At 72.1% G+C, this 56,047-nt stretch carries 49 protein-coding genes (2 of these 49 cut by a window edge); 20 read left to right on the forward strand and 29 right to left on the reverse strand.

From position 1 onward, the window contains the following. Positions 1 to 353 carry the end of a hypothetical protein gene (locus K8612_RS22380; protein ID WP_223763790.1) on the forward strand. Its footprint begins 790 nt before the window's first position, so the window shows 353 of its 1,143 coding nt (coding positions 791–1,143); its start codon lies beyond the left edge, outside the window; its stop codon occupies positions 351 to 353. Positions 354 to 366: 13 nt separating this feature from the next. Next, positions 367 to 2,538, forward strand: a complete 2,172-nt coding sequence (locus K8612_RS22385; protein ID WP_223763791.1) for a bifunctional alpha,alpha-trehalose-phosphate synthase (UDP-forming)/trehalose-phosphatase — start codon at positions 367 to 369, stop codon at positions 2,536 to 2,538. A gap of 22 nt (positions 2,539 to 2,560) precedes the next feature. On the opposite strand, the gene K8612_RS22390 is transcribed toward K8612_RS22385, so the two are convergent. The 5 genes from K8612_RS22390 to K8612_RS22410 form a co-directional block, all read right to left on the reverse strand. Beyond that, positions 2,561 to 4,858, reverse strand: a complete 2,298-nt coding sequence (locus tag K8612_RS22390; protein WP_223740578.1) for a hypothetical protein — start codon at positions 4,856 to 4,858, stop codon at positions 2,561 to 2,563. Positions 4,859 to 4,943: 85 nt separating this feature from the next. After that, entirely contained in the window at positions 4,944 to 8,606 is a 3,663-nt protein-coding gene (locus K8612_RS22395) for a DUF3857 domain-containing protein (RefSeq protein WP_223763792.1), read from the reverse strand. A gap of 258 nt (positions 8,607 to 8,864) precedes the next feature. After that, a complete protein-coding gene (locus tag K8612_RS22400; RefSeq protein WP_223763793.1) occupies positions 8,865 to 10,901 on the reverse strand; it encodes a glycosyl hydrolase family 18 protein in 2,037 nt (678 codons plus the stop codon). A gap of 57 nt (positions 10,902 to 10,958) precedes the next feature. After that, positions 10,959 to 12,131 carry an N-acetylglucosamine-6-phosphate deacetylase gene (gene nagA / locus K8612_RS22405; RefSeq protein WP_223763794.1) on the reverse strand — a complete coding sequence of 391 codons (1,173 nt, stop codon included), beginning with the start codon at positions 12,129 to 12,131 and terminating at the stop codon, positions 10,959 to 10,961. Then, positions 12,131 to 13,162: an SIS domain-containing protein gene (locus K8612_RS22410; protein WP_223763795.1), complete on the reverse strand. Its 1,032-nt coding sequence runs from the start codon at positions 13,160 to 13,162 to the stop codon at positions 12,131 to 12,133. Before K8612_RS22410 ends, nagA begins: the two co-directional genes overlap by 1 nt. A 195-nt stretch (positions 13,163 to 13,357) precedes the next feature. On the opposite strand from K8612_RS22410, the gene K8612_RS22415 reads away from it, so the two are divergent. Next, complete coding sequence (locus tag K8612_RS22415; protein ID WP_223763796.1) at positions 13,358 to 13,675, forward strand: DUF3817 domain-containing protein; 318 nt, start codon at positions 13,358 to 13,360, stop codon at positions 13,673 to 13,675. 119 nt (positions 13,676 to 13,794) lie between these two features. After that, on the forward strand, positions 13,795 to 14,610 hold the full coding sequence (locus K8612_RS22420; protein ID WP_370639928.1) for a Uma2 family endonuclease: 816 nt from the start codon (positions 13,795 to 13,797) through the stop codon (positions 14,608 to 14,610). 10 nt (positions 14,611 to 14,620) lie between these two features. Here K8612_RS22420 and K8612_RS22425 read toward each other — a convergent pair whose 3' ends face one another. From K8612_RS22425 to rsfS, 4 genes are all read right to left on the reverse strand, one after another. Then, a complete protein-coding gene (locus tag K8612_RS22425) occupies positions 14,621 to 15,322 on the reverse strand; it encodes a ComF family protein (RefSeq protein ID WP_223763797.1) in 702 nt (233 codons plus the stop codon). A gap of 56 nt (positions 15,323 to 15,378) precedes the next feature. Continuing rightward, positions 15,379 to 16,524, reverse strand: coding sequence for an RNA ligase RtcB family protein (locus tag K8612_RS22430; protein ID WP_223763798.1), 1,146 nt, complete (start codon positions 16,522 to 16,524; stop codon positions 15,379 to 15,381). 78 nt (positions 16,525 to 16,602) lie between these two features. Beyond that, positions 16,603 to 17,067: a 23S rRNA (pseudouridine(1915)-N(3))-methyltransferase RlmH gene (locus K8612_RS22435; protein ID WP_014394001.1), complete on the reverse strand. Its 465-nt coding sequence runs from the start codon at positions 17,065 to 17,067 to the stop codon at positions 16,603 to 16,605. Between the two features lie 4 nt (positions 17,068 to 17,071). Next, positions 17,072 to 17,617 carry a ribosome silencing factor gene (gene rsfS / locus K8612_RS22440; RefSeq protein ID WP_223740569.1) on the reverse strand — a complete coding sequence of 182 codons (546 nt, stop codon included), beginning with the start codon at positions 17,615 to 17,617 and terminating at the stop codon, positions 17,072 to 17,074. Positions 17,618 to 17,678: 61 nt separating this feature from the next. Between rsfS and K8612_RS22445 the strand changes: the two genes are divergently transcribed. Next, entirely contained in the window at positions 17,679 to 17,993 is a 315-nt protein-coding gene (locus K8612_RS22445; protein ID WP_223763799.1) for a tetratricopeptide repeat protein, read from the forward strand. 22 nt (positions 17,994 to 18,015) lie between these two features. Here K8612_RS22445 and K8612_RS22450 read toward each other — a convergent pair whose 3' ends face one another. Continuing rightward, positions 18,016 to 19,071: a hypothetical protein gene (locus K8612_RS22450; RefSeq protein ID WP_223763800.1), complete on the reverse strand. Its 1,056-nt coding sequence runs from the start codon at positions 19,069 to 19,071 to the stop codon at positions 18,016 to 18,018. A gap of 135 nt (positions 19,072 to 19,206) precedes the next feature. Between K8612_RS22450 and K8612_RS22455 the strand changes: the two genes are divergently transcribed. After that, entirely contained in the window at positions 19,207 to 19,749 is a 543-nt protein-coding gene (locus K8612_RS22455) for a hypothetical protein (RefSeq protein WP_223763801.1), read from the forward strand. 15 nt (positions 19,750 to 19,764) lie between these two features. On the opposite strand, the gene K8612_RS22460 is transcribed toward K8612_RS22455, so the two are convergent. Beyond that, positions 19,765 to 20,811 (reverse strand): TetR family transcriptional regulator, encoded by a 1,047-nt coding sequence (locus K8612_RS22460; protein ID WP_223763802.1) that lies wholly within the window; start codon positions 20,809 to 20,811, stop codon positions 19,765 to 19,767. Between the two features lie 183 nt (positions 20,812 to 20,994). Then, positions 20,995 to 22,404: a sigma-54 dependent transcriptional regulator gene (locus tag K8612_RS22465; RefSeq protein ID WP_223740564.1), complete on the reverse strand. Its 1,410-nt coding sequence runs from the start codon at positions 22,402 to 22,404 to the stop codon at positions 20,995 to 20,997. Between the two features lie 153 nt (positions 22,405 to 22,557). Here K8612_RS22465 and K8612_RS22470 point away from each other — a divergent pair, with 153 nt between their 5' ends. Then, positions 22,558 to 23,136 carry an NUDIX hydrolase gene (locus tag K8612_RS22470; RefSeq protein WP_223740563.1) on the forward strand — a complete coding sequence of 193 codons (579 nt, stop codon included), beginning with the start codon at positions 22,558 to 22,560 and terminating at the stop codon, positions 23,134 to 23,136. 6 nt (positions 23,137 to 23,142) lie between these two features. Here K8612_RS22470 and K8612_RS22475 read toward each other — a convergent pair whose 3' ends face one another. Continuing rightward, complete coding sequence (locus K8612_RS22475; RefSeq protein ID WP_223763803.1) at positions 23,143 to 24,624, reverse strand: HAMP domain-containing sensor histidine kinase; 1,482 nt, start codon at positions 24,622 to 24,624, stop codon at positions 23,143 to 23,145. A gap of 266 nt (positions 24,625 to 24,890) precedes the next feature. On the opposite strand from K8612_RS22475, the gene K8612_RS22480 reads away from it, so the two are divergent. Beyond that, positions 24,891 to 26,609 carry a hypothetical protein gene (locus K8612_RS22480; protein ID WP_223763804.1) on the forward strand — a complete coding sequence of 573 codons (1,719 nt, stop codon included), beginning with the start codon at positions 24,891 to 24,893 and terminating at the stop codon, positions 26,607 to 26,609. 144 nt (positions 26,610 to 26,753) lie between these two features. Then, on the forward strand, positions 26,754 to 27,404 hold the full coding sequence (locus K8612_RS22485) for a hypothetical protein (RefSeq protein ID WP_223763805.1): 651 nt from the start codon (positions 26,754 to 26,756) through the stop codon (positions 27,402 to 27,404). 12 nt (positions 27,405 to 27,416) lie between these two features. Here K8612_RS22485 and radA read toward each other — a convergent pair whose 3' ends face one another. Next, a complete protein-coding gene (gene radA / locus K8612_RS22490; protein ID WP_223740559.1) occupies positions 27,417 to 28,778 on the reverse strand; it encodes a DNA repair protein RadA in 1,362 nt (453 codons plus the stop codon). A gap of 185 nt (positions 28,779 to 28,963) precedes the next feature. Between radA and K8612_RS22495 the strand changes: the two genes are divergently transcribed. From K8612_RS22495 to K8612_RS22520, 6 genes are all read left to right on the forward strand, one after another. Then, complete coding sequence (locus K8612_RS22495) at positions 28,964 to 29,233, forward strand: GlsB/YeaQ/YmgE family stress response membrane protein (protein WP_120597359.1); 270 nt, start codon at positions 28,964 to 28,966, stop codon at positions 29,231 to 29,233. Positions 29,234 to 29,423: 190 nt separating this feature from the next. After that, the gene (gene bioB, locus K8612_RS22500) at positions 29,424 to 30,449 is read left to right on the forward strand and encodes a biotin synthase BioB (RefSeq protein ID WP_223763806.1); all 1,026 of its coding nucleotides are present in this window, start codon (positions 29,424 to 29,426) and stop codon (positions 30,447 to 30,449) included. Beyond that, the gene (bioF, locus tag K8612_RS22505) at positions 30,446 to 31,627 is read left to right on the forward strand and encodes an 8-amino-7-oxononanoate synthase (protein WP_223763807.1); all 1,182 of its coding nucleotides are present in this window, start codon (positions 30,446 to 30,448) and stop codon (positions 31,625 to 31,627) included. Before bioB ends, bioF begins: the two co-directional genes overlap by 4 nt. Next, positions 31,617 to 32,312 carry a dethiobiotin synthase gene (bioD, locus tag K8612_RS22510; protein WP_223763808.1) on the forward strand — a complete coding sequence of 232 codons (696 nt, stop codon included), beginning with the start codon at positions 31,617 to 31,619 and terminating at the stop codon, positions 32,310 to 32,312. Before bioF ends, bioD begins: the two co-directional genes overlap by 11 nt. A 115-nt stretch (positions 32,313 to 32,427) precedes the next feature. Next, positions 32,428 to 32,706: a hypothetical protein gene (locus K8612_RS22515; protein WP_223740555.1), complete on the forward strand. Its 279-nt coding sequence runs from the start codon at positions 32,428 to 32,430 to the stop codon at positions 32,704 to 32,706. After that, positions 32,703 to 33,878, forward strand: a complete 1,176-nt coding sequence (locus K8612_RS22520; RefSeq protein WP_223763809.1) for a pyridoxal phosphate-dependent aminotransferase — start codon at positions 32,703 to 32,705, stop codon at positions 33,876 to 33,878. Before K8612_RS22515 ends, K8612_RS22520 begins: the two co-directional genes overlap by 4 nt. Here the strand turns inward: K8612_RS22520 and K8612_RS22525 are convergent. From K8612_RS22525 to K8612_RS22535, 3 genes are all read right to left on the reverse strand, one after another. Further along, the gene (locus tag K8612_RS22525) at positions 33,859 to 35,298 is read right to left on the reverse strand and encodes an ABC transporter substrate-binding protein (protein WP_223740553.1); all 1,440 of its coding nucleotides are present in this window, start codon (positions 35,296 to 35,298) and stop codon (positions 33,859 to 33,861) included. The genes K8612_RS22520 and K8612_RS22525 overlap by 20 nt on opposite strands. Continuing rightward, complete coding sequence (locus K8612_RS22530; RefSeq protein ID WP_223740552.1) at positions 35,298 to 36,128, reverse strand: tetratricopeptide repeat protein; 831 nt, start codon at positions 36,126 to 36,128, stop codon at positions 35,298 to 35,300. The genes K8612_RS22525 and K8612_RS22530 overlap by 1 nt, the downstream gene beginning before the upstream one ends. 138 nt (positions 36,129 to 36,266) lie before the next feature. Then, positions 36,267 to 38,060 carry a phosphoenolpyruvate carboxykinase (GTP) gene (locus K8612_RS22535; RefSeq protein WP_223763810.1) on the reverse strand — a complete coding sequence of 598 codons (1,794 nt, stop codon included), beginning with the start codon at positions 38,058 to 38,060 and terminating at the stop codon, positions 36,267 to 36,269. Between the two features lie 188 nt (positions 38,061 to 38,248). Here K8612_RS22535 and K8612_RS22540 point away from each other — a divergent pair, with 188 nt between their 5' ends. Continuing rightward, positions 38,249 to 40,126 (forward strand): SLC13 family permease, encoded by a 1,878-nt coding sequence (locus K8612_RS22540; RefSeq protein WP_223763828.1) that lies wholly within the window; start codon positions 38,249 to 38,251, stop codon positions 40,124 to 40,126. Between the two features lie 30 nt (positions 40,127 to 40,156). Here the strand turns inward: K8612_RS22540 and K8612_RS22545 are convergent, their stop codons facing one another. The 7 genes from K8612_RS22545 to gluQRS form a co-directional block, all read right to left on the reverse strand. After that, positions 40,157 to 40,783 (reverse strand): tRNA-(ms[2]io[6]A)-hydroxylase, encoded by a 627-nt coding sequence (locus K8612_RS22545; RefSeq protein ID WP_223763811.1) that lies wholly within the window; start codon positions 40,781 to 40,783, stop codon positions 40,157 to 40,159. A gap of 141 nt (positions 40,784 to 40,924) precedes the next feature. Then, positions 40,925 to 41,581 carry a hypothetical protein gene (locus tag K8612_RS22550; protein ID WP_223763812.1) on the reverse strand — a complete coding sequence of 219 codons (657 nt, stop codon included), beginning with the start codon at positions 41,579 to 41,581 and terminating at the stop codon, positions 40,925 to 40,927. Positions 41,582 to 41,679: 98 nt separating this feature from the next. Then, complete coding sequence (locus K8612_RS22555) at positions 41,680 to 42,129, reverse strand: hypothetical protein (protein ID WP_223740547.1); 450 nt, start codon at positions 42,127 to 42,129, stop codon at positions 41,680 to 41,682. Positions 42,130 to 42,315: 186 nt separating this feature from the next. Further along, a complete protein-coding gene (locus tag K8612_RS22560; RefSeq protein WP_223763813.1) occupies positions 42,316 to 43,155 on the reverse strand; it encodes a DUF4081 domain-containing protein in 840 nt (279 codons plus the stop codon). 44 nt (positions 43,156 to 43,199) lie between these two features. Continuing rightward, on the reverse strand, positions 43,200 to 43,847 hold the full coding sequence (locus K8612_RS22565; RefSeq protein WP_223763814.1) for an AgmX/PglI C-terminal domain-containing protein: 648 nt from the start codon (positions 43,845 to 43,847) through the stop codon (positions 43,200 to 43,202). A gap of 72 nt (positions 43,848 to 43,919) precedes the next feature. After that, positions 43,920 to 44,876: a hypothetical protein gene (locus tag K8612_RS22570; RefSeq protein ID WP_223763815.1), complete on the reverse strand. Its 957-nt coding sequence runs from the start codon at positions 44,874 to 44,876 to the stop codon at positions 43,920 to 43,922. A gap of 160 nt (positions 44,877 to 45,036) precedes the next feature. Beyond that, a complete protein-coding gene (gene gluQRS / locus K8612_RS22575) occupies positions 45,037 to 45,975 on the reverse strand; it encodes a tRNA glutamyl-Q(34) synthetase GluQRS (RefSeq protein ID WP_255672007.1) in 939 nt (312 codons plus the stop codon). A 92-nt stretch (positions 45,976 to 46,067) separates the two neighbouring features. Between gluQRS and K8612_RS22580 the strand changes: the two genes are divergently transcribed. Next, positions 46,068 to 46,922: a metallophosphoesterase gene (locus K8612_RS22580; RefSeq protein WP_223763817.1), complete on the forward strand. Its 855-nt coding sequence runs from the start codon at positions 46,068 to 46,070 to the stop codon at positions 46,920 to 46,922. A 33-nt stretch (positions 46,923 to 46,955) separates the two neighbouring features. Further along, entirely contained in the window at positions 46,956 to 48,566 is a 1,611-nt protein-coding gene (locus K8612_RS22585) for an adenylate/guanylate cyclase domain-containing protein (protein WP_223740541.1), read from the forward strand. Positions 48,567 to 48,569: 3 nt separating this feature from the next. Here K8612_RS22585 and K8612_RS22590 read toward each other — a convergent pair whose 3' ends face one another. Together K8612_RS22590 and rlmN are read right to left on the reverse strand one after the other, a co-directional pair. Beyond that, positions 48,570 to 48,956, reverse strand: a complete 387-nt coding sequence (locus K8612_RS22590) for a hypothetical protein (protein WP_223740540.1) — start codon at positions 48,954 to 48,956, stop codon at positions 48,570 to 48,572. A 200-nt stretch (positions 48,957 to 49,156) separates the two neighbouring features. Further along, on the reverse strand, positions 49,157 to 50,233 hold the full coding sequence (gene rlmN / locus K8612_RS22595; RefSeq protein ID WP_223763818.1) for a 23S rRNA (adenine(2503)-C(2))-methyltransferase RlmN: 1,077 nt from the start codon (positions 50,231 to 50,233) through the stop codon (positions 49,157 to 49,159). Between the two features lie 165 nt (positions 50,234 to 50,398). Here rlmN and K8612_RS22600 point away from each other — a divergent pair, with 165 nt between their 5' ends. Both K8612_RS22600 and K8612_RS22605 read left to right on the forward strand, forming a co-directional pair. Beyond that, positions 50,399 to 51,886, forward strand: a complete 1,488-nt coding sequence (locus tag K8612_RS22600; RefSeq protein ID WP_223740538.1) for a glutamate--cysteine ligase — start codon at positions 50,399 to 50,401, stop codon at positions 51,884 to 51,886. A gap of 114 nt (positions 51,887 to 52,000) precedes the next feature. Then, positions 52,001 to 53,467, forward strand: a complete 1,467-nt coding sequence (locus K8612_RS22605) for a hypothetical protein (RefSeq protein WP_223763819.1) — start codon at positions 52,001 to 52,003, stop codon at positions 53,465 to 53,467. A 55-nt stretch (positions 53,468 to 53,522) separates the two neighbouring features. Here K8612_RS22605 and K8612_RS22610 read toward each other — a convergent pair whose 3' ends face one another. From K8612_RS22610 to hemG, 3 genes are all read right to left on the reverse strand, one after another. After that, the gene (locus K8612_RS22610) at positions 53,523 to 54,296 is read right to left on the reverse strand and encodes a LytTR family DNA-binding domain-containing protein (RefSeq protein WP_223740536.1); all 774 of its coding nucleotides are present in this window, start codon (positions 54,294 to 54,296) and stop codon (positions 53,523 to 53,525) included. Continuing rightward, the gene (locus K8612_RS22615) at positions 54,293 to 55,351 is read right to left on the reverse strand and encodes a sensor histidine kinase (protein WP_223740535.1); all 1,059 of its coding nucleotides are present in this window, start codon (positions 55,349 to 55,351) and stop codon (positions 54,293 to 54,295) included. Before K8612_RS22615 ends, K8612_RS22610 begins: the two co-directional genes overlap by 4 nt. Positions 55,352 to 55,606: 255 nt before the next feature. Beyond that, positions 55,607 to 56,047, reverse strand: the final stretch of a protein-coding gene (hemG, locus tag K8612_RS22620) for a protoporphyrinogen oxidase (protein ID WP_223763820.1). It continues 960 nt past the right edge of the window; 441 of the gene's 1,401 nt are visible here — the last part of the coding sequence; the start codon falls outside the window, past its right edge — the gene reads right to left on this strand; the stop codon is at positions 55,607 to 55,609.

The raw sequence follows: 56,047 nt of genomic DNA on the forward strand, positions 1-56,047 counted from the left end.
AAGGGGGCTTCGGCGAGTGGGGCGTGCTCCTTCGCGCGGGGCTGCCGGGCTTCCTGCTGTTCCTCGCGGGGCTGGCGCTCCTGGAGGAGGGGTTGTGGGACGTGCTGGTGTGGCACGACCGCCCGGTGTTGTTCGGAGACATGGGCCCTGTCCTGGAGTCGGATGTGCTGGCGCTCGTGGTGCCCCTGCTTGCGCTGCCGCAGGCCACGCACTACGTGTTGGATGCGTTCGTGTGGAAGGCGGGCAGGGAGCCCGCGCTGCTGGTCCGGCTCGGCTGGGCCCGGGCGGGCCAGGGGCCCTCAAACGTCAGCCAGGCGCACAAGGTGGTAGCCATTCCCGGAAGGGGTGAATAGAGCTAGTGGGTCTATGGCTCGACTCCTGCTCGTTTCGAACCGTCTTCCCGTCACCGTCAAGGCGGAGAAGGATGCTGTCTCCGTGGTGCGCAGCGCCGGGGGGCTCGCCACCGGGCTCAGCCGCCCGCACGAGCGCTCCGGGGGCATGTGGATCGGCTGGCCCGGGGATGTCTCCCGCCTGACGGACGCCCAACGGGCGCAGGTGGAGAAGCAGTTGGCGGACCTGCGCTGCGTGCCGCTGTACCTGTCCGCCAGCGAGGTCAGCCGCTTCTACGAGGGCTACTCCAACCGGGTGCTCTGGCCGCTGTGTCACTACATGCTGGACCGCGTCCCCCGGCAGGACCGGGACTGGGACGCCTACCGCAAGGCGAACGAGCGCTTCGCCGACCTGGCCGCGAAGCACTACCAGCCGGGCGACACCATCTGGGTGCACGACTACCAGCTCATGCTGGTGCCCGGGATGTTGCGCCAGCGCCTGCCGCACGCGCGCATCGGCTACTTCCACCACATCCCGTTCCCGTCCTCCGAAATCTTCAGCACGCTGCCCCGGCGCGGGGAGCTGCTCAAGGGCCTCCTGGGCGCGGACCTCATCGGCTTCCACGCGGTGAGCTACGTGCGGCACTTCTCCGGCACGCTGCTCAGGCACCTGGGGCTGGACACGGACATCGACCGCGTCCTCTTCCAGGGGCGCGAGGTGCGCGTGGGCGCCTTCCCCATGGGCATCGACGCCACCGCCTTCGAGACGCTGGCGGGCGAGCCCGGCGTGCTGGACGAGGTGAAGACGCTCCAGGAGCGCGCGCGCGGCGAGCGGCTGCTCGTGGGCATCGACCGGCTGGACTACACCAAGGGGATCCCCCGGCGCCTGCTCGCGGTGCAGCGCGTGCTGGAGCGGCAGCCGTCCCTGCGCGGGCGCCTGCGCTTCATCCAGGTGGCCGTGCCCAGCCGCACGCAGGTGCAGGCCTACGCCGAGTACCGCGAGACGGTGGACGAAATCGTGGGCCGCATCAACGGCCTCTACGGCACCGTGCACAGCACGCCCGTGCACTACCTCTACCGCTCGCTCAACGAGAAGCAGTTGGTGAGCCTCTACCGGGGCGCGGACGTGATGCTGGTGACGCCCGTGCGCGACGGCATGAACCTGGTGGCCAAGGAGTTCTGCGCGGCCCGCCCGGACGAGGACGGCGTGCTGGTGCTCAGCGAGTTCGCGGGCGCGGCGTCGGAGATGCGCGACGCGCTGCTGGTGAACCCCTACGACGTGGAGGGCATGGCGGACGCCATCGAGCAGGCGCTGGAGATGCCCGCCCCCGAGCGCAAGGAGCGCATGCGCGCCCTGCGCGCGGGCGTGAAGACGCGGGACGTGCACTGGTGGGTGGCCAGCTTCCTGGACCGGCTCCAGGGGCTGGCCTCGGTGGAGGAGAAGCCGCCGCTGCCGGACGGCATGCTCGCCGTGGAGAAGCTGAAGGGGCCGGGCCGCAAGGTGCTGTTCCTGGACTACGACGGCACGCTCGTGGGCTTCGCCCCCACGCCGGAGCTGGCCGCGCCGGACGCGGAGCTGATGACGCTGCTCCAGGAGCTGTGCGCCCGGCCGGACCTGTCCGTGCACCTGGTGAGCGGCCGCCCGCGCGACACGCTGGAGGCGTGGTTCGGCGAATTGCCCGCGGGGCTGCACGCGGAGCACGGCCTGTGGTCGCGCATGCGGCGGGGCCAGCCGTGGCAGGCGCTGCCGGGCGTGTCCTTCGAGTGGAAGCCGAAGGTGAAGTCCGTGCTGGACACGTTCGCGGCGCGGGTGACGGGCTCGTTCGTGGAGGAGAAGACGGCGTCGCTCGCGTGGCACTACCGCAAGGTGGACGCGGAGTTCGGCGCGCTCCAGGCGCGCGAGCTGCGCCTGCTGCTCTTCGAGAAGTTCTCCCAGGAGCCCATGCACATCCTGCCCGGAGACCGGGTGGTGGAGGTGCGGCCCCGGGGCGTCAACAAGGGCCGCGTGGTGCCGGAGGTGCTCAAGCAGGAGGCGCCGGACGTGCGCGTGGTGGCCCTGGGCGACGACGTCACGGACGAGGACCTGTTCGCCGCGGTGCCCCCGGGCGGCATCACCGTGCACGCGGGCAACAAGCACTCGCGCGCGGGCTACCGCGTGGAGGGGCCGCCGGAGGTGCGGCGCTTCCTGAAGGCGCTGCTCGGGAAGTAGCCCCGGCGGCGCGGCGCGGGCTTCAGAGGTTGAAGCCCACGTTGCCCACGGAGATGCTGGGTCCGAAGATGAAGGACCACTTGCTGGAGGGCACCACGGTGTCGGTGTTGGGGTCGCCGCTGGTGCGCCGGGTGATGTCGCCCCGGAACTCGCGGGCGATCCACGCCTGCGCGCCCACCGCCGCGCCCGGCCCGATGGGCACCCGCAGGCCCAGGCCCAGCACCGCCGCGAGCGTGGGCGGGAATTGGATTTCCCCCGACTGCGGCACCAGGCCCAGGCCCATCAGGCCCATCTCGATGCCCAGCAGGCGCTCCTGGCCCTCGTTGTTGAGCAGCGCCAGGCGCGACAGCACGCCGAAGTTGATGGCCAACTGCCCCGTGGGCTGCGTCGCGCGGTAGAGGCCCGCGGGGATGGTGGCCATGGTGTAGAGGCGGAACATGCCGCCGCGCACGATGGCGGTCCACTGCGCGGACGGCAGGCCCGTGCGGTCCACCGTGGAGAGGGCGTAGCGGGACTCGTCCGCGACGTGCGCCACCTGCACGAGGATGCGGTCGTACTGGCCCAGGTTGCCCTGCACGGGGATGACGCGCATCTCGCCCTTGGGGCGCAGGAACAGGCGCTGATCCACGCTGCTCTCGCCGCGCACGGAACCGTCCGACTTCGTCACGGTGATGCGCAGGGTGATCTCCTGGTTGCCCTCCTCCGGCGTGAGGCGCTCGCGGTGGACGACGACGCGGCAGGTGTTGCGCATGGCGTACTCCAGCCGGTGCGGGCGGCTGGGGGAGAGCTTCTCGTCGTTGCCCTCCTTGTCCGCGCAGATGAGCTCCACCAGGTTCTCCACGTTGGTGGGCACGCTGGCCTCGCGCACCGCGCGCTGCACGCGCTCGTCGGTGAGGAACAGGTCGGACGTGGCCAGCTCCGCCGGCAGCGTGGGCAGCCGGTAGCCGAAGCGCAGCGACACGAAGCCGCCGGAGGTCGCCTCGCCCTGGATGAGCGTGGCGGACTCGCGCACCGTCACGGTGTAGGCCCCGCCCAGCGGGCGCAGCACGAAGCGGCCCAGGCCGCCGTTGGACGCCACCGTCACCTCCGCGGGGCGGTTGGTGGGCACGAAGTCGATGGCGCCGTGGCCCGGCAGCTCCAGGGTCGCGCGGGGGACGGGCGCGGCCTGGGTGTCCGCCGTCTCCGACGCCACCACCGTGCCGTCCACGCGCGACGTGATGGCGGTGACGACGACCTGGGGCTCGTTGGTGCCGCTGGTGCGCAGCAGCACGTACGTGCCGTCCTGCGCCTTCACCACGCGCTCCACGCGCACGCGCGCGCCGTTCACCGTCCACAAGAGGCCGCGCGGGTCGTGCGCGCAGGACGCGTCCAGGCGCATCACCAGCCCGGAGTTCTCCGCGTCGCGCAGCACCGTGCCCTCCACCGCGGAGATGGGGCACGCGAGCACGGGCAGCGTCTCCGAGAAGGACGTCTCCAGCGCGTCCCCCTTCGCGAAGAACACGCGTGGCACCAGCCGCAGGCGCAACGCCACCGTGGGGTTCAGCCCCGGCACGTTGCGGATGGACACGGCGCCCTCGGTCACCTCGCACCTCGCGGTGCCGCAGTCCACGGACGCGATGGCCTCCGAGTGCGTCACCGCCGCGTAGCCGGGGCCCTTGGACAGGTCCACGCCGGAGGACTGCACCAGGGGCCGCGTGAGCACGGTGCGGCCGGGGCGCAGGCGGAAGTATTCGTCGTCCAGGAAGCGCCCGTTGGCGTCGTACGTCGTCACGTCCGCGCCCCTGCGGCCGTAGGCGGGGATCCACGACAGCGCCGCGTCCGTGGGCAGGCCGGGCGTCAGCGGGACGGCGCACTCGTTGGGGCCGTTGGGCTCCATGCAGACGTCCTGTCCCTCCAGCGAGAGCGTCTTCGGATCCACGCCCCGGGGCGTCCCGGACCAGGCGATGGCCACGTTCTTCAGGCCGGTGCCCTTGAGCTCCAGGCGCCCGTCGTCCGGGTAGAACGTGGTGGAGGCGCTGTCGATGCGCGGGAAGGGCCCGGTGGCCACCACCACCACGGTGTCGGTGGCCGTGGCGCAGGAGGCCTCGTCCGCGGCGACCTTCAGCTCCAGCGTGCGGCTGGTCTCATCCGCGCGCGTGGGCGGCTTGAGCGTGCGGCCCTCCGGCCCCAGCACCCAGCCGCCGCGCACGGGGCCGCACAGCACGCCCTTGGGGATGACCTCCACCGCCCGCCCGCCTTCGGGGACCTGGACGACGGGAGCCGCGGTGGCGACCGTCGCCAGCAGCAGGCAGCCAAGGACGAGCGCGCGTGCAGGGTGCATGCATCTGCTTAAGCACGGAGGGCCGCGTCCGGGTCAAGCCCTCCGTGCTCCCGCGACACCCGGCAGGCGTCGCGAGTGTCGGCGATTACCGCGAAGCCGTCTTCTGCCCCGGCCCCTGGAGCAGGATGCGGCGGCCGAAGGCGCGGTCCACGCGGCCCAGGAACTCACGGAACCGGGGGTACTCGTCCGCCTTGATGCGGGCGACGGAGAGGGCCACCTCACCGTCGGCGATGAGCGCGCCGTTCTCCACGCGGTAGCTGAGCTTCACGCGGCCGAACGGGGTGGTCTCCTCCACCGCCTGCGGCATGTCCGCCACGGTGTAGCCGCCGGGCAGCGTGTAGCGCAGCTTGAAGGTGTTCACCCAGGGGCTCTGCATCACCAGGTCGAAGCGGCGCTCGGCGAGCGACGCGTAGGCCTGCTGGTACGTGCGCCCCGTGCCGAAGGGCAGGAAGCGCAGGCTGCCGCCGGGCAGCACCTCCGCGTAGCGCGGGATGCCCATGTGGAAGTCCAGCGTCACGTCGTCATCCAGGCGGGTGGTGTCGCTGAGCTTCACCTCGCGCACGGTGAGGCCGGGGAAGCTCTGCGCCCAGGCGCGCTCGAAGGTGGACTTGCGCGTGGACTCCGGGCGGTAGGCGCGGCGGTAGTCCGGCGCGGACTGGCCGGACACGCTGCTCTGGCCCTTCACGTCCGCGCCGCCGTCCGGGCGCAGCGCCACGTCCATGGCCAGCGTCGTCTTGTTGTCCTCCGCCTTCGCCTCCGGCGTGGTGAGGAAGTTGCTGGTGCCGTTGGGGTCCACCACCAGCACGTTGGCCACGCGGTCCGCGGACGGGAGCTCCCTGGCGCCGTGGAACTCCGCCGTGCCGTCCAGGTACAGGTCGAACTTGGGCACGTACGCGATGGCGTGGTTGAAGGCCGCCAGCGACGCGGGCTCCGCGTCCAGCGAGCCCAGGTTGCGCATGCGCAGGAGCACCAGCCGGCTGTCCACGCCCGCCACCTTCAGCATGGAGTGGATGAGGCTCGCCTTGTCCTTGCAGTCGCCGAAGCGGCGCGCGAGCACGCGGTCCACCCGGTACGGCTTGAAGCCGTGGATGCCGAACTCCAGCGCCACGTAGCGGGTGTTGGTGACGACGAACGAATAGATGGCGCGCACCACGGCGAGCTGGTCCTTGCGGTCCACGCCGGTGAGCACCTGGTCCACCGTGGCCTTCAGCTCCGCGTTGGGCTGGAGCTGGTCGCGCACCAGGCCCCACCAGTAGTGGCCCACCTGGTCCCACGTCTTGTACGTGGAGATGTGCAGGTTCTGGGCGACCTCCGCCCAGCCCGGCATGCCCGGCTCCGGCACGACCTTGGAGACGTGCTTCGCGCCGAAGCGGTACACGGTGCGGCCGGACTCGGGGGACTCCTGCCGCTGCTCCACGCCGGCCAGGCGGCTCTTGTTCCAGTACAGCGGCCGCTCCTGGGGCATGTCCACGACGTACTGGAAGCGCACCTTCGGGTAGGTGCCCTGCACGCTCTCCACGTCGCCCCAGTAGTCGGACAGCAGGTTGTCCTGCGCGGTGTCGTCCAGGCGGTAGGTGAGCTCCAGCGTGTCACCCGCGGCCAGCGACGGGAACGACAGGATGCGCGCGCGGGCGTCGTAGTACATGCCCGTCCACGGCTCGTTGATGTTGCGGTCCGCGTCGCCGTAGCTGTCCACCACGGAGCCGTCCGGCTTCGTCACGCGGGCGCGCAGCACGCGCACCTCCTGGCGGTCCGGCGAGTACGTCACCGGCACGCTGCGGAACGCGTCCACGCCGCGCTGGTTGTACACGCGCACCACCATCTGCTGCAGGCGGCTGGACAGGCCGCTCTTCTGCACGCGCACGTAGGTGTTGTCCACGAGGTACAGGGCGTCCTCGTGCACGTAGCCCTCGGCCTCCTTGGACAGGGGCTTCGCGTCCACCAGGTACTGGGTGCCCGCGCTCTCGGACTCGCCCTTGAGCGTGCGCAGGGCCTCCTTGAGGCCGGGGTTCTGCGGGCGCAGCGCCAGCGACTTCTCGAAGGCGGCCAGGGCGGGCTCGCGCTGGCCCGCGGCGAGCAGCGCGCGGCCCTCGCGCTCGTACACCTCCGGCTCATCCGGGGAGAGCGCCTTGGCCTCCGTGAAGAGGGCGGTGGCCTCCTCCACGGCGCCGTTGGCGGCCTTCAGCTCCGCCAGCCGCACGCGGCTGCCGTTGTCGAAGGGGTTCAGGTCGGTGAGCTTCGCGTACTCGCGCTCGGCGGCGTCCACCTTGCCCGCGTCCGCGAGCATGGAGGCCAGTTGGCGGCGGGTGTTGGTGTCGTCGTAGCGCAGCGCCAGCACCACGCGCATGCGGTCCATGGCCTCCTGGGCGCGGCCCAGTTGACGGGACGCCGCGGCGGCCACGCGCACCACGCGGGGCACGCGGGGCTGCTGGCGGAAGGCCTCTTCAATCAGCGCGTGCGCCCGGGCGCGCTCGCCCAGGGCCTCCGCCGCGCGGGCGAGCAGCAGGCGCGCGCCCGGCACGTTGCGGCCGTCCTCCACCTCCAGGAGGGGGGCGAGCAGCGGCTGCACGCGCTCCGGGTGGCTGCGGTCCATCTCATGGTCCGCCAGCGCCAGGCGCGCGGGGGCGTAGGTGGGGTCCGCCTTCACGGCGGCCTCCAGGAAGCGGCGGCGCTCGTTGAGGTCGTCCGTCTGGGTGTTGGCGGCCAGCACCTGGAGGCGCGCGTCGTTGGGGGCGCTCTCCGCGGCGAGCGCGGCCTCGGCGCTGGCGGTGTGCTCGCGCTCGTCATACGCGCGGAAGAAGGACAGCACCTGGGCGTAGTCGCCGCGCAGGGCCGCGTCGTCCGGGTTCTTCTCCACCAGCGCGCGCAGCGAGGAGGTCAGCGTGGGCAGGGGCTGCGGCGCGGGCGCGGGCATGCGCTCCAGGGCGGGGGCCTTGGCGGGCAGCGAGGCGCGGGCGGACGCGGACTCCGAGCGCAGGTAGAAGCCCAGCGGGCCGGACTCCTGGCACACCTTCACCAGCACGCGGTTGAGGCCCTTCTTGAGCTTCACCGACACGCGCGTCTGGTCCGGGCGCGGCAGGTTGTAGCGGTCCTCCTTGGACGCGAGCTGCCCGTTCACCCACAGGCGGTAGCCGCCGGAGGTGCCCAGGGCCAGCGGCACGCGCGTGTCCTGCGGCACCTCCAGCCAGGTGAGCGCGTACGCCACGGACTCCTTGTTGGGGCGCACCGCGGTGGCCAGGTCCACGTAGCCGTCCGCGGACGTGACGGACAGCTTGCGCCAGGTGGCCTCGTGGCCCTTGGCGCCGGGGTAGCGCGCGGTGAGGTCCAGGTTGGCGGCCTCCGGACCGAAGTCCGTGTCGCAGCCGGCCTTGCCCTCGTTCTCGAAGCCGCCCACGACGTAGTAGTCGTTGACGAAGCCCAGCCACTGGCGGACCTCGTTGGCGCGCACCATCCGGCCGCGCGAGCGCTCCGCGTCCATGAGCAGGATTTGCGCGGTGGTGCGCGTGTTCACGTCCGACGTGCGGCGGGACGCGATCTGCTGGTAGGTGCTCACCAGCGGGGTGAGGTCCTCCACGTCATCCACCAGCGCGTGCATGCGCAGGAGCGCGGCGCCGCCGCGCGGCGAGTTGGCGGCCTTGACGGCCTCGGCCGCGTACTCGCGGGCCCGGTCGTCCGCGTTCGGCTTCGCGAGCCCCAGCACGGGGCAGGTGAGCACGACTAGTGCGGCCAGCGATGTGAAACGCGACATCCGTTCTCCTCGAGTATCGGCGGCGCCCGGGGGCAGGCAGGGGGTGGTGACGCCAGTGAACAGGCGGACCCGTCACGGCCTTCCCCTGCATGCGGCCCCGGACGGCGGGCAGGCAACCCATCCGCGCCCCACTCTATGCCGGACCGATGTGGGGCGGGGTGGGCCCGTGAAGGCCAGGGCACGAAAACGCACAGGGCCGGCGCGGGCGTGCTGCCCGTGCCGGCCCCGGTGTGGGTGCCCCTGGTTGGGGGCCTGGCGTCAGTGGAGCTTGTTGTAGAGCGTGTCGACGAGGCTGCCGTCATCGCCGCTCAGCTCCCAGAACATCGCGCCGCCCAGCCCCTTGGACAGGATGTAGTCCGACTTGGCGTTGAGGCTCTGCGGGTCGTCGTAGGCGACCCACACCTTCGTCGTGGGGCTGTAGACGTAGGCCTGCTTGCTCTCCGGGTGGAAGAACTTCGTGTAGCCGGAGCCCGCGCGCTCGTAGTGGGCCTTGAGGTCCTTGTAGTCGAACACGCCGGTGAGGCCGGACTGGCCGTCATCCCAGGTGCCCTTGGTGGGGACGCCGGACTGGAACAGGCCGTTGTTCACGTTGGGCACGTTGCCCCAGCCGCGGCCGTAGAAGGGCACGCCGACGACGATCTTGGACGCGGGCACGCCCAACTGGAGCATCTTGCTGATGGAGCCGTCCGTGTAGAAGCCGTCGTTGGCGCCCGGGTCGCCCGTCACGCGGTCCAGCGCGGAGTGGAAGTTGACCGTGCTCTCGAAGGCGCCGTGGTAGTCGTAGGACATCACGTTGATCCAATCGAGGATGCCGGCCAGCTTCACGGTCTCCTGCTTGTTGGCGAGCAGGTCCGGTGACGCGCCGGACGCGATGGTGAGCAGGTACGGCTGGCCCGTCTGCGCGGTGACGGCGGCCAGTTGGGTGCGGAACTCCTGCATGAGAAGGGTGTAGTTCACCTTGTCCGCGGGGCTGCTGATGTTGTCCGGCAGGCCGCCGCCGGTGGGGTACTCCCAGTCCACGTCGATGCCGTCGAACACGCCCACGCCGTTGGCCGGGGTGACGCCGGGGAACTGGCCCTTCACGTACAGGTCCACGCAGGACTTCACGAACGCGGTGCGCGACGCGGCGGTGGCGGCGACCTGGGAGAAGTACTTGGACCAGGACCAGCCGCCAATGGAGATGAGCAGCTTGAGGTGCGGGTTCGTCTTCTTCAGCTCCTTGAACGCGCGGAAGTTGCCGCGCAGCGCGCCCGGGTCCCACTCACCGGGGAAGCCGAAGCCCTTGTCGATGTCCGCGAACGCGTCCCCGAGGATGCACTTGCCGTCCGGGGAGATGTTGGAGAAGGCGTAGTTGATGTGCGTGAGCTTCGACGCCGGGACGTGGGAGACCTGGTAGTTGCGGGCGTAGATGCCCCACGCGGTGAAGTAGCCGACGATGCGCTTGCCGCCCGGCGGAGGCGTGCCGGGCAGCTCCACCACGACGCTCACCGTCTTCGTGCCCACGTTGCCCGCGGCGTCGTAGGCCTTCACGGTGTACGTGTACGTGCCGTTCTGCGCGGACGTGGAGATGGCGCGCGTGAACGACGACGCGGTGGCCACGAGCGTGCCGTTCTCCAGGATCTCGAGCTTCGTCACGCCCACGTTGTCCGTGGCGCTCGCGGAGACGGTGAAGGAGCCCGCGGCGGTGATGCGCGACGCGCTGGCGCTGGCGGTGACGACGGGGGCGGTGGTGTCGCCGTTGGAGGGGATGGCGACGGTGACGGTGACCGTCTTCGAGCCCACGTTGCCGGCGGCGTCGTACGCCTTCACGGTGTACGTGTACGTGCCGTTCTGCCCGGAGCCGGAGAAGCTGCGCGTATACGAGGACGCGGTGGCGACGAGCGTGCCGTTCTCCAGGATTTCCATCCGGGTCACGCCCACGTTGTCCGTGGCGCTCGCGGAGACGGTGATGGAGCCCGCGGCGGTGACGCTCGTGCTGCTGCTCGACGCGGTGACGACGGGCGCGGTGGTGTCGCCGCCGCCCGTGACGGGGCCCAGGTCCAGCCACAGCGCCGGCACGGCCGTGGGCGTCCAGTCCGCCTGGGACGTGTGGGCCTGACGGCATTCATAGACGCGGCCTTCGTAGGTGACGCGCGTGCCCACGGCGTAGGCGACGCCCACGGCCCACGCGGCCTCCAGCGGTGCCTTCATCACGCTGCCCGGGCCCTCGGCTCCGGGTGCGAAGGACTCCTGACCACAGCCGGCGACGGTCAGCGCGGACGCCACCAGGCCCACAATCCATTTGCTACGACGCATTCGTGTTCTCCTCGCCTGCGGTACACGCGGAAGGAGTCACGCACCCATTTTTCCGGGTTAATGGCTGGCTTTGGATTTCGCCTGCCCGCCGACCCAGGTGGTGTGGACGGAAAGGTCCGGCTTCAACAGCACGAGGTCCGCGCGATGCCCGGGGGCAATGCGTCCCCGGTGGCCGTGCAGTCCCATGAAGGTGGCGGGGTGGAGTGAGGCCATTCGCAGCGCCTCCTCCAGGGGGACGCCGAGCGCCTGGACGCAGTGGCGCACGGCCGCCGTGAGGTCGATGTCCGCGCCCGCGAGCGTGCCGTCCTCCGTCTCCAGGCGGCCGTGGCGGCGCAGGATGGCGCGTCCCTGGAGGGTGAAGGACGTGACGGGCGTGCCGACGGGCGGCATGGCGTCCGTGACGAGGAACACCTTGCCCGGCGGTTTGACCTTGAGGAGCAGGCGCAGGTTGTCCGCGTGCACGTGCACGCCGTCCGCGATGACGCCGCACCACGCGTCGTCATGGGTGAGCGCGGCGACGACGGGGCCGGGCTGGCGGTTCATCACCGGGGGCATGGCGTTGAACAGGTGGGTGAAGCCGCGCACGCCGGATTGCAGGGCCTGGGTGGTGCGCTCGCTGGTGGCGGCGGTGTGGCCCGCGCTGAGCACGACGCCGGAGCTGGCGAGGCGGCGCAGGGTGGCGTCGTCCACGCACTCGGGAGCGAGCGTCATCAGCACGCGGCCGCCGTGCGCGGCGAAGCGGCGGGGCAGGGTGGTGAGGTAGTCGAGGTCGCGAGGGTCGGGCGTGCGGATGAACGCGGGCACGTGGACACCGGCGCGCTCGCGGCTGATGAAGGGGCCCTCCAGGTGGATGCCAAGGACACCGCTGCCGGGGCGCGCGGTGGCGGTGAGCGCGGCCTCGCAGGCTTCGCGCATGCGGGCGGCGTCGTCGGTGATGAAGGTGGGGAGCAGGCCCGTGGTGCCGCACGTGCGCATGGCGGAGGCGATGGCGAGCGCGGCCTCCTCGGTGGGCGTGTCGTTGAAGAGCACGCCGCCCGCGCCGTTGACCTGCACGTCCACGAAGCCGGGGACCAGGAGCGCGTCCTCCGGCAGCGTGTGCACGGTGGCGCCGGTGGGGAGCCCGGCCCGGGGCACCACGGCATGGACGGTCCCGTCCTCGATGACGACGGCGTGACCTTCGAGGACCTGGTCCCCGGTGAAGACACGGGCGCCCTGGAGGACGGTGGGCATCACACGGTCTCCGTGACCTTGCGCAGGTGCGCGGGCGCATCCGGGTCCAGGCCTCGCGCCGTCGCGAGCTGGTGCACCGCGAAGTAGAAGCTCTGCACCTGGCAGAGCGGCGCGATGGCCGCGGGAACGTCCGGCAGCGTGGGCAGGGCCTGCGCGCCGGGGACGGGCAGGGCGGTGTGGACGTTCGCGCCCAGCTCGACCATGCGCTGCACGACGTCGCGGGTGCCTTGCGCGGCGTTGTCCTCCTGCCCCAGCGCGAGCACGGGGAAGCCCGGCCGCACCAGCCCGAGCGGCCCGTGGAGGACCTCCGCGGTGCTGAAGGCCTCCGCGTGCAGACGGCAGGTCTCCTTGAGCTTGAGGGCCATCTCCAGCGCGGCGCCCAGGCCGCTGCCCCGGCCGACGACATAGAGGCTGCTGGCGTCCTTGAGCGTCGCGAGCGCCGGCCACCAGTCGAGCTTCCCCGCGGCCTCCAGCGCGTCCGGGAGCCGCCGGGCGGCGTCATGCAACTCCGCGGAGTCCGACCAGTGCGCGGCGAGCTGGAGGAAGGCGAGCCCGGAGAGCAGATAGGACTTGGTGGCGGCGACGCTGTGCTCGGGGCCGGCGGACAGCGGGATGCGCACGTCGCACAGCCCGGCGAGTGGAGCGGCTTCGTCGTTGATGAAGCCCAGCACGACGGCGCCTCCCGCTCGGGCGGCCTCGGTCATGCGCAGCAGGTCGGGGCTCTGGCCGGACTGGGACACGGCGATGAAGAGCGCGTCGCGCAGGTCCAGGGAGCGCGTGTTGTAGACGGACGCGACGCTGGGGCCCAGCGAGGCGACGGCGCGGCCCAGCGTGGTCTCGATGAGGTACTTGCCGTAGACGGCCGCGTGGTCGGAGCTGCCTCGCGCGCAGGTGACGACGAAGCGCGGAGGCGTGCGGCGCAGGCGGGCGCCCAGGTAGGCGAAGGTGTCGCGGCAGCGTTCGAGCTGGCGGCGGGCGGCGGCCGGTGCCTCGGCGGCCTCGCGTGCGAGGGCGGGGAGGGAGGAGTTCATCGAGGTGGGGTCCACGCTCGGGGGGATAACAGCCTCCGGGGGTGGACGGGGGGAGGAAGGCGCCGGGCGTGGTGCTTCCGACATCCGGTGCGTGGCTGGGCGGCCGTGGCGTCAGGCGGGACCTGGAGCGGGCAGGCGCGGTCGCGGTGGCCGGGTCCCTTGACGTCAGGGGATGGGCGGAGGAGAGAGGACGTCATGCTGAAGACCGCCCTGGGCCGTTTCCGCGCCGTCGCCTTCTGGGAAGGCCTGTCCTTCCTGGTGCTGCTGCTCATCGCCATGCCGCTGAAGTACGTGATGAACATGCCCCAGGGCGTGCGCGTGGTGGGCATGGCGCACGGGGTGCTGTTCATGGCGTACCTCTACACGCTGATGATGGCGGCCATCGAATACCGCTGGGGCGTGAAGCGGATCGCCGTGGCCTTCGTGGCCTCGCTCGTGCCGGGCGGGACGTTCTGGCTGGACGCGCAGTTGCGGAGCGAGGCGCTCGCGCTGGAGCCGGCGAAGACGCGCTGATTCGAGGTCATTCGCCGCGAAGCCTGGACGCCGGTACGAGTATTCCCTGGCGCGTTGCTTGCTCAGAGCCCGCGCGGGGGTGATTGACCATGGGGCCTACCCGACGCAGGCTTGAGGTCATGGGACGTCATACCGACAAGGTTGGAGACGCCTTCCCCCGGGCGCCTTCGCAGGAAGAATGGGATCGGATGGGGCAGGCGGAGCGGGACCGGGTGGTGGCAACGCTGCCGGGTGAGGTGACGTACGAAGAGATGGCGATGCCCGAGGGGGACAGCCATCAGGAACCCAAGATGCTCGCGCGCGAGGCGCTCCGGGGCTACTTCAAGCGCCGTGGACGCAAGGCCTACGTGGGCTCGGAGCTGCCGGTGTATTACCCGGCGGAGCGCCGGTTCGCGCCGGACCTGTTGGTCGTGCTGGACGTCGAGAACCATCGCCGGAAGAAGTGGCTGGTGAGCCACGAGGGGCACGGGCTCGACTGGGTGATGGAGATCCACGTCGGGGGCGACCGGAAGAAGGATGCCGAGTTCAACGTGGGCCGGTATGCCCGTCTGGGAATCCCCGAGTACTTCATCTTCGATGGGGGATGCCTCACGCTGGAGGGCTACCGGCTGGCGACACCGGATGCGCGCGTCTACACGCGCATGGAGTCCCGGCACGGACGCTTCGTCTCGGAGGTACTGGGACTCGAACTCCAGGTCGAGGGCGAGGACGTGCGTTTCTGGGCGGGCAATGCACCGCTGCTGGTCTCCGAGGAGTTCATCGAACGCCTGGAAGACCAGACGATGAGCCTGCAACGCCGTGCCCAGGAAGAATCCCGGCGTGCGGATGAAGAATCCCGGCGCGCGGACGAGGAAGCCCGGCGCGCGAATGCGGCCGAACGCCGCTTTCAGGAACTCGAGGCCGAGCTCGCCCGGCTCAAGAAGTCCCAGCTCTGAGCCATGGCCCTCAGGCGAGGGTGAACGCCCTCGCCAGGGTCAGTACCTCCACTCGCGTGGCCCCCGCGTCTCTCAGAGCGACAGCGGCGGCCCTCGCGGTGGACCCCGTGGTGAACACGTCGTCCAGGAGCAACACCTCCTGCCCCTTCACCGCCCGCGACGCCACGAACGCTCCCGCCACGTTGCCCGCGCGCTCCGCTTCACTCAGCCCCACCTGCCGGCGCGTCTCCCGCGTGCGCACAAGCCACCCCACCGGCGCCGTCCGCCCCGTGACCTTCGCCAACTCCCCCGCGAGCAGGTGCGCCTGATCGTATTGCCGCTTCCGGAAGCGCCGCACATGCAGCGGCAACGCCACCACGCACCCCGGCGCGGTCCTCAGGAACCGCCGCGCCTCGTCCGCGAGCAGCGTCCCCAACGGCGCCGCGAGGTCCGGGTGGTCCTCGTACTTGAACCGGTGGATGGCCCTCGCCACCGGCCCCTCGTGCGCGAAGGGCGCCCAGGCCCGGCTGAATGGCGGCGGCATCGTCCGGCAACGCGGACAGGTGTTCCCCGGGAACGCGCCCGGCTCCGCGCACGTCCGGCAACACACCGGCGGCAGCCGCTCCAACGCCGTGTCACACGGCTCGCAGAACACCGCGCCCACGCCCGGCAGCACCTTCGCGCAGGCCAGACACATGGGCGGATACACCAGGTCCAACAGCGCCTTCCACATCTCCGGGCCTCCCAGGGGCGGTTCCTCCCGCGCCTCCCGTGCCAGCCCCGTGCCGCTCACTCCGCCGTGCGGCCTCGCGTCTTGTACGTGAGCACCGGCGCCAGCGTCGCCACCACCCGCACCAACCCCGCCTCCACCAGGTCCGTCACCACGCGGTCGATGGCCTTGTAGGCCGGCGGTGCCTCCTCGAAGAGCAGGTCCCGGTCCTCGCACACCACGTGGCTCTTGAAGGACGTGCGCGTCAGCGACTCCGCCGTGAAGCGCTCCTTCAGCCGCTCCCGCGCCGCCGAGCGCGTCCACTTGCGTCCCGCGCCGTGCGCCAGGCTGCACGCGCTCTGCTCGCCCGTGCCCACCGGCAACACCAGATAGCTCAGCGCGCCCCGGCTGCCGGGAATCACCACCGGCCCCTCGTCCCACGGCGCCGCGCCCTTGCGGTGCAGCCACCCCACGCGTCCGCCCCCATGCCGCGCGGTCACGCTGTTGTGGCACACGTCCAGCACCCGCCGCCCCGTCGCCCCAATCCCCTCCAGCGTCCGCTGCGCCACCAGCGCCCGGTTCGCCTTCGCCCACAGCACCGCGCCGTCATGCCGCTGGAGGTATTCGCGCGCCTCGTCCGAGTCCGCCGCCAGTCCGCCCGCGGCATGCCGGTCGACATGCTTGCGCAGGATGGCCTCCCCCAACCCGCGCGACCCCGAGTGCACGAGCAGCAGCAGCCGCTCCTCCCGCAGGCCCAGCGCCTCGAAGACGCGCGCGTCGTGCACCTCCTCCACCCGCTGCACCTCCGCGAAGTGGTTGCCGCCGCCCACCGTGCCCAGCGCCGACTCGAAGCCCGTGCCGCTCGCGCCGTGCTCCGCGAGCACCGCCTCCGTGTCCCCCACCCACGGCCCCTCCAGGTCCAGCTTCGCCGCCCACCGCTCCGCCTTCGCCTTGCGCGTCAGCAGGTCCACGTCCCACAACCCCATGCCACAGCCGATGTCGCTGCCCACGAGGTAGGGATAGAGGAAGCCCTCGGATTCAAAGGCCGCGCCCACCGGAGCGCCCTTGCCGGGGTGCAGGTCCGGCAGGCCCACCGCGAGCCGCATCCCGGGCAGGCGCGACACGGCCTCAAGCTGGCGGACGGCCTCGCCCTCCACCCAGGACTGGGGCGAGGCGATGATGCGCACGGTGGCGGCCGTGGAGGTTTCAGAAGAGGGCGTGTTCATGATGGCCGCTTCGACGCGGTCGCTTCACGCGCCCTGACGCCCGGGCCCCCAGCGCCTCGGGACAGGCTGCCCGGCCGCCTACTTGTGGTAGGGCTCGCCCTTCAGGATGGTGAACGCGCGGTAGAGCTGCTCGATGAGCACCACCCGCGCCAGCCGGTGGGGCAGCGTCATCCGCGACAGCGACATCACCTGATGCGCCGCGCCACGCACCGAGTCGTCCAGGCCCTCGTCTCCGCCGATGACGAAGAGCAGGTCCTTGGAGCCCGTCTGCGCCTTCGCGACGTAGCGGGCAAGCTCCACCGAATCCAGCAGCGTGCCGCGCTCGTCCAGCGCGACAATCCAGTCCTGCGGCTTGCGCTTGCCCAGGATGGCGGCGGCCTCCGCGGACTTCGCCTCGCCGGGCTTGAGCTTGCGGCCCGACGCCTCATTCAGCTCCAAGAGCTCGAAGCGCGTGTAGTGCTCGAGCCGCCGCGCGTACTCCTGAACGGCGGGCTCGAACAACCCGGAGCGGTCCTTGCCGATGGAGAGGAGGCGGACCTTCACGGGACTAGGACAGCTTCTCCCGGGGCGCGTCCGCCCACAGCCCGTCCAGGTCGTAGAAGGCGCGCACCTCGCCGTTGAACAGGTGGGCCACGACGTCGTCGTAGTCCAGGAGCACCCACTGGCCCGTCTCCAGGCCTTCGGTGCTGATGGGGCGCAGGGGCTGCGGGTCCTGCTTGAGCTGCACCTGGACGTTCTCCGCCATGGCGCTCACCTGGCGGTCGCTCTCGCCGGAGGCGATGACGATGTAGTCCGCGTAGGACGTCATCCCGCGCATGTCGAGGATGACGACGTCCGTGGCCTTCTTGTCCAGCAGCAGGTTGCCGATGCGGCGCGCCAGCTCGCGCGCCTTCGCGTTCTCCGCGGGCTTGGGAGGCGCGGGCGGGGCGGCGGGCTTCGGAGCCTTCTTGCGCGCGGCGGCGGTCTTCTTGCGCGGCGGCGGACGCACGCCCGGCTTCGCCTTCTTGGCGGCCGTCTTCTTGCGGGCCGGAGCCCGGGTCGCGCTCTTCGCCTTCGCCTTCTTGGATGCAGGGGTCTTCTTCTTCGTGGCCATGTGGCGGATACCCTAGCGCACCCTTGGCAAGCTTCCAGCGCTCCTCTAATGGGTTCCGTCCATGAGCGACCCCCGCCTGGAGCAGTTCAAGAAGATGACGGCCCAGTTCCCCGACGCCCCCATGGCCTGGTTCTCCCTGGGGAAGCTCCACCTGGAGCGCAAGGAGTACGACAGCGCCATCCAGAGTCTGGAGGCCGCCGTCCGGCTGGACCCGAAGTACGCCGCCGCCCTCGTCTCCCTGGGGGACGCCTACGCGGGGGCCGGCCAGACGGACAAGGCGAAAGAGGTGCTCACCACCGCCCGGGACCACGCGCTCGCCCAGCAGCACCCCAGCCTGGCCGAGGAGATCGACGAGCGCATCGCCGACCTGGACTGACGGTGCTCCGGGGCCTGGGCTCCTAGTCCTGGTCCCGCCAGGTGAAGCCCACGCCGAACACCTGACGCGTGTAACGCAAGTCATTGCGCGGCAGGCGCGTGCTCCAGAGGCCCCAGGACAGCTCCAGGTCCACGCGGGCGGAGACGGGCCGGGCCAGCTTGAGGGACAGCGAGTTCTGCCCCTCGTCCTCCTCCACCAGGATGATCTCCGGCGACAGGAAGATGCCGTCCGGGTAGCGCGCCAGGCCCAGCGTCCCCTGCGCCAGCAGCGTCACCCGCCACGGCAGCCGCACCCCCGCGCTGCCGGTGAGCCGGTGGCGCAGGGCCGTCTCGCCGAAGCTGTTGGAGCTGACCTCCTGGAAGGCATAGGTGAGCGACAGCTTCACCGGCCCCCGGTACGTGTAGCCCGCCCCCGCCACCAGCGCGCCGTCCTGCCGCCGCACGGGGGCCGCGTTGACGCCGGGGAGGGGCCGGGCGAAGGGGCCGTAGCGGCGCGAGCCCCACTCGCCGAACACGCTCAGCGTGTGGCGCGGGGTCAACCGGTAGCGGCCCAGGACGCCCACCTCCGGGCCGCCGAAGTCGGCCGTGTGGTCCGGGCGGTACACGAAGCGGCGCGCACCCAGGCGAAGGCGCAGGGCCAGGCGCACGTCCGGGGCGTACTCGGCGAAGAGGCTGGCGCCCAGGTCCGAGTACGCGCGGCTGCCGCCCCGCCGGTCCTTGGCGTGGCCTTCCGCGCCCACGCCCCACTCGGTGCCCAGGGCGAGCGAGCCCTCCAGCGCGCCCGCCTGCACCAGCGTGTCCTCGTTGGCGTAGTCCAGGTACTTCCGGGCGCCCAGCTCGTACCGGCCCACCACCTGGGCCCGCTCGCCGGTGCCCCGTCCCTCCGCCACGCCCAGCGCGCTCAGCGCCAGGTCCGCGCCGGGGCCGGGCGTGGCGCCGTCGGAGAAGTCGCGCGGGGCGTTGCTGTCCACGAGCAGCCGGCCGGTGCCCCTCAGCGAGCCCTGCCACTCGGCCGCGCGCGCACCTCCGCCCCAGGGGATGCTGAGGGCCAGCAGGAGCGGGAGGAGGCGGCGGTCCAAGACGCGCGCACCATACTCCGCCCCGCTGGCATCCCCACGCTCGCAAGTGCCCTCCGCGGCCACGTCGTCCCCGGGACACCCGGGGCGTGCCCGCGGTCGGTGACGCCGCACCCGGCCGCCCGGTACATTGGCGCCATGTCTTACGCGTCCTTCCTCGCGGCGGTGGCCGGCCTGGGGCTCGCCGCCTGTTCCCCGGCGTCCTTCACCACGGAGGTCCAGGGCGAGGCGACGGTGCCCGCGAACCCCGCCGGCACCTCCACGCTCCTCAACGCCTTCCCCTCCATCAGCAGCTTCTCCGCCCTGGACTTCAACGAGAACCAGGACTTCAAGAACCGCGACGTCACCAAGGACGAGGTGACGCGCGTGCAGGTGAAGTCGATGACGCTCAAGGTCCTGAGCCCGAACGACCAGGACTTCGGCTTCCTGGATTCACTGGAGGCCGTGGCCCGCGCGGGCAACTCCGAGGCGCGCTTCGCGTCCCGGGAGGGCATCGCGGGCCTGGGCCTGCACCCGCCCAACCCCACGGTGGGGTTGAGCGCGGACGGCAGCGTGGACCTGCGGCCCTACGTGGCCGCGCCCAGCATGTCCATCATCCTGCGCGGCACGGGGCGCCTGCCGGAGCGCGAGGTGCGCGTGCAGGCCACGGTGGTGCTGGAGGTGGAGGGCGGCCTGCTGTAGCGGCCCGGTGCCGCCTCAGGGCGCCAGCGTCTTCGCGCGGCGCTCCAGCGCGCCCGCGCGCCCGTCCAGCTCGCGCGCCAGGGACTCCAGGCGCGCGGCCTCCTGCTCCAGCGAGGACAGGTCCTGCGGGCCGCCCGCGGCCAGCGCCTGGGCGCGCACCGGGTCCACCTGGGGCCGCCGGTCGCTGGCGGTGACGGACAGGGCCGGACCGCCCACCGTGGGGTTGCCCCCGACGCCCGGTCCCTTGGTCGGGTCACCCGCGTAGTCCGGCGACTCCACCATCGAGTCGGTCGGAACCCCCTCCGGCTGCCGGCCGCCCCGCTGGGTGGGGGCCACCTGCAGGCCCTGGTCGCCCACGGTGCGCAGGCGCAGGCGGCGGTCCTGGTCGTCGAACATGGACTCCTCGCCCAGGAAGTCGTTCATGCGGCGGTCCAGGTCGCGCTCCTCGCGCACCTCGGTGATGCGCGCCTTGAGGGCCTCCAGCCGCTGGCGCACCTTGTCCTGGGAGTCGCGCAGCGCGTCCGCCTGCGCCAGCAGGTCCTCCGGATCATCCCCGCGCGCAGCGCCCTCCAGCGCCGGCACCTGCGAGGCGGGCAGCGCCGCGCGCACGGCCTCCCGTTCGCCGCGCACGGACCGCATCTGCTCCACCAGCCGCGCGCGCTGCGCCCGGTCCGTCGTCGCGTCCCACGCCGCGCGCAGCCGCGTCAGCTCCTGGGACAGCGCGCCGTGCAGCGCCAGGTGCGCGCGCTCCACCTCGCCGTCCGCGCCGGACACCGACTGCGCCAGCCCCGTCAGCTCCCCGCTCAGCTCCTGCGAGCGGCGCAGCGCGGACTCCAGCTCGCCGCCCGCCGTGAGCCTCCCCTGGCGCTGGGCCTTGAGGGCCTCGATGCGCGCCGCCAGGCCGTTGAGCTCGTCGCGCAGCCCCTGCTGCCGGGTGCGCAGGGTGCGTGCCTCCGTGCGCGCCGCCTGGGCCTTCGCGCGCGCCTGCTCCAGGCCGGACGTCGCCCCGGCGGGAGCGGCCACGAACAGGCACAGGAGGAGGGGGAGGGCACGCAACATCATCGGGGGGACACCGTCAGCAAGGCGGATGCCAGTCCCTTCCTCCTACTCCGTTCCCAGGTCCGACGGAAAGCGCCCTGGTTCCGGGCACCTGCGGGGGCAGGGTGGGACGGGGTGGGTGGGCCGGACGGTGGAAAGTCATGGGGCCGGGGCGCGGATGACGGATTTCCGAGGCCCCCGGGGCACCTACGAAGCGTCCTCGGGGCGTTCGCCGCGCGGCAGGAAGCCGTACTTCTCCAGCTTGTAGTACAGCGCGGAGGTCTTGATGCCCAGCAGGCGGGCGGTCTCCGTCTTCACGCCGCCGGCCTTCTCGTAGGCGCGGGCGATGAGCTGGCGCTCCAGGTCCTCCAGGATTTCCGGCAGGGGGCGGTCGCCCTGGGGCACGGGCAGCCCCGCGTCCATGCGCGGCGTCTGGCCGGCCAGGTGCGGGGGCAGGTCCTGCGGGGTGAGCGTGTCGCCCTCGGCGAAGACGAGCGCCTGCTCCATCACGTTCTCCAGCTCGCGCACGTTGCCGGGCCACGCGTGGCGGGTGAGCGCGTGCAGCGTGGCGTCGTCGATGCCGGTGACGCGCCGGTTGACCCGGGGCGCGTGCTTGGCGACGAAGTGGCGGGCGAGCGCGGGCAGGTCCTCGGGGCGCTCGCGCAGGGGCGGCAGGGTGAGCGGGACGATGTGCAGCCGGTAGTAGAGGTCCTCGCGGAAGCGGCCCGCCTTCACCTCCGCCTGGAGGTCGCGGTGCGTGGCGCTCACCACGCGCACGTCCACCTTGAGCGTCTCCTCTCCGCCCACGCGCTGCAGCTCCTTCTCCTGGAGCACGCGCAGCAGCTTGGTCTGCACGGAGGCGGGAATCTCCCCAATCTCGTCCAGGAAGAGGGTGCCGCCGTCGGCCAGCTCGAAGCGGCCCAGCTTGCGCTTCACCGCGCCGGTGAAGGCGCCGCGCTCGTGGCCGAACAGCTCGCTCTCCAGCAGCGTCTCCGCCAGGGCCGCGCAGTGCACCACGACGAAGGGGCCGTCCTTGCGCGGGGAGCGCTGGTGGATCATCCGGGCGACCAGCTCCTTGCCGGTGCCGCTCTCGCCGCGCACCAGCACGGTGGCGTCGCTCGCGGCCACCTTGCGCACCTGCGCGAGCAGCTTCTGCATGGGCTCGCTGTCGCCCACCAGGTCGCGGTGGGTGAGGGCGGCGTCGGCGTCATGCGCGTCCGTGCGGGCGGTGAGGCGCTCCACCTGGCGGCGCGTGGCGGACAGCTCCAGGCCCTTGTCCACCTTGGCGCGCAGCACCTCCGGGGGGAAGGGCTTGGTGATGAAGTCGTAGGCACCCTCCTGCATGGCCTGCACGGCGGTCTCGATGGTGCCGAACGCCGTCACCACCATGACGACGGCGCCAGGGTCCGCCTGCTTGAGGGCGCGCGTCACGGCGATGCCGTCCATGCCGTCCATCTTCAGGTCCGTGACGACCAGGTCGAAGGGGCCCTTCTTGTACGCGGCGAGCCCGTCCGCCCCGCTGCGCACCGCGGACACGGTGTGGCCGGAGCGGGTGAGGGTGACGGTCATGCCCTCGCGGAGGGTGTCGTGGTCGTCGATGACGAGGATGCGGGCCATGCGCCTGCTCGGGAAGGAGGGGTGGGAGGCCACCGGTGGGTGGGCGGCGGAATGCACACGCCAGGCCACCCTACACCGGACCCGGCGGGGTGCAGGTGGGGCCCGGCGTGAAAGGGCTGGCGTCAGGGGCCGGGTGGGTGTCTATGCCGGCGCATGGCCCCCGTCTCCGCTGCCCTCGTCGACCTGCTCGCGCGCCACGTCCCCACGGACGACAAGGAGCGCGAGGACCTCTCGCGCATGCGCCACTTCGCCACGTCGCTGAAGGAGCCCTTCTCCCGCTCGCAGGCGGAGGCGCACTTCACCGGCAGCGCGGTGGTGGTGGACGTGGCGGGCGGTCGGGTGGCGATGCTGCACCACGCGAAGCTCCACCGCTGGCTGCAGCCGGGCGGCCACTCGGAGGCCGGGGACGGCGGAGACATGGAGGCCACCGCGCTGCGCGAGGCCCGCGAGGAGACCGGCTGCCGCGTGCACCTGCACCCCACCGCGCCGCGCCCGCTGGACGTGGATGTGCACGTCATCCCCGCGCGCAAGGACGAGCCGGAGCACTGTCACCTGGACGTGCGCTACCTCGTGGTGGCGGAGGACCCCGAGTCGCTCGCGCATGACCCCGCGGAGTCGTTCGGCATCCAGTGGCTGGGCTGGGACGAAGCGCTGACGCGCGCGGATGAAGCGCCGCTGCGCCGCATGTTGCTCAAGGCGCGCGAGGTGCTGCGCGCGGGCGGCGCGGCGTAGGGCGCGTCAGGCGTCCGCTCCTCGCCCTGTCGCGTCCGGCGGACAGGGCAGGGTCAGCGTGAAGACGGTCTCGCCCGGCGTGGAGCGCAGGGAGAGCTCCCCGCCGTGGGCCCGGACGATCTTCCGCGCGAGCGGCAGGCCCAGCCCGGTGCCCTGCTCGCGGGTGGTGAAGAAGGGCTCGAAGATGCGCTCGCGCTCGGCTTCGGGCACGCCCGGGCCCGAGTCCTGGACGTCGATGGCGTATCTCCCGTCGCGCACCTCGCCGCGGATCCGCACGTGGCTGCCGGCGGGCGAGGCCTGCACGGCGTTCTTCACCAGGTTCACGAGCGCCGCGGTCAGCAGGCTGCCATCCGCCTCCAGGTGCGCGGGCGAGGCGGCCACGTCCAGGGCCACGCCCTTGTCGTGCGCCTCCGCGGAGAGCAGCTCGCACGCGTTGGAGAGCAGGTCGGGCGCCTCCATGGGCGCGCGCGCCAGCGGCTGTTCGCGGGCGAAGGCGAGGAAGTCCTCGACGATGCGCTGGAGGTAGGCGACCTCGCGCTGGATGCGGTCCACGTGGCTGCTCGCGTCCACGTGGGCGCCCGCGCGCAGGTCCTCTTGCAGGAGGCCTGAGAAGAGCGCGATGCCGCCCAGCGGGTTTCGCACCTCATGGGCCACGCCCGCGAGCATGAGCTTGAGCTGCCGGTCGCGGCCCTCCAGCGCGCCGCGCATGACCTCCAGCTCGCGCGCGAGCACGCCGATTTCGCGGGTGGGCTCCGGCGGCACGGGCGTGGTCAGGTCCCCCCGGCCGATCCGCAGCGCGGAGTCCATCAGCCGCCGCAGCGGACGGGCCAGTCCCCGGGCGGTGATGACGGCGATGACGGCGAGCACGGCGAGCGCCACGGCGCTGGCCATGACGAAGGTGCGCCACAGCCGCCGCAGCGGTCCGAAGAAGGCCGCGCTGCCCTCCACGCCGATGGCGCCCACCACCTGGCCGTCCTGGACCACGGGGGCGTAGCCCGTCTTGTAGAGCAGCCCGTCGGAGCCGGTGAAGAGCACCTGGCTGGCGGCGCGCTTGCCCGCGAGGACGCGCGTCAATTCCAGCCGGTCGCGCGCGAGGTCCGGGAGCTCGGTGCCCACGGGCAGGTTGCCGCCCACGTCCGCGCGCACGCGGCCCCGCGCGTCCACGGCGTAGACCCGGCGCACGCCGCTCGCGGTGCGCACGCCGTCCAGCAGCCGCACGAGGGCGCGCCAGGTGCGGGTGCCGGACACGTCGTCGCCGGGCTCGATGGTGAGCATGCGCTCGCCGCTGACCTGGCTGGCGGTGGCGGCGGCGAGCGCGGACAGGCTCGCGCCCAGCTCGTCCTCCAGGCTCGCGCGGGCCAGCGCGTACACGGAGGCGCCCGCGAGCGACAGGAAGAGCAGGGTGGGCAGGAGGAACGCCAGCAGGAGCCGCGCGGACAGCGAGCCCAGCGCGTCCCGCAGGCGGGAGGAATGGGGTCGATGCGTCATCCGGGCAGTGCTCCTCGCACCCCCGCATCAAACGGCATGCCCCCGTCCGTGGCCAGTCCTCGTTCCGCGCTCCGGAGCGCGGCGCGGGCTCCCCCGGAAGAGGGATGTCTTGGATGGGACAGGCGCGAGAAGGTGTGGCGCATGCCGTGGAACCGGCTGCCGGAGCGCGTTGTCCGTGCTGCGTGCGGGGCCCCTGTGCGTCAGGAAGCGGCTCACAAGAAACGTCAGACACGGCTGGTAGATGTGAGTGATTGAGGGGGCGCGTCATGCTGACAGGTTGGCTGGGACGATTCAGCGCGGGGCTGGTGCTGCTCCTGTCACTCACGGCCTGCGGGACGCCGGGCTCGCGGACCCTGCCAGTGGGGATGCACGGCTACGGGCGCTATCACAGCGCCTCGCCCGCTTCGTTCACGCGGGAGGCCGCGTGGAAGCGCGCGGGCTCGGGCGGCACGGTCGGAGGAGAGGAATTGGGCCGCTACCTCGCGTTCATCCGCGAGAAGCGAGCCGCCTTGAAGCAGCCCGCCGTGATGGAGACGGAGCGTCAGGTGGGCCATGCCGCGCTCAACGACCTGATGCTCTGGGCGTCCGCGCGGACGGAGGAGGAGCTCGCGAAGGACGAGCCGCTGGAGGTGTACCTGCGGCTGAAGGCGAAGCACGCCCAGGCCCTGCTCGAGGACGGCAAGCGGTCCGCGCGAGCGGAGGCGAAGCTGGAGGAGTTCCACCGCTGGGCGGATGCGCGCCGTCAGGCACTGGCGGACGCGCACTTCCGCCGGCTCGGGAGTGACGGGCTGCTCACCGAGAGCGCGCTCTACGAGGAGACGCAGCAGGCGCTGCTGGAGGCGGTGCTGGACTGGGCCTACACGCACACGGCGGACCCGGACTTCCCGCGCAAGAGCCCCAGCGAGGTGGCGCTCTACCTGCTGGCGCGCGACAGCCTCCTGGCGTCCGCGGTGGAGGCGGGCCGCTTCGCGCCTCCGGTCTGGGACCCGGCGCGTGAGCCTCCGGGCATTCGCCCGGAAGAGGTGGTGCTGGAGATCGCCCTGGGGCTGCTGCCCGTCACCGGCGAGGTGGCGGACGTGGGCGGCGTGGTGCTGGGGCAGAGCCTCCTGGGATACCCGCTGACGGACGGCGAGCGGCTGCTGTGCGCGGTGAGCGTGGCGCTGCCGGTGGTGTCGGGGCGCCTGTTGTCGGAAGGCGCGCAGGGCGCGGAGCGCGTCGCGCTGCTCACGGGCCGGAGCCTGCGCGAGGTGCAGGTGTTGCAGCGGGTGGTGCGGCACCTGTCGCCACGGGAGGCCCAGGAGCTCCGTCAGGTGCTGCGCGCGGCGGGGCGCGGTGAGGCCGTGTCCGCGGAGGACGTGGAGAAGCTGCGGGCGTTGGCGAAGCGGCTGGAGGCGCCGCTCGCGGAGGCGGGCCGTGTGTTGTCCCAGGGCAAGCGCGTGGCGCTGGTGGGCTCACGGGCGACGGAGGAGGGCGCGCGGCTGGTGCCGGGCAGCGCGGAGCACCTGGCGCAGGCGTGGGTGGACTACCAGTTCCGTCACCCGGAGAAGTACCGGAGCTTCCAGTACGCGGTGGATCCGGAGTGGGAGCGGCTCTACCAGACGGTCATCACGAACAAGGGCGCGGGAAGCGCGTTCGAGCAGTCCGTGCTCCAGAGACGGAAGCTGCCGAAGAACACGGACCTCCTGCTGCCCCCGCCTGGCAGCAAGGCCCAGGGCTTCGTCCCGGATGCAGTCACGGGGCACAAGGGCGACCTCGTCTGGGGCAGCCCCTACGACTTCGTCGAGGTGAAGGGCCGCAAGGAACTGGCGCTCACGGGCAATGTGGAAGCCATGCTGGAGTATGTGAAGCGGTATGGTGGCACCATCGAACTCTGGATCCGTTCCGCCAAACATCCCGAGGGCGCGACCCGGCTCACGGAGCCGTTGAGGAGGGAGTTGGGCACCCTTGGCGCGCAGGGCCGTGCAAAGATCGTTTCCTTTCCGTAGACGCCCCTCATGGCCATTCGATACCTGGACACTTGTTTCGCGTTGCCTCCTGGCGTTCCTTCCACAGGCACCATTCGTGAACTGGTTCATCGGTTCTTCTCAAAAGACCGTTGGTTCCAGCCCATGCGTTACGGTGGTGTGGGAATGGGGAATCCGATTGCGCCCGGTTCTTCCGTCGCGGATACGCTCGCGGCCTACTACGACGAGTATGGAACGAAGAGCTTCTTCATCGGAGCCAAGACGAATCGAGACTTCATTCATCTCTCCCCCGAGCGCTTCGGGAAGTATCCCTTTACCGGAGCCTTCGGCTGGATGACGTCCGTCGTGGAGGCCCGGAAGGCAGGTTGGCGCGAAGCCCATTTGCGGCAGGTCGTCGAAATCATGCACCTGCTGGGCTCCCCTCTTGCGCAGTCCGGACTCAGTGACGACTTCGAACGCAAGAACCGGCGCCTGGTGCCCAACGAGGACGGCTTCGGTTCCACTCGCGTCTTCAACGTGCGCGACTACAGCGAGGGCCTCTCCGGCCTCTACTGGCGCAACGTCTTCGGCGCCCCCTTCGTGGACCTCTTCGGCCCGCGCCTGGACGCCATCCCCGCGTCCCAGCGCCAGTCACTCGACGGGGGGCTCGTCCTCGTCCAGCCCTATGAGCTGCCCACCCAGGCCATGACTCCGGAAGGCGACGCCGCGGAAGCCCAGCTCATCGACACGCTGGGCCGCGACGCCTTCTTCGACCTGCCCACCCTCACGAAGCCCACGCGCGTGCCGGACGTGTCCTGGATGCTGCACAAGCACTGACGCCCCGGGGCGTCAGTCGAACATCGCCGCCAGCGCCTCGCTCAGGGTCTCCACGCCCACCACCTGGAGCTTCGTCGCCTCCACGCGCCGCGCGCTGCCCGCCGGCAGCACCACCCGCTGGAAGCCCATCTTCGCGGCCTCCGCGAGCCTCGGCTCCACCTGGCCCACCGCGCGCACCTCGCCCGCGAGCCCCACCTCTCCCAGCACCAGCGTCTTCGCGTCCAACGGCCGGTTCTGCAGGCTGCTCACCAGCGCCGCGCACACCGCCAGGTCGCACGCCGGTTCGCTCAACTGCATGCCGCCCGCCACGTTGACGAACAGGTCGCAGCCCACCAGCGGGATCTCCTCCTTCTTCTCCAGCACCGCCGCCAGCAGCGCCACGCGGTTGCCGTCCACGCCAATCGCCGTGCGCCTCGCCGTGCCATAGCCCGTGGGCGCCACCAGCGCCTGCACCTCCACCAGCAGCGGACGGGTGCCGTTGAGCGTGCTCGTCACCACGCTGCCGGACTTGCCCTGCGGGCGCTCGGAGAGGAACAGCGCGGACGGGTCCGCCACCTCCACCAGCCCCGCGCCCTTCATCTCGAAGACGCCAATCTCGTTGGTGCTGCCGAAGCGGTTCTTGTGCGCGCGCAGCAGGCGGAACGGGTGGCCGCGCTCGCCCTCGAAGTAGAGGACCGTGTCCACCATGTGCTCCAGCACCCGGGGACCCGCGATGGAGCCCTCCTTCGTCACGTGCCCCACCAGGAACGTGGGCACCCCGCTGCGCTTGGCGAACGCCATCAGCCGGCCCGCCACCTCGCGCACCTGGGTGATGCTGCCCGGCGCGTTGCCCAGCTCCGGCAGGTACATGGTCTGGATGGAGTCCACCACCAGCGCCTGCGGCTTCAGCGCCTCCGCCGCCTGGAGCACCCGGTCCGCGTCCGTCTCCGCGAAGAGGTGGATGGCGTCCCCCTCCACCCGCAGGCGCTCCGCGCGCATCTTCGTCTGACGCAGGCTCTCTTCACCCGACACGTAGAGCACCGGCCCGTGCCGCGACAGCTTGTCCAGCGCCGCCAGGAGCAGCGTGGACTTGCCGATGCCCGGGTCGCCGCCGAGCAGCACCAGCGAGCCGCCCACCACGCCGCCGCCCAGCACGCGGTCGAACTCCGTGATGCCCGTGCGGCGGCGCACCTCCGTCTCCGCCGTCACGTCCTGCAGCTTCACCGGCCGGGATGAGCCCCCGGACGCGCCCCACGCCGGGCGCTTGTCGTCCACCTTCGCTTCGGTCTCTTCCAGGAGCGAGCTCCAGGCCCCGCAGTCCGGACACTTCCCGAGCCACTTCGCCGTCTGGTAGCCGCAGGCCTGACAGGTGTAGTGCGTCTTCGCCTTCGCCATGGGTTGGAGTGTCTACCCCAGACCCCTGACGTTTCGTCGCCCAAGCTCATGCGCGCGACATGCCAGGAGAGCAGGCAGGCGTGATGGCGTGGATCAGGTAGCGAGTTGCCCTACAGGGAGGGGCAACCCACTTTCTGGACCACGGGCGACGCGAAACAGCGCGCCCCCCACACAGGGAGAGTGCCATGGGGATTATCGCGTTTCTGGTGATTGGTCTGGTCGCGGGTCTGATCGCTCGTGCCATCATGCCGGGCAACCAGTCGATGGGGCTCATCGCCACCACGCTGCTGGGCATCGCCGGTTCGTTCGTGGGCGGCTTCGTCGGTTCGCTGTTCTCCAGTGACGGTCGCGTGTTCGACCTCCACCCCACGGGCCTGCTGTTCTCCGTGCTGGGCGCGCTGGTCGTGCTGTTCCTCGTGGGGCTCGCCGGCCGCGGCCGTCGCGTCCACGTCTAGTCAGGCAGGGCTCCTCGACCGATGAGGCGGGAGACAGCCAGGGACGTCCGTGTCACGCACGGACGTCCCTTCTGTCTTGCGGTCCTCCCCAGAGGGGGAGGAGGACTCGTCAACCCCCTGCTCCAAGAGCGTTGACAATGGCCCCCGGGCCACGCACCGTCGGCCTCCTGACGCCTCCCCAGGAGCCCGCATGTCCGACACCGCCGAGTCCTTCCACGGCCACGCCCACCACGCCGCCCCCGCCCCGCAAGGGGTGACGGTGCGTCACGACTGGTCGCTCGCGGAGGTGAAGGCGCTGTACCAGTTGCCGCTGCTGGACCTGGTGCACAAGGCGCAGACGGTGCACCGGCAGGTGTTCGTGGAGAACAAGGTGCAGCTCTGTTCGCTGCTCTCCATCAAGACGGGCGGGTGTCCGGAGGACTGCGCGTACTGCCCGCAGGCGGCGCGCTACAAGACGGGCGTCAAGGCGGAGAAGCTGATGGCGGTGCCGGAGGTGCTGGCCGCCGCGTCCCAGGCCCGGGCCGCCGGGGCCACCCGCTTCTGCATGGGCGCCGCGTGGCGCGAGGTGAAGGACGGCCCGCAGTTCGACAGCGTGCTGGAGATGGTGAAGGGCGTGCGGGCCCTGGGCATGGAGGCGTGCGCCACGCTGGGCATGCTCACCGACAGCCAGGCGAAGCGCCTGCGCGAGGCGGGCCTGTCCGCGTACAACCACAACCTGGACACGTCCCCGGAGCACTACGGCGACATCATCTCCACCCGCACGTATGACGACCGGCTGAAGACGCTGGACCGGGTGCGCGACGCGGGCATCTCCGTGTGCTGCGGCGGCATCATCGGCATGGGCGAGTCCGTGGACGACCGCTGCAACCTCCTGCGCACGCTGGCCAACCAGGAGGTGCACCCGGAGTCGGTGCCCATCAACGCGCTCGTGCCCGTGGAGGGCACGCCCCTGGCCCAGCAGCACCGCGTGGAGACGGTGGACATGGTGCGCACCATCGCCACCGCGCGCCTGCTCATGCCCCAGGCCATGGTGCGCCTGTCCGCGGGCCGCATGCAGATGAACGAGGAGGCGCAGCTCTTGTGCATGATGGCGGGCGCCAACTCGCTCTTCTTCGGGGAGAAGCTGCTCACCACCGGCAACCCCGAGTACACCCAGGACATGGCGCTCCTGGAGAAGGCGGGCATCCGCCCCCTGGAGCCCCGGCAGGACCGGTGAGCCCCTCGACGCAGGTCGCGGACCGCTGGGCGCGCGAGGACCTGGAGGCCCTGTCCGCGAAGGGCCTCCGCCGCGCGCTGGAGCCGCTCGACTCCCCCCAGGGCGCCCAGGTGCGCGTGGGGGACGAGCGGCTGGTCAACTTCTCCTCCAATGACTACCTGGGGCTCGCGGCGTCCCCCGCCGTGCGCGCCGCCGTCGCGTCCGCGCTGGAGCGCTACGGCGTGGGCACCGGCGCCAGCCGCCTGGTGGTGGGGGACATGGTGCCGCACCAGCGGCTGGAGGCGCGGCTCGCCCGCTTCGAGCGCGCCCAGGCCGTGCGCCTCTTCAACTCCGGCTACGCGGCGAACACCGGCATCCTGCCCGCGCTGGTGGGCCCCGGCGACGCGGTGTTCTCCGACGCCCTCAACCACGCCTCGCTGGTGGACGGCTGCCGGCTGTCCCGCGCGCGCGTCGTTGTCTACCCGCACGCGGACGTGGCCGCGCTCACCCGCGCGCTGGAGCAGACGCCCGCGCGGCGCAAGCTGGTCGTCACCGACAGCATCTTCTCCATGGACGGGGACGTGGCCCCGCTGCGCGAATTGCTGGCCGCGTGCGAGGCCCACGGCGCCGCGCTGATGGTGGACGAGGCGCACGCCACCGGCGTCCTGGGCGCGCGCGGCGCGGGCCTGTGCGAGGCGCTGGGCGTGGAGGACCGGGTGGACCTGCGCATGGGCACGCTGAGCAAGGCGCTGGGCGGGCTGGGCGCGTACGTGGCCACGTCGCGCGCGGTGGCGGACCTGCTGGTCAGCCGCGCCCGGCCGTTCGTCTACTCCACCGCGCTGCCCGCCGCCCTCTGCGCTGGCGCCGAGCGCGCGGTGGACCTGGTGGAGCACGACCCCGCCCCGCGCGAGCGGCTGTGGGGGCACATCCACCGTTTCACCGAGGGTCTGCGCGCGCTGGGACTGCCCGCTGAACCCCGGAGCGCCATCTTTCCGGTCATCCTGGGCGAGCCCTCGCGCGCGCTGGACGCGGCGAAGCGCCTGCGCGAGGCGGGCCTGCTGGTGAAGGCCATCCGCCCGCCCACCGTGCCGGACGGCACCAGCCGGCTCCGCTTCTGTCTCTCCGCGGCCCATACGACGGGCCACATCGACCTGGCGCTGGAGGCCCTGCGCCGGGTGGGAGTCTCCCGTGGCCCATGAGGCGCTCCAGTTCTTCGTCACCGGCACGGACACCGGCGTGGGCAAGACGCAGGTGTCGTGCGCGCTGCTGTCGCTCCTGAGGGACGCGGGCCATGCGCCCCAGGGCTTCAAGCCCTACGAGAGCGGCTGCGCGTCCCTCAAGGCCCCGGCGGACGCGCTCGCCATGCGCGAGGCCGCGGGCAGCACGCTGCCGGTGGACGCCCTCTGCCCGCACCGCTTCAAGGCGCCGCTGGCCCCGGGCATCGCGGCGTCGCGCCTGGGGATGGAGCCGGACTTCCGCGCGACGCTCGCGGCGTGGAGGCGGCTGAAGGGCGGGGCGGTGGTGGTGGAGGGGGCAGGGGGGCTGTTCGTCCCGGTGGACTCGAAGCGCGACGTGGTGGACCTCATCCAGGCCTTCCGCCTGCCCGTGGTGCTGGTGGCGCGCGCGGGGCTGGGCACGCTCAACCACGTGGCGCTGTCGCTGGAGGCGCTGGCCGCGCGCCAGGTGTCCGTACGGGCGGTGGTGCTGTCGCGCGGGGTGCCCGGACGCGACCTGGCGGAGCGGGACAACCGGCGCTACCTGGAGGCCCGCCATGGCGTGGAGGTCCTGGGGCCCGTGCCGTACGTGGAGGATGCAAGAAAGCGCCGGATGGCCTTCCGGCGCGCGCTGGCGCCGCTGGTGCCCGAACGCGCGCGGGCCCGATAAATCGGCCTCCGCCGCGTTCGGCGGAAAGGCGCGTGCTACAGGTCGCGCAAGTTTTCGCGTGGTCGAGGCCGTGATCTGGACGGCCCGTTTTTTCCGCGCGAGAAAGCCGTCACGAATGGCGGACATCATCGACATCACGCTCCTCGCGGACGTCCGGCGCTTCTTCAAGAAGCTCATCGAACAGCGCGGGCTGTCCTACTTCCTCCAGAAAGACGGTCCGCGGCTGTTCCAGATTGAGCCCGCGAAGGTCGAGCTGGTCCTGCGCACCGCGATCCGCACCCGGAACCCGGAACTGCCCGCGCCGCACGAGAAGGCCGTCGAGCACTGCCGCCTGGAGCTGCGCCGCGAGCTGATCCGCCGCGTGGCCAGCGCCATGCTCCAGACGGGGCTGTGAGCCGCTTCTCGCTCCGCACCGCCTTCCCGCGAACGCTCAACCCGCTGTCCCAGGCCGTCGCCATGCGCCACGCATGCGGGCTGCCCGTGCTGGACCTGGCGGAGACCAACCCCACGCGCGTGGGCCTGCCGCCGCCGCGCGTGAAGCTCGGGGCCCACCGCGGGGCCTTCGACTACGCCCCGGAGCCCTTCGGCCTGCCCTCCGCGCGCGAGGCCGTGGCCGCGCACCTGTCCCGGCGGGGCGCGCCCGTGGAGGCCGCGCACGTCGTCCTCTCCGCCAGCACCAGCGAGGCCTACGGCTGGCTCCTCAAGCTCCTGTGCGACCCGGGGGACAACGTCCTCGTGCCCGCGCCCGGCTACCCGCTGGTGGACGTGCTGGCGCGCCTGGAGGGCGTGCACGCACGCTCCTACCGCCTGCCCTCGGTGCACGGCTTCGGCCTGGACGCGGGCCGGGTGGAGGCCGCCGTGGATGCCCGCACGCGCGCGGTGGTGGTGGTGAACCCCGGCAACCCCACCGGCCACTTCCTGCACGAGGGCGAGCTCCACGCGCTCGCGGACGTGTGCGCGCGCCACGGCCTGGCGCTCGTCTGCGACGAGGTGTTCTCCGACTTCGCGTGGGATGAAGAAGCGGGCAGGGTGACGTCCGTGGCGGGGCGGAGCCTCCCGTGCCTGACGTTCTCGCTCTCCGGCCTGTCCAAGGTGGCGGGCCTGCCCGGCCTCAAGCTGGCGTGGCTGCACGTGGGCGGCCCCGCGCACGCGCGCGACGAGGCCCTGGCCCGGCTGGAGGACGTGGCGGACGCGGCGCTGTCGGTGGCCACGCCCGTGCAGCTCGCGCTGCCGTCGCTCCTGGCGCACGCGCCGCGCTTCCAGCGGGCGCTGCTGTCGCGGGTGAAGGGCAACCGGGAGCGGTTGATTCGAGCGCGCCCGGCGGACGCCGCGTGGGACGTGGTGCCCGCGCACGGCGGCTGGAGCGCGGTGCTGCGCATCCCCCGTCACCCCGGCGAGGAGGCCACCTGCCTGCGGCTCCTGGAGGAGGGGGTGCGCGTGCAGCCGGGCTACTTCCACGACTTCGGCGGCGGTGCGTACCTCGTGCTGTCGCTGCTGCCGACGCCCGAGGTCTTCACCGCCGCCCTGGCACCGCTGGTGCGCGTGCTCAGTCCACCGGTGGGTTGATGAGCTGCACCGTCTTGAAGGCGTTGTTCTCCACCTTGAACAGCTCGTAGGGCGACGCCGCCTCGCCCGTCTCGTTGTTGAAGTCCAGCTCGCCGCTGGCGCCGCGCACGTTGATGACCTTGCCGGCGCGCAGGTCCTCCCGCGCCGCGGTGAACTGCGTGGACCCCAGCGAGTAGGTGGTCGCGGTCTGGCCCGAGGCGGGCGTGAGCTTCGTGAGGCCCTCCGCGATGCGGGGGCCCGTCACCGGCTGCGGGTTGTTGGGGTCGTTGCCCACCGCGAACGCCGCGCCCAGCGTCACGATGTACATGGCGTCGTACGCGTGCGCGGTGAAGGAGAACTGCCCGGGGTCCGTCTTGTAGGCGGTGATGAACCGGTCCGCGAACAGCTTGTAGGTGGAGTCGCTGGGGCGCGCGGACGCGGGCGCGGTGCCGTAGGCGCCGGTGAGCTCCGCCTTGTTGGCGCCCAGGTTCGTCAGCAGGGTGAGGTCCTTGCTCGCGTCCGTGAGGAACCAGCGGTTGCCGCTCGCCACGCCCACGCCCTGGGACGCCGCCTCCGGAATCAGCCGCGCGTTGTCCTCGGGGAAGCCCGCCAGCACCGTCAGGTCCGGCTTGAAGGACACCAGCCGGCTCACCGCGCCGGACACGGACTCGTTGCGGTTGTACTGCGCGCCCGCGACGTTGTCCTTGTTGGTGACGCGGCTCTGGATGGCGTCATACAGGCCGTTGCCGTACGAGTCGTTCACGTACGCCACGCCCACCTTGGTCGGAGGGGTGAACGTCACGCCCGGGTCGTTGATGGGCGTGATTCCCTGGAGCACGTCCGCGATGACGCGCCCCTGGAGCACGTCCGAGGGCGTGGTGCGCCAGACCAGGCCCACGGCGCCACCGTTCTTGTCCGACAGCGTGGTGAACGCGGAGCTCGTCGCCGTGTGGCTCATGAGCAGCACGTTCTTGGGGATGGTGACCCCGCTGATGGCGAGCGTCTGCGCGCTGCCCGCGCTGAAGAGCGCCACCGCGCCCTTGTCGTTCACCATCCAGGTCGCCTGCGTCACCGCCCGGTTCGCGTCCGCCCCGGTGTCGCAGACGTACATGAGGAACTGGCGGCCGCCCACGCCCTGCGCCTGGTTCACCTCATCCAGCGCCAGCTTCAGGCCGTTGAAGCGCTGCTGCTCAATCTCCGCGTTGCCGCTCGCGTTGGTGAGCGGCAGCGCCGCGCCCAGCACGATGGGGTTCGCCGCGGACGTGGCGCCCACCACCTGGTCGCAGCCCGCGGGCTGCGGCAGGCAGAACCCGGAGGTGCAGACGCTGTTGCTGCCGCAGTCGCTGCTCGTCGTGCATTCGGACAGGCCGCCCGCCGTGGTGAAGCTGCACCCGGACGACAGCAGCGCCATGCCCAGCGTCATCATTCCCAGCGCGCGCATCAGAAACGACCCTCCATGCCGACCCCGGCGCCGCGCGGCGCGAGCGTCACGCGGACCTCGCCCTGCGCGGGGGGGCCCTCTTTGGGATACAGGATGATGGCGGTGATGGCTCCCGCGAGCCCCACGCCGAAGCCGATGTCCGCCAGCAGCGCCTTGCTCTTGGTGCTGTCCGACAGCCGCTGCTTGTCGGTGAGCGTGGAGGCGCTGTCGAACTGCTCGCGCTGGTCGCGCGCCTGCAGCCCGAAGAGCACGCCCGCGCCCACGCCCAGCACCGCCACGCCGCCCGTGGCGAACGCGGCGATGCGCTGGTTGCGGTAGGACTTGAGGGTCCGGTCCAGCTCCGCCTGCTTCTGGCGCTCGCTCTCCTCCTGCGCGCGCCGGGCCGCGGCCTGCTCGGCCTCCGCCTGCTGCCGCGCGGCGTCCGCCTCCGCCTCCAGGCGCTTGCGGTCCGCGTCCGCCGCCGCCTGCGCCTGGTCCTCGCGGTCCAACTGCACGCGCAGCCGGTCGATGGCGCGGTTGCTGTTCTTCAGGAGGGCGGGGTCGGTGTCCTCGCTGGAGGACGTGACGTACTGCCGGTAGAAGCTCATCGCCTCGCGGGGCTCGCCCGCGTACTCCAGCGCCACGGCGATGTTGTAGACGAGCCGCGGGTGCGGCTGCGCCTCGTTGGCCTGCTTCAGCGCCTCCGCCGCCTCGCGGTACTTGCCGGCGTCATAGAGGCGCTTGCCCTCCTTCAACAGCGCCTGCACGTTGACCTTGGAGCCACCCCGCTGCGCCAGGGCGGACCCCGGTGCCAGCGCCAGCGCCAGCGACAACACGAAAACCAGTCTCATGGGGCGGTGAGCCTAGCGCCGAACAATCCGGCCGTCGAAGCGCTGGCCCCCGGAAAAAAGCGCCGGGGCCACCCCCACCCCCGTCGGCACGGGGGAGGAAGCGGCCCCGGACGGGCCTGCCCTGGCGTCAGACGGCTATCAGCCGTCCAGGCGCGCGATGAGCAGCTTGCGCTGGAGCATCAGGGCCTCGGGGGCCTTGGTGCCCAACTGCTCGAAGAAGACCTCCTGGCTCTTGAGCTCGGACTTCCACTCGTCCTCCTTGATGGAGGTGGCCTCCTGGACGGCCTCCTCGGACATGTCCAGGCCCTTCAGGTTGAGGCCCTGGTCCTGGCGCGGCACCCAGCCCAGCAGCGTCTCCTGCGTGGGGACGCGGCCCTGGACGCGGTTCACGATCCACTCCAGGACGCGCATGTTCTCGCCGTAGCCCGGCCAGATGAACTTGCCGTTCTTGTCCTGGCGGAACCAGTTGACCTGGAAGATCTTCGGGAGCTGCGGGATGGACTTCTGCATGTCCAGCCAGTGCTGGAGGTAGTCGCCCATGTGGTAGCCGCAGAAGGGCAGCATGGCCATGGGGTCGCGGCGCACGACGCCCACCTTGCCGGTGGCCGCCGCCGTCGTCTCACTGCCCATGGTGGCGCCCAGGAACACGCCGTGGGTCCAGTTGAAGGCCTGGAGCACCAGCGGGACGGTGTTGGAGCGGCGGCCGCCGAAGATGATGGCGCTGATGGGGACGCCCTGGGGGTCGTTCGCCTTGGCGGACAGCACCGGGTTGTTGCTCATGGGCGCGGTGAAGCGGCTGTTCGGGTGCGCCGCCTTCTCCGTGCTGCCCTTCTTCCAGGGCTTGCCCTGCCAGTCGATGAGCTCCTCGGGGACCTCGCCGTCCTTGCCCTCCCACCAGACGTCGCCGTCCGGGGTGAGCGCCACGTTCGTGAAGAGCGTGTCCTTGGAGATGGTCTCCATGGCGTTGGGGTTGGTCTTGTAGTTGGTGCCCGGCACCACGCCGAAGTAGCCGGCCTCCGGGTTGATGGCGTACAGGCGGCCATCCGGACCGGGGCGCATCCAGGCGATGTCGTCGCCGACGGTTTCAATCTTCCAGCCCTGGTACTCCTTGGGCGGGATCATCATGGCGAAGTTCGTCTTGCCGCACGCGGACGGGAAGGCGGCGGCGATGTACGTCGTCTCGCCCTTGGGGGAGGTGACGCCCAGGATGAGCATGTGCTCGGCGAGCCAGCCCTCCTCGCGGCCCAGGTAGCTGCCGATGCGCAGCGCGAGGCATTTCTTCCCGAGCAGCACGTTGCCGCCATAGCCGGAGCCGAAGCTCCAGATGGTGTTGTCCTGGGGGAAGTGGCAGATGTAGCGGCGGTCCGGGTTCACGTCACCCGTGGAGTGCAGGCCGCGGTTGAAGTCGTCGCTGTCGCCCAGCATGTCCAGCGCGGCCTTCCCCATGCGGGTCATGATCCGCATGTTGAGCACCACGTAGTCGCTGTCCGTCAGCTCCACGCCAATCTTCGTGGAGGCGCCGCCCAGCGGGCCCATGGCGTAGGGCACCACGTACATGGTGCGGCCCTTCATGCAGCCTTCGAAGAGCTGGGAGAGCTTCGTGTAGGCGGCCTCCGGCTCCATCCAGTTGTTGGTGGGGCCCGCGTCCGTCTTGTTGGGCGTGCAGATGAACGTGAGGTGCTCGACGCGCGCCACGTCGTTGGGGTTGGAGCGGTGCAGGTAGCAGCCGGGGCGCTTCTGCGGGTTGAGCGGGATGAGCGTGCCGTCCTTCACCGCCTGCTCGGTGAGGCGCTGCTTCTCCGCCTCGGAGCCGTCGCACCAGACGATGCGGTCCGGCTGGGTCATCGCGGCCATCTTGGCCACCCAGGCCAGCAGCGTGGGGTTCTTCGTGGGCGCCTGCTCGGAGGCGGCGGCCGCTTGCGTCGAAGCCATGGAGGTTTCCTCGGGGTGTTTCATGGGTCGGGTCTCCCGCGTTTCGCGACTTCGCGAGGGGGCGAAACCCTACAGCGGAAGGAACACCAAACCTTCTGGACCGGGGCCCCAAAAGCAACTGACGTCCGGCAGTCAACCGGACTTTCGACCGCTTTGGCCTAATTCCACTTATCAGCGCCCGGTCATTCATCAGTAAACGGCGCGGTGCGGCACACGCTGGCAGCGCAGCGCGCCGTGCCCAGGTTGTGGGTGCGCACGCCCGCTCCATGTCCATCGCCCTCGTCCTGGTCATCATCGTCGTCGCCCTGGTCCTCTTTTCCGTGGATTCCATCCCCATCGAGTTCACCTCGCTGGTGGTGGTGTGCCTGCTGGCGCTGTCCGGGGTGCTGACGCCGGCGCAGGCGTTCGAGGGCTTCAGCAACGACACGGTCATCTTCATCTTCACCCTGCTGGCGATGACCCAGGGGCTCGCCGCCACGGGCGTGGTGCAGATGGTGGGGCAGCGGATGGCCTTCTTCGCGCGCTTCGGCCACCAGGCGTTCGTGCTGGCGATGATGGGCGTGGTGGCGGTGTTCTCCGCGTTCATCTCCAACACGGTGACGACGGCGGCCTTCCTGCCGGTGGCCATTGGCGCCGCGCAGCGGGCGAAGGTGCCGCGCAGCAAGGTGCTGCTGCCGCTGGCGTACGCGTCCATGCTGGGCGGCACGGTGCTGCTCTTCGGCACGTCCACGAACCTGGTGGTGTCCGCGGCGCTGAAGCGGCAGGGGATGGCGCCCATTGGCGTGACGGAGCTGGCGCCGGTGGGGCTGCCGGTGGTGCTCATCGGCATCGCGGTGGTGGTGCTCCTGGGGCGGTGGCTCCTGCCCGCGCGCGAGGGCAAGCCGGGCACGGAGGGCTTCACGCTGCGCGACTACCTCACGGAGGCGGTGGTGCCCGGGGACTCGCGCTACGTGGGCCAGCCGCTGTCGGACATCAGCGAAGGCCTGGGCCTGCGCGTGATTGGCGTGGTGCGCGACGGCGAGACCCTGTCCGCGAAGCCCGGGTACGTGCTCACGGGCGACGAGCGGCTGGTGGTGGAGGGCAAGCGCGAGGACATCCTGCGGGTGAAGGACCTGCGGGGCATCGAGCTGCGGCCGGACGTGCGGCTGTCGGACGCGGAGCTGGAGGGGCCGGAGTCGATGCTGGCGGAGGTGGGCGTGCCGCCCGGCAGCCCCCTGGTGGGGCGCAGCCTGAAGGAGACGCTGTTCGTGGAGCGCTTCGGCTTGGTGGCGCTGGGGCTGCACCGCCGGCCCGCCATCCAGCGCAACACCAAGCTGCAGCTCCTGCGGCGCTCGTACCACCACCACTCGCTGTCCACGCTGCCGCTGTCCGTGGGGGACGTGCTGCTCCTGCGCGGGCCCCGGCAGAAGGTGGCGGAGCTGGCCCCGGGCCACACCCTGATGGTGCTGGAGGGCCACGAGTACGAGCCGCCGCGCTACGCGAAGGCGCTGCTCGCGGTGCTCCTCTTCCTGGGGGCGCTGGCGGCGGGCTCGCTGGGCTGGGTGCCGCTGTCGGTGGCGGGGCTCACCGGCATGCTGCTGATGATCGCCACCGGGTGCGTGGACGCGCGCACCGCGTTCCGCGTGGACTGGCGGGTGGTGCTGCTCATCGGCTCCATGATGGCGCTGGGGCTGGCCATGGAGGTGAGCGGCGCGGGGAAGTTCATTGGCGACCACGTGGCCCGGCTGGGCGCGTACGGCGGGCCCCGCGCGGTGCTGGCGCTGCTGATGGTGCTGACCATCCTGCTGTCCGCGCCCATGAGCAACCAGGCCGCGGCGCTGGTGGTGCTGCCGGTGGCGCTCAACGCGGCGGCGCAACTGGGCGTGGACGTGCGCCCCTTCGCCATGGGCATCACGCTGGCGGCGAGCTGCTCCTTCATCACCCCGCTGGAGCCCAGTTGCGTGCTCGTCTACGGGCCCGGGCACTACCGGTTCACCGACTTCTTCCGGCTGGGCACGCCGCTGACCGCGGCGCTGGTGGTGTTCCTGGTGTTCGCCGTGCCCGTGGTGTGGCCGTTCCACGCGTAGGCGCGCGGCGCTTCCTTCAGGGGATGGCGGTCAGTGGATGGCGGCGCGCAGCCCCACGTCCGCGAGCACCCGCGACTCCTGCGCGAGCAGGTACTGCAGGCGCGCGTCCACGGCGGCCTCGTCCCCGTTGGACGCGGTGACGGCCAGGCGGTGGAAGAGGGACTGGTGGCCGTCCTCGGACTGGGCCAGCTCTCCGTAGAAGCGGGCCAGCGCCGGGTCGGTGAGCCCCTCCGCGAGCAGGGACAGCCGCTCGCACGAGCGCGCTTCGATGATGGCGGCGACGAGCAGGCGGTCCACCCGCCGCTCCAGGGCGGGCGTGCGCACGTGCTTCTGCAGCCCCTGGGCGTACGGGTCCCCGGCGTCCTTGGTGAGCGTGAGGCCGCGCGCGGCCATCAGGTCCAGCACGCGCGCCAGGTGGGCGCTCTCCTCGCGGGCCAGGCGCGCCATCTGCGACGGCAGGCCCGGCAGGTCCGGGTAGGCCTGGAGCATGGACAGCGCGTTGGCGGCGGCCTTCTTCTCGCAGTGGGCGTGGTCCACCAGCACGGCGTCGAAGTTCGCCAGCGCCAGCGGCAGCCAGCCGGGGTCGGTGGGCGCGTGGAGGATGACGGGGCCCGCTCCGGAGAGGGGACGGCGGGAGGGCGTGGGGCGGCTGCTCATTTCGGAGGCGGACTGTAGGGCATCCGCCGGGCGCCGCGCGCGGGTGTCGTGCGGCGCCCTCGCGCCCGCTTCCTCCCAGGACATGCCGGCCGCCCGCGCGGTGAGGGGCCGCTCTCCCGCGGCGGGCGCCGGCGTCCACGGCTACAGCGGCGGGTTCGTGCCCTCCTTCGACGCGAGCAGGGTGACCACGTAGTCGTCGCCCTCCTGCGCCTCGTTGGCGATGAAGACGGAGCCCGGCCAGGTGCGCAGCCCGTTCATCAGGAAGGCCCCGTGGTCGGCCTGGGCCCGGTGCACCAGCTCCACGCGGCAGAGCGTGGCGCGGCACTCCAGCGACTTCACGCGCGAGGTGCCAGGCAGGTGCGCGCGGAACGCGTCGTCGAGCGTCCGGGACGCGCGCGCGCTCCAGTCCCCGTCCACCGGCTCCGCGGCGAACGCGTTGAACACGCGCGTGCGCGACTGCTCGAACGAGGCCGGGGGCGGGCGGATGGGCGGAGCCGGGGGCACGTCCTCGCCCGGGTCCTCCGCCGCGGCGGCTGCTCCGGAAGGGGCCGCTTCCGGGGCGCCGGGCCGCGCGTGGGGCGCCGTGGGCGGGCGCGCGGCGTTGGCGGCCCACAGGCGCATCGCGGTCTCCGCGGCGGCGCGCTTCGCGTCGGTGCCCTCGCTGGCGTGGCGCACCTGGGCGCGCAGCTCCTCCATGGCTTCGTCGGAGGCGCGCTGGTGGCCGGCGAGCGTGAGCCCCACGCCCGCGATGGCGGCGGTGTTGACGATGGCGAGGACGGTCTGGAGCCTGGAGGACATGGGGCGCTCGCGGGACTTCGGTGGGAAGAAGCGGACCGCGCGAAGGGGAGGAATGTGAAGCCTTCGCGCGGCCCGCTGTGAGCCGGCAGGCCCGTGCTTCAGTCGATGGTGAAGCCGCCGATGATGCCGCCCGACTGCAGGCCGCAGCGGAAGACGAGGGCGAAGTCCTCCCACACGTAGCGGTCACCCGTGTTGAGGGTCTGCCACGCCATGGGGCCGGCCACCGTGTACGTGGTGGCGCCCACCTGGCCGGCGTTGCCCACGCCGTTGACGGTCTCCGTCTCGCACCAACTGTTGTTGCCGTAGATCTGCACCGTCGTCGGGTGGTAGCCGACCGTCCACATGGGCACGGAGGCGATGGCCAGACGCGTCGTCGTACAGTCGTTGCGGATGCCCGAGTAGCTGTGGACGTTGAAGCACGCCGCGTCGGACGCATACGCGGCCTTGAACGCGATGCCCGGGTAGTACTGCCACGCGGCCGCGGTCCCCGCGCTCAACGCCACCACACCGAACGCGCACACCTTCGCCAACGTCTGGAAACGCTTCATCGAACTGCTCCCGTGGGATGCGGCGGTGATTGGGGCCGCCGGGCACGCGAACGCGCGCCGCGCTCCCAGGGAGCAAGCGCCATGCCCTGGTCCAAGCTGGCGTGTTTTCAATTGTTTACATGTCTTTTTGACAATCCCCGTTGTCCCGGGAGCAACAGGCGGGTGTTGCCTGCGTTGTCCGGGGGGCTACTCCACCAGCACGAGCCGCTGGGTGCGGCCGGCGTGGTAGCCCACCTTGCGCGCGATGCGGGCGGTGCTCTCGTCGCGCTCGTCCACGCGCATGGCCAGCCGGGGCAGCGACGACAGCAGGTGCCGGGAAATCTGTCCCAGGCACAGCGTGGCGTGGCCCTGGCGGCGGCGGGACGGGGGCGTGTACATGCCCTCCAGCTCCGCGCCGAACTGCGAGCGGCAGCCGATGTCCACCTTGAACACCAGCTCGCCGCCCTCCTCCAGCACGTAGGTGCGGCGCTGGCGCACGCGCTGGAGGACGCGGGACTCGTAGTGGGCGGAGTCCTCCGCCAGCGGATCCCGCTCCAGGATTTCGCGCACGTAGCCCTGGGCCAGGGGCAGCAGGCGGGGCACGTCCTCCTCGCGGGCCAGGCGCAGGGTGGGGTTGGTGAAGGGGCCCAGGTCGTCCGCGGAGACGCTGAAAAGCTTCTGGGTGCGGGACAGGCGCGGCTTGCCCTCACAGAGGCTGCGCACCAGCGCGTCCACGGAGGCCTTGTCCCCCACGGTGGCGCGCAGCTTGAGGCTGGGGGCGAGCGCGTCCGCGATGACGCCGGTGACGCTGGCGTCGCTGGCGCTGGGCACCACCAGCCCGCCCTCGCCGCCCACGAAGACGGCCGCGGTGAGCACGCCGCTGTCGAAGCGGCCGTGGAAGGAGAAGGCCGCCTGGCGCTCCGGCGCCGCGATGCCGAACTCCTCCAGCAACCCCAGCAGGTAGAGGTTGTGGATGGGATCCTTCGCCAGGAGCGCGCGCAGGGCGTCCGTGTGGGAAGGCGCGAGCTGTTCGACGGTGACGGGCATGCGCGGGGGCCGAAGGGGGCCTGAACCTTACGCGCAACCCGACCTCACGGGCCAGCGTCCCCAGGCACGGAGAACCGGAAGGGATGCAGCACGGTCGCGGACCCTCCCAGGTGGGGCGCCGGGAAGCGCGCGTCCAGGAGCGAGTCCAGCACGCACGCCTGCACCATGGGGTCCGGGATGGTGCTGGAGACGAGCTCTCCCCGGCGCATCTTCCCCTCGGAGCCCTCGCCCTCCACGGTGAAGCGCAGCTTCACTTCCTGTGTGCCCCGGTTGCGTTGTGCGGCGTCCTGGAAACATTGCTGCACGAGCGGAGTCACGGCCTGGATGGCCAGGCGCAGGTCCTCCGCGTCGATGCGGCCGGAGGACGCCTCCACCACTGGCTCCACCCGCTCCACGCGGAGCGGGTCGGGGGCGTCGGGGTCCTGGCGCGGCGGCGGGGCGCGGGGCGGCGCTCGCGCCGGTGCCACGGGGGGCGGGCGCGGAGGGGTGGGGGGCGCGGGCCGGGGGAGCCCGGGCGCCGGTGCGCTCGTGCCCGGCGGAAGGGCCGGGGGCGGCGCGGCCGGTTCAGTCCGCTCCGGTGCGTCCATGAAGCGCGTCACCCACGCGGCCCCCAGCGCGAACAGCAGGAACAGGCCCAGGCTCAGGCCGGGGATGAGGAGCCAGCGGACGAGGGTGCGGTGCGAGGACGTCATGGGCCGGGAGCCCGCGTGTCATACCCGCCTCCCGGGGGACCGGGAAGCGGGGATGCACGCGAGCGCCCGAGGCTACGGATACACCTCACGCCGCGGGGTCGTGGTCGGCGTCGTCGGAGGCACCACGGCGCCCTCGGCCCGGATGCGCTGCTTGCGGCTGACGCCCAGCGTGGCGCCGAGCACCGACGCGATGAGCCCCAGGAGGAGCCCCGCGAAGATGCCCCAGAAGACGCGGCCGGAGCGGTCCGCCACCTTCAGCGCGCCCTGCTGCGCCTGCTGGCCCACCTCGCTGGCCTTGGCCTTGGCCTGGCTCACGCCCTGGTCCACCTGCTGCTGCACGCGGTCCGCCACCTCCTCCGCGTCCCGGCGCGACAGGTTGGTGTTCTGCGCGATGTTGCTCACCAGCAGCTCACGGTCCATGCGGCCCTGGCGCACGCCCTCCGTGACGATGTCCTTGGTCGCGGCCTCCAACTGGTTCGCGGTGATGGTGGGCTTGCCCTCCTCCCGCAGGCGCTTGTTCACCGGCGCGAGCGCGTCGTTGGCGTCCAGGCCGAACGCCTTCGCGGCCTCACCGCCGCCCGTCACCGCGCCCACGGCCGCGGTGCCGCCCGCGCCCACGGCCGCCTTGCCCACGTTGAACACCGCGCCCACCACGTTGGACACCAGCATGCCCACGACCATGACGCCCAGGAGCGTCGTCAGGCCCCAGAGCACCGCGCCGTGCATGGCGCCCCCGGCCTTGTCCACGATGCCCGCGCTGCGCGCGGCCACCACGCCGCCCACGAACAGCGCCACCAGCGGGACGATGACGCTCCAGATGCCGGTGAAGATGCCCGCGGACTTCGCGCTCGACGCGTCGGCGGGGTTCACCGACGACAGGCCCAGCGCCAGCCCCAGCGTGTAGAGCAATATCCAGACGCCCAGCGCGACGAAGGTGCCACCGAAGATGGCGCCCCAGCTCAGCTTGTACGCACTGCCCGGCACCGCTGGGATGATGCCGGCGCGTTCGCTCTCGACAATGGCTGCCATTGGATTCCACCCTCGCTTCCCGTGTGCCGCCCCGGCCGCGCTCCAACGGCGCGGCCGGGGACGGACGTGTCTGGGTGAAGGTGTGCACCGGGCACGCCCGGGCGTTTCACCGCCTCACGGTCGCCCCGTCCCGGAGGGTGGGGCGGAAGGCCGGGTGCCCTCAGCGCAGGCCGAGTGCGTCGAGGAGCAGTGCCTCGCGCGCCACCACCGGCTCGCGAGGGAGCGCGTCCGTGCGGTAGCGCGCGACGAGCGCGGGCAGGGTCACCGGGCCGCCGTCGCCCAGGCCGCTCCACGCGGCGAGCAGGCCCAGGACGTGCTCGGGAGGCCGGCCGCGCGCCCGCAGCTCCGCGAGCGCGAACGCCCCGTCGCGCTTCGCCAGCCGCTTGCCGTCCTCGCCCATCACCAGCGGCACGTGGAGGAACGCGGGCGCGGCCAGGCCCAGCGCGGCGTAGAGCTGGAGCTGCCGGGGCGTGGAGGGCAGCAGGTCGTCCCCGCGCAGCACGTGGGTGATGCGGCTGGCCGCGTCGTCCACCACCACCGCGAGCTGGTAGCTGGCCACGCCGTCGTTGCGGCGCACCACGAAGTCTCCCACCAGCGCCTGCACGTCCTGGGCGTACGGGCCCATGAGCTCGTCCACGAAGCGCACCTCGCCCGCGCGCGCGCAGAAGCGGTACGCGGGGGCGCGCGTGCGGGCGCGCTCCGAAACCTGCGCGGCGGTGAGGTGCGCGCAGGTGCCGGGGTAGCGCGGGCCCTCGTCGGACAGGCCGTGGGGGGCGCTCGCCGCGCGGGCGATCTCCGCGCGCGTGCAGAAGCACGGGTAGATGAGCCCCTCGCGCGCGAGCTTTTCCTGGGCCTCGCGGTAGACGCCGTCGCGCTCGCTCTGGATGAGCGGCGGCTCGTCCCAGTCCAGGCCCAGCCAGCGCAGGTCCTCGTAGAGGTCCTGGAGGAACTGGGGGCGGCACCTCGCGCGGTCCAGGTCCTCGATGCGCAGCAGGAACGCGCCGCCCGCGGCCCGCGCCTGGAGCCAGCCCAGGAGCGCGCTTCTCACGTTGCCCAGGTGCATGCGGCCGGTGGGGCTGGGGGCGAAGCGTCCTCGCATCGTGGCGGCAACCATAACTTCCCCGCCCGCTTTCGCGCGCTGGGAGAGAATGCCCCGCCGCCTCCTCCCGTTCCCAGGGTGTGACCTCCTCCATGCGCTTCCTGCACTGCTCCGACGTCCACATCACCGAGGACTACTTCGCCCTGCCGCTGCGCAAGCTGGGCTGGCGCCGCTGGGTGGCGCTCGTGGAGTTGACGGCGGGAGGCCGGGCGAAGGCCTACCGGAACGCGCAGGCCACGCTGTCCACCATCGCCCGCGAGGCGGGCACGCACGGCGTGGACCACTTCATCCTCTCCGGCGACCTCACCGCCTACGCGTTGGAGGGTGAGTTCCGCGCCGCCCGCGCCGCGCTGTCGCCGCTGGCCCCCACGCCCGCGCGCTGCACCGTCATCCCCGGCAACCACGACGTCTTCACCCCCGGCGCCGCGCGGGAGGGCCGCTTCGCCCGGCACTTCGGGGACCTGCTCGGCAGCGACCTGCCGGAGTACCGCCGCGAGGGCGCGTTCCCCTTCGTGCGGCTGGTGGGGGAGGGGGCCGCGGTGGTGGGCCTGTGCTCCGCGCGCCCGCTGCCCACGCCCGGCCTGTCCTACGGCACCGTGGGCCCCGCGCAGCTCGAAGGCCTGGCGGCCCTGCTGAAGGACGCACGGCTGGACGGCCGCGCCATCCTGGTGGTGGTGCACCACGCGCCGCGCGGCGCCGCGAACCACGCGGACGGCTGGCACCACGGCCTGCATGACGCGGACGCGCTGCTGAAGCTGCTGCCGGGCCCGCGCTTCGCGGTGCTCCACGGCCACATCCACCAGCGCTACCACCACCCGGCCACGGCGGACCGGCCCCACCTGTTCGGCGCGGGCTCCTCCACCCAGGCGGGGAAGGAGGGCTACTGGCTCATCGAGGTCCAGGACGGCGTCGTCGTGGGCGGGACGAAGCACGTGCCCGCGCTGTGACACTTCTCCCGGGCGGCGGTACAAGGGGCGCACATGACCCCGGCGCCCCCGTCCCCACCCGTTGAGTTGTCCCTGGAGGAGTACCGCTACCTGCGGCACCTGGGACGCGTCACGGACGACCTCCTGGAGGAGAGCCTGCGGGAGCGCGAGACGCTCACCCAGTGCTTCCGGCGCTGCTTCCCCACGCTGCTGACGCTGCTGGGCGCGCGCGCCATCGCCGTCACCACGCGCGACGAGGAGCTGGTGGAGCAGACCTGGAGCGAGGGCGACTGGGGCGGCGTCTTCGCCGGGAGTCTGCTGGCGGGGCCCATGGGGCTGAGCGTCCACGACACGGGCACGCTGCTCACCCAGACGCTGGACGTGGCGGGCTCACCGGTGGGCACGCTGGGCGTGCTCTTCGCGGGGCCGCCCGGCGACGCGGGCACCACCGCGAAGCGCGTGCGCGCGCTGGACGTGGTGGCGGAGGAGCTGGACACGGTGCTGATGCTGGTCCACACCGCGTCGGAGAAGCACCAGCTCATCCTCCAGTGCAACGAGCACCTGGCCAACCCCGTCTTCGAGGCGGGCATGGACCACGCGGTGCGCACGCTGGCGCAGCGGGTGCGGCTGCCGGGCTTCCTCCTCCTGTACCGCGACGCCGTGCAGCCGCACGTGCTGCACTACCGCACGTACCGGCACGGGCAGTTGGAGTACGAGAGCGGAGATCAGCCCGGCTCTCAGTTGGAGGCGCTGGTGCACCAGCACGGCACGCGGCTGCTGCACGGGGACGCGGGCGTGCTCAAGCGCCTGTTCGACGGGCGCACCACGGAGGCCGTCCTCATCTCCGCGGCCACGCGCAGCGAGCCCCTGGGCAAGATTGTCGTCTGGAGCAACGAGGGCTTCTCCGCGTACGCGATGGACCTCATCCGCGTGCTGGCCTCCACGCTGAGCCAGCGCCTGCTGGACTACAACCGCGAGCGCATCCACCTGTCGCAGTTCTTCCCCACGGTGGCCATCGACGCGCTGCTGGAGGACCCGGACTACGCGCGGCACCTGCGCGCGCAGGAGCAGGAGGTGGGCATCCTGTTCGCGGACATCAACGGCTTCACCCGCATCTGCGAGCAGGGCTTCGACAGCCCGCGCAGCATCGGCCGCTTCGTGGACGAGTGGAGCGCGCGCGCCGTGGACTGCATCTGGGCCCACGGCGGCGTCTTCGACAAGATGGTGGGCGACTGCGTCATCGGCCTCTTCGGGCCGCCCTTCTTCCAGACGGACCGCGTGCGCCGCGCGGAGGCCGCCGTGCGCGCGGCGCAGGACATCCAGGCCTTCACCGCGGAGCTGAGCGGACGCGAAGAGGTGGCCGCGCTGTGCCAGCGGGTGAAGCTGCCGGGCCTGGGCGTGGCGGTGGGCGTGAACCTGGCCACCGCGAACTGCGGCCTCTTCGGGCCCAACCGCAACTACACGGCCTTCTCCAGCGGCATGAACCAGGCCGCGCGCCTGCAGTCGCTGGCGGGCTTCCGCGAGACGCTGGTGATGGAGAGCGTGCACGAGGCGCTGAAGCAGTCCCAGGAGCCCTTCGTGCGCAAGCTCCAGTTCGGCCCCCTCACGGAGACGCCGGTGAAGAACGTGGCGCAGCCGCTGCGGCACTACCGGCTGGCGCCGTAGCCGTCAGGCCAGCAGGTGCGTGCCCGCGTAGCGCCGCGAGAAGTGGATCCACCGGCGCTCGTCCACCTCCACCTGCCACTCGCTGTTGGGCGTCAGCGGCAGGCGCTGCTTGAGGAAGCTCTCCAGGTGGTCCGCCGCCTTGAGCGGCGTGAGCCCCGGCGCGCGGAACGCGATGTGGAGCGTCACGTCCAGCGACGGCGCCACGTCCACCGACGCGCAGATGCGCAGCGGGCCCACGCGCCGCTGGTATTGGGTGTCCGGTGCCGGCCACGTCGCGGAGCCCTCGGGCTGCGGGTGCGCCTGCTCGAGCCAGTTGTCGGGGATCAGGATGAAGTCGAGCAGGTTCCTGCTCGCCTCTTCCACCGTGCCGTGCTCCTGGATGGAAAGCATTGCCCACCTCCGCCAGAGAAGCCGTTGGGGTTGCGTGGAAGCCGTCTTGAAGAATGTGCCCACGAGCCCATGCCATGCAAGGGCCCACGAACATCCGCTTGCCGCCCACACCTCGCTACGCACGTGCGGGCGGGCTGGATGCTAGCGCTTCAGGGTGACACGTCAGGTTGGGGGGTGTTCCGCGCGACCCCGCACGTTGCTCAGGAAGCGACGGGAAGGGAGCGGCGGGGCTTGCGCTCCACGGCGGCCTTGAGCTGGCCGCAGCCCGCGTCAATGTCGATGCCGCGACGTTGGCGCACCGTGCTGGGCACGCCGTGCGACGTGAGCACGTCCTGGAAGGCGCGCACCGCGTCGGGGACGCTGGGGCCGCCGTCGTAGCCCACGGTGGGGTTGAGCGGGATGACGTTCACGTGCGCGTCCATCCCGTGCAGGAGCCGCCCCAGCGTGTGCGCGTGCTCCGCGGTGTCGTTGCGGCCGGAGATGAGCGTCCACTCGAAGAAGATGCGGCGCTTGCGCTTCGCGACGTAGTAGCGGCACGCGTCCATCAGCTCGTTCAGCGGCCAGCGGCGGCCCGCGGGCACCAGCGCGGCGCGCTCCGCGTCCGTGGCGCCGTGGAGGCTCACCGCGAGCTGCACCGGGCGCGCCTCGTCCGCCAGCCGGAGGATGCCGGGCACCACGCCCACGGTGGACAGGGTGATGAAGCGCGGCGCCAGCGCCAGGCCCTTGGGGTCCACGAGGATGTCCACCGCGGCCAGGGTGTGCTCGTAGTTGTGCAGGGGCTCGCCCATGCCCATGAGCACGATGTTGCGCAAGCTCTCACCCTGCGCGCGCAGGAGGCGCGTGACGTGGAGCACCTGTCCCACGATCTCGCCCGGCGTCAGGTGGCGTGACAGCCCCATCTGCCCGGTGGCGCAGAAGACGCAGCCCATGGCGCACCCGGCCTGCGTGCTCACGCACACGGTGGCGCGGCCCTTGAAGCGCATCAGCACCGTCTCAATGGTCTGCGCGTCGTGCAGGCGCAGGAGCAGCTTGTGGGTGAGCCCGTCGCTGCTGAAGCTCTCGTGGTGCGTGGCGAGCGCCCCCAGGTGCGCCCGCTCCTGGAGCACGGCCTGGAGGTCCGGGCGCAGCCCCGTCACCTCGCCCAGCGCGGTGACGCCGTCGCGGTACAGGCCCGTCCACACGCGCTCGCGGTACTGGGGGCTGAAGCCCCAGCCGGCGAGCCGCGCGTCCAGCTCGGGGCGGGTCAGGTCGTGGAGGTTGACGGTGGCGTCCGGCATGACGGGGCCTGGGATAACACACCCGGCGCGGGCGCACCCGGGTCCGCCGGCCTGGGGGGCGGACAGGGGGGCGTGGGTCCGGGTGGGGGCCCCGGCACCTTGCGGCGTCCAGCGGCTGACACCGCGCGTGCCGGGGCCGCGCGTCGTGGCAATCGTGGAGGGCCTATGGGACTGGCCATCCAGCAGGAGGAGTTCACGCCGGAGGAGCACACGCGGTTCGTGGCGCGGCTCGCGGAGAGCCTGGAGGCGCTGCGCCAGGTGCTCCGGCGTCCCGGCTTCGGCGTGGGGCCCGCGACGATGGGCGCGGAGCTGGAGGTGGCGCTGGTGGACGGCGCGGGCTCGCCGCTGCCGGTGAACCAGCAGGTGCTGGCGAAGTCGAAGGACGACCGGCTGACGCTGGAGCTCAACCGCTTCAACATGGAGATGAACCTGCGCCCCTCGCTGCTCGCGGGGCGGCCCTTCACCGGGCTCCAGGCCCAGTTGGACGACGTGCTGGCGGAGCTGAAGCGCGCGGCGGCGACGGAGGGCGCGCGCGTGGCGGCGGTGGGCATCCTGCCCACGCTGCGGCAGGCGGACCTGGGGAGGAACGCGCTCACGCCGCAGCCGCGCTACCGGGCGCTGGCCGCGGCCATCCGCAAGCGGCGCGACGGACCCTTCCAGGTGGCCATCGCGGGCGACGACACGCTCCACCTCACCTGGGAGGACGTGACGCTGGAGGGGGCGAACACGTCGCTCCAGTTCCACCTGCGCGTGGCCCCGGAGGACTTCGCGCGCGTGTACAACGCCGCGCAGCTCGCCACCGGGCCGGTGCTGGCCGCGTGCGGCAACTCGCCGGTGTTCCTGGGCAAGCGGCTGTGGGAGGAGACGCGCGTGGCGCTCTTCCAGCAGGCCACCGACGACCGGAGCGACAGCGACGAGGCCGCGCACCTGCACCCGCGCGTGACGTTCGGCCATGGCTGGGTGCGCGAGGGGGCGCACGAGCTGTTCGCGGAGGCGGTGGCGCTCTACCCGGCGCTCCTGCCGGTGATGGGACGGGAGTCCCCGCTGGAGGTGGTGGCCGCCGGGGGCCTGCCGAAGCTGGAGGAGCTGCGGCTGCACCAGGGCACGGTCTGGTCGTGGAACCGGGCCGTCTATGATCCGCACGGCGAAGGCCACGTGCGCATCGAGTTCCGCGCGCTGCCGTCCGGCCCCACGCCGGTGGACATGGTGGCCAACGGCGCGTTCCTGCTGGGGCTGACGCTGGGGCTCGCGGAGCGGGTGGACGCGCTCCTGCCGGCGCTGCCCTTCTGGCAGGCGCGGCGCAACTTCAAGCAGGCGGCGCACCACGGCCTGGGCGCGGCGCTGCTGTGGCCGGCGGAGACCGCGCCCAGCCCCCGGGTGCTGCCGGCGGTGGAGCTGGTGAAGCAGCTCCTGCCGGTGGCGAGGCGCGGGCTGGTGGAGGCCGGGGTGGACGTGGCGGAGGCGGAGGGGCTGCTGGACATCATCGCCCGGCGCGTGGCGCTCCAGCGGACCGGGGCGCGCTGGCAGCGGGCGGTGCTGGAGCGGCTGGAGGCCCACATGCCCCGGCAGGACGCGCTGGCGGCCATGCTGGAGCGCTACCTGGAGCTGTCCGACGAGGGGCTGCCCGTGCACACCTGGCCGGTGGAGCGCTGACGGCTCCGGAGCTTGGGGGCCCTTGTCGGGACGGGGCCGTCGCGGTGAATAATCCGGCCATCCTGAAGGTCAGCTTGCGAGGCCTCGTGCCTCGCGCTGAAGGGTGCCGTTCCCGTGATCGCCTCGCTCCTCGCATCGTTCCGCTCCGGCGCCCGCCGGAGGTCCTTCCTCGTGCCGGCGCTCCTGTGCGCGGGTGTCCTGTCCGCGTGCTCGACCACCCGGGGCCACGCCAACGACCTGGCGGAGAAGGGCCGCTTCGTCGAGGCGGCCGAGGTCTACGTGAAGCTCGTCAATGACGAGCCCAACAACCCGGAGTACCGCGCGTCGCTGGAGGACCTGCGCTGGCGCGGCCTGTCCCAGTTGCTCACCCAGGCGCGGCAGGCGCGGGTGGAGGGGCGGGACGAGGACGCGGAGGCGAACCTGGAGCAGTTCTTCACGTACAAGGTGAAGTGGAACTCCAAGCTGGATGGCGGCATGGAGAGCTCGCTCCTGGAGGAGATGGCGGGCACGCACCGGCACCTGCGCCAGCTCATCATCGAGCAGGCGAAGCGGGGCCACGCGCTGACGGCGGAGACGCACCTGGACCGCAAGCGCGCGCTCCTGGCCCACCCGGAGATGGCGCCCATCCGCCGCGACATGGAGGAGGCGGTGGCGCAGGGCGGCGCGGCGACGTGCGCGAACCTGAAGCAGTCGCTGTCCGGCGGCGCGCAGCACTGGGCGGAGCTGGTGTCGCGCTACTGCGGGCACTACCAGCAGCCCGCGCCCCGCGCGGGGATGTTCCCGGAGGCGCTGGGCGTGCCCACGTGGCAGGTGTCCGTGGATGGCATCAGCAATGACGTCGTGCAGTACCTGGTGACGCGGCTGTCGGGCGCGTTCGAGGCCTCGCCCTGGTACTCGGAGGCGTCCCAGCGCCACGCGCCGATGACCATCGCGGGGAGCCTGAGCGAGCGGCGCATCAGCGAGCCGGTGACGCTGACGGCGCCGTGGACGGAGCGCGTGCCGTACACGGACCACGAGGACCGCACCGCGACGGCGGAGGTGCCGTACACGGTGGAGGAGTCCTACGAGGACAAGGGCGTGATGAAGAAGCGCCTCGTCCAGCAGAAGAAGACGGTCGAGTACAAGACGACGGTGGAGGTGACGAAGTACCGCGACGTGTCGCGCTCGTTCGACTACCACGCGCAGCGGCGGGGCGTGGAGTACCACTTCGCGGTGGTGGCCCAGGGCATCCTCCAGGAGCGGCACGCGCCGCTGGCGGTGAAGGCGGAGCGGTCCCTGGAGGCCTCCGGCTACGAGCACAACATCACCTTCGACCCCGGCGGCGTGCGGCCCCAGCGGTTCGAGCGGCCCGACAAGGAGGGCTGGCTGGACGGCCAACTGCGCGGCTACGAGCAGACCTTCTTCGCCTCGCTCATGTCGCGCTGGCAGGACGCGTTCTGCGCCGCGCCCGCCTTCGCGGTGGAGGACGCGGCCCGCTGCGCGCGAGGCGGACAGGAGCTGCCCGGCCCCGCGAAGCAGGCCCTGATGGACACGCTGGGCGACGACGCGGCGCAGGTGCACCGGCTGTTCGTCTGGAACTGAAGGCGCGCGGCGCCGGGAGCCGGGCGCTTCGCCGTGCCGCGCGCGCAGGCCGTGCTCAGCCCTCGTCCTCCGCGCCCTTGCGCAGGCCCAGCATGCGGCGCAGCTCGCGCGCGGACTGGCGGCTCACCTCCACCGAGTGGCCCCGCGCCGTGCGCGCCAGGTAGCCGCCCGTCTCCAGCGGCTCCAGCCGCGTCACGTGGGCCAGGTTGAGCAGCGCGCGGCGGTGCACCCGGTGGAAGTGCTCCGGGGGCAGCTTGTCCGCCAGCTCGTTGAGCGTGAAGTCCGTGAGGTAGTCGCCCTGCGCGGTGAACACCGTCACCAGCTCGTCCTCCAGCGACGCGTGGGAGATGGCGTCCGGCGACACCAGCACCAGCCCCTGCCGCGTCGGGATGGGCAGCCGCGCCAGCGCCGGCTTCTCCGCCGCGGACGCCGGAGCCGTCACCGGAGCGGACTTCACCCGCGCCGGCAGCCGCGTCCGCGCGCGCTCCAGCGCCTTCTGCAGCCGCGCCGCCTCCACGGGCTTGAGCACGTAGTCCACCGCGCCGTGCTCGAAGGCGTTCACCGCGTGCTCCGCGTGGGCGGTGCAGAAGATGACGTGGGGCCCGCCTTCCGGCAGCAGCGCCATCGCGTCCAGCCCGCTCAGGCCCGGCATGTGGATGTCCAGCAGCACCACGTCCACTCCGCCCGCGCGCACCGCCGCGAGCACCGAGTCCCCATCCACCGCCTCGCCGCAGACGCTCACGTCCGGCAGCGCGGCCAGCAGGCGCGACAGGCGCTTCCGGGCCAGCAGCTCATCGTCGGCGATGAGGACGCGCAGGGGCTCTCTCACGTGAGGACTCCGGGTTGGGGGCCCTGGCGGGGCAGGGTGACGGTGACACGGGTGCGCCCGTCCGCGCTCTCCAGCGACAGGAGCGCGTGGCCGCCGTACGCCAGCGCCAGCCGCCGCTCCACGGTGGGCAGGCCCACGCTGCCCTCGCGCGGGCCCCTGGACGCCCCCGGGTTGTGGATGGACACCACCACCGCCCCCTCGCGCGCGGCCACCTCCACGCCCAGCGGGCCCCGGTGGCCGGCCGCCGGGCCGTGCTTCACCGCGTTCTCCGCCAGGGGCAGCAGCAACAGCGGCGGCACGGGCACGTCCGCAAGCCCGTCCGCCACGTCCATGCGCAGTTGGAACAGGTCCGGGTCGCGCAGCAGGTGCAGGTCGAAGAGCGTGCGCATCAGCTCCAGCTCCTGGGACAGCGGCCAGGTGACGCTGCGCACGCCCGCGAGCACCGAGCGGAGCATCGTGGACAGCCGCAGCACCGCGGCCTCCGCGACGGCGCCGTCCTCGCGGCACCACTCCGCGATGGCGTTCAGCGTGTTGAAGAGGAAGTGCGGATCCAGGTGGCTGCGCAGCGCCAGCAACTGCGCCTGCTCCGCCTCCCAGGCGAAGCGGGTGGCGCGCGCCCGCTCCCGGGCCAGCGTCTCCTCGAAGCCGATGTCCCGCCCCAACCCCCAGCCCGCGACCAGGAACAGGCCGCCGCAGATGGCCAGGTTGTACGGCTCCGACAGGAACGTGTCCCGCATCAGCATCACGCGCGGCAGGGCGTAGCCCACGGACAGCACCACGCCGCTGCCCACCGCCGCGTAGAGCAGCAGGCGGATGCCGCCGTGGCTCAGGTCCAGCCCTTCCGGGAACAGCACCCGGTACGACACGGGCGCCACCGCGACGCACAGCAGGCACAGCAGGAGGCCAATCCAGAACGCCCGGGGGTCCAGGCTCCAGCGCACCTGCGCCACGAGCAGCGGAATGGACACCAGGACGATGGGGGCCAGCCGCCACGGCGCGACGAGCGCGCGCAGCGTGGCACGAACGATGGAGCCTTCCGACGACGTCTCCGGCATGCGGAGGCGGAAGGCTACACCGTCCCGCGCCCTAGCGCTGGGGGACGGTCGCGGGGACGAACTCCAGGACGAACGTCCCGGCGAGGACCGCGGGGAAGAAGAGGACGGCGAGCATGGACAGGAGCGGCGAGCGCAGTGAGAACATGGGGGGCTTCTCCAGTGTCCGGGAAACATGCCCACGGACTCTGGCATCGACCCAGGGCCCCTCCAGGGAGGGTTGCCCCCGGCCGTCGCTGTCCCTGGGTGAGCGGTCGCTCAGGCGCTCCGGGTGGCGCCCGCCGCTGTCCCGCCCAGCGCGTCCGCCAGCCGAGCCGCCTCCTTGAGGCAGTCGTTGACGCCCACGCCCCGGTACGCGTTGCCGGCGAGGTGCAGGCCGGGCAGGCGCTTCAGCCGCTCCTCCATCGCCGCCACGCGCTCCAGGTGGCCCACGGTGTACTGCGGAATCCCGCGCGGCCAGCGGAACACCTCCGTCAGCTCCGGCGTCGCGGTGAGCCCCGCCATCGTCTTCAGCTCCTCGCGCGCCAGCGCCACCAGCGCGTCCTCGTCCCGGGAGACGACCTCCGGCCGGCGGGCGCCGCCCATCAGGCACGTCAGCAGTACGCGCCCGCCCTCCACGCGGAAGGGGAACGTGGTGGAGACGTGGATGGTGCCCAGCATCGCCGTGCCCTCCACCGCCGGAATCAGGAACCCGAACCC

Origin of the sequence: Corallococcus sp. AS-1-6 (assembly GCF_020037015.1) — a bacterium.
Taxonomy (GTDB): domain Bacteria; phylum Myxococcota; class Myxococcia; order Myxococcales; family Myxococcaceae; genus Corallococcus.

Bases quoted from the DNA above. Each gene is read 5' to 3' on its own strand.
- K8612_RS22600 (WP_223740538.1), top strand. From the start codon at position 50,399: ATGGGACTGGCCATCCAGCAGGAGGAGTTCACGCCGGAGGAGCACACG.
- K8612_RS22475 (WP_223763803.1), bottom strand. From the start codon at position 24,624: ATGACGCATCGACCCCATTCCTCCCGCCTGCGGGACGCGCTGGGCTCG.
- K8612_RS22485 (WP_223763805.1), top strand. From the start codon at position 26,754: ATGGGGAATCCGATTGCGCCCGGTTCTTCCGTCGCGGATACGCTCGCG.
- K8612_RS22545 (WP_223763811.1), bottom strand. From the start codon at position 40,783: ATGAGCAGCCGCCCCACGCCCTCCCGCCGTCCCCTCTCCGGAGCGGGC.
- gluQRS (WP_255672007.1), bottom strand. From the start codon at position 45,975: ATGCGAGGACGCTTCGCCCCCAGCCCCACCGGCCGCATGCACCTGGGC.
- K8612_RS22515 (WP_223740555.1), top strand. From the start codon at position 32,428: ATGGCGGACATCATCGACATCACGCTCCTCGCGGACGTCCGGCGCTTC.
- K8612_RS22555 (WP_223740547.1), bottom strand. From the start codon at position 42,129: ATGAAGCGTTTCCAGACGTTGGCGAAGGTGTGCGCGTTCGGTGTGGTG.
- rsfS (WP_223740569.1), bottom strand. From the start codon at position 17,617: ATGGCCACGAAGAAGAAGACCCCTGCATCCAAGAAGGCGAAGGCGAAG.
- rlmN (WP_223763818.1), bottom strand. From the start codon at position 50,233: ATGCCGGACGCCACCGTCAACCTCCACGACCTGACCCGCCCCGAGCTG.
- K8612_RS22530 (WP_223740552.1), bottom strand. From the start codon at position 36,128: ATGAGACTGGTTTTCGTGTTGTCGCTGGCGCTGGCGCTGGCACCGGGG.
- K8612_RS22445 (WP_223763799.1), top strand. From the start codon at position 17,679: ATGAGCGACCCCCGCCTGGAGCAGTTCAAGAAGATGACGGCCCAGTTC.
- K8612_RS22615 (WP_223740535.1), bottom strand. From the start codon at position 55,351: ATGCCGGAGACGTCGTCGGAAGGCTCCATCGTTCGTGCCACGCTGCGC.
- K8612_RS22535 (WP_223763810.1), bottom strand. From the start codon at position 38,060: ATGGCTTCGACGCAAGCGGCCGCCGCCTCCGAGCAGGCGCCCACGAAG.
- K8612_RS22465 (WP_223740564.1), bottom strand. From the start codon at position 22,404: ATGGCCCGCATCCTCGTCATCGACGACCACGACACCCTCCGCGAGGGC.
- K8612_RS22415 (WP_223763796.1), top strand. From the start codon at position 13,358: ATGCTGAAGACCGCCCTGGGCCGTTTCCGCGCCGTCGCCTTCTGGGAA.
- K8612_RS22590 (WP_223740540.1), bottom strand. From the start codon at position 48,956: ATGCTTTCCATCCAGGAGCACGGCACGGTGGAAGAGGCGAGCAGGAAC.
- K8612_RS22400 (WP_223763793.1), bottom strand. From the start codon at position 10,901: ATGCGTCGTAGCAAATGGATTGTGGGCCTGGTGGCGTCCGCGCTGACC.
- K8612_RS22420 (WP_370639928.1), top strand. From the start codon at position 13,795: ATGGGACGTCATACCGACAAGGTTGGAGACGCCTTCCCCCGGGCGCCT.
- K8612_RS22425 (WP_223763797.1), bottom strand. From the start codon at position 15,322: ATGTGGAAGGCGCTGTTGGACCTGGTGTATCCGCCCATGTGTCTGGCC.
- K8612_RS22460 (WP_223763802.1), bottom strand. From the start codon at position 20,811: ATGATGTTGCGTGCCCTCCCCCTCCTCCTGTGCCTGTTCGTGGCCGCT.
- nagA (WP_223763794.1), bottom strand. From the start codon at position 12,131: ATGCCCACCGTCCTCCAGGGCGCCCGTGTCTTCACCGGGGACCAGGTC.
- K8612_RS22495 (WP_120597359.1), top strand. From the start codon at position 28,964: ATGGGGATTATCGCGTTTCTGGTGATTGGTCTGGTCGCGGGTCTGATC.
- K8612_RS22480 (WP_223763804.1), top strand. From the start codon at position 24,891: ATGCTGACAGGTTGGCTGGGACGATTCAGCGCGGGGCTGGTGCTGCTC.
- K8612_RS22585 (WP_223740541.1), top strand. From the start codon at position 46,956: ATGACCCCGGCGCCCCCGTCCCCACCCGTTGAGTTGTCCCTGGAGGAG.
- K8612_RS22395 (WP_223763792.1), bottom strand. From the start codon at position 8,606: ATGTCGCGTTTCACATCGCTGGCCGCACTAGTCGTGCTCACCTGCCCC.
- K8612_RS22430 (WP_223763798.1), bottom strand. From the start codon at position 16,524: ATGAACACGCCCTCTTCTGAAACCTCCACGGCCGCCACCGTGCGCATC.
- K8612_RS22570 (WP_223763815.1), bottom strand. From the start codon at position 44,876: ATGGCAGCCATTGTCGAGAGCGAACGCGCCGGCATCATCCCAGCGGTG.
- K8612_RS22550 (WP_223763812.1), bottom strand. From the start codon at position 41,581: ATGTCCTCCAGGCTCCAGACCGTCCTCGCCATCGTCAACACCGCCGCC.
- K8612_RS22385 (WP_223763791.1), top strand. From the start codon at position 367: ATGGCTCGACTCCTGCTCGTTTCGAACCGTCTTCCCGTCACCGTCAAG.
- K8612_RS22455 (WP_223763801.1), top strand. From the start codon at position 19,207: ATGTCTTACGCGTCCTTCCTCGCGGCGGTGGCCGGCCTGGGGCTCGCC.
- K8612_RS22580 (WP_223763817.1), top strand. From the start codon at position 46,068: ATGCGCTTCCTGCACTGCTCCGACGTCCACATCACCGAGGACTACTTC.
- K8612_RS22560 (WP_223763813.1), bottom strand. From the start codon at position 43,155: ATGCCCGTCACCGTCGAACAGCTCGCGCCTTCCCACACGGACGCCCTG.
- K8612_RS22410 (WP_223763795.1), bottom strand. From the start codon at position 13,162: ATGAACTCCTCCCTCCCCGCCCTCGCACGCGAGGCCGCCGAGGCACCG.
- bioB (WP_223763806.1), top strand. From the start codon at position 29,424: ATGTCCGACACCGCCGAGTCCTTCCACGGCCACGCCCACCACGCCGCC.
- K8612_RS22470 (WP_223740563.1), top strand. From the start codon at position 22,558: ATGGCCCCCGTCTCCGCTGCCCTCGTCGACCTGCTCGCGCGCCACGTC.
- K8612_RS22565 (WP_223763814.1), bottom strand. From the start codon at position 43,847: ATGACGTCCTCGCACCGCACCCTCGTCCGCTGGCTCCTCATCCCCGGC.
- K8612_RS22390 (WP_223740578.1), bottom strand. From the start codon at position 4,858: ATGCACCCTGCACGCGCGCTCGTCCTTGGCTGCCTGCTGCTGGCGACG.
- radA (WP_223740559.1), bottom strand. From the start codon at position 28,778: ATGGCGAAGGCGAAGACGCACTACACCTGTCAGGCCTGCGGCTACCAG.
- K8612_RS22525 (WP_223740553.1), bottom strand. From the start codon at position 35,298: ATGCGCGCGCTGGGAATGATGACGCTGGGCATGGCGCTGCTGTCGTCC.